This is a genomic window from Paenibacillus sp. ALE2, from assembly GCF_054113385.1.
Genome location: NZ_CM134213.1, coordinates 4,367,298 through 4,424,968, shown reverse-complemented (window position 1 = coordinate 4,424,968; position 57,671 = coordinate 4,367,298). Strand labels below are relative to the sequence as shown.

The 57,671-nt window shown below is 43.3% G+C and carries 48 protein-coding genes and 1 pseudogene (2 of these 49 cut by a window edge); 13 read left to right on the top strand and 36 right to left on the bottom strand.

Annotated elements, in window-relative coordinates; translation table 11 throughout:
* Positions 1 to 1,466 carry the 5' portion of a histidine kinase gene (locus ACXHJ1_RS19430; protein WP_457905065.1) on the bottom strand. 241 nt of this gene lie to the left of the window's left edge, so the window shows 1,466 of its 1,707 coding nt (coding positions 1-1,466); it begins with the start codon at positions 1,464 to 1,466; its stop codon lies off the left edge, out of view.
* Between the two features lie 728 nt (positions 1,467 to 2,194).
* On the opposite strand from ACXHJ1_RS19430, the gene ACXHJ1_RS19425 reads away from it, so the two are divergent.
* Positions 2,195 to 2,857 (top strand): ArsR/SmtB family transcription factor, encoded by a 663-nt coding sequence (locus ACXHJ1_RS19425; protein WP_457905064.1) that lies wholly within the window; start codon positions 2,195 to 2,197, stop codon positions 2,855 to 2,857.
* A 131-nt stretch (positions 2,858 to 2,988) separates the two neighbouring features.
* On the opposite strand, the gene ACXHJ1_RS19420 is transcribed toward ACXHJ1_RS19425, so the two are convergent.
* The gene (locus ACXHJ1_RS19420) at positions 2,989 to 3,477 is read right to left on the bottom strand and encodes an OsmC family protein (protein ID WP_107733588.1); all 489 of its coding nucleotides are present in this window, start codon (positions 3,475 to 3,477) and stop codon (positions 2,989 to 2,991) included.
* A gap of 146 nt (positions 3,478 to 3,623) precedes the next feature.
* Positions 3,624 to 3,911 (bottom strand): hypothetical protein, encoded by a 288-nt coding sequence (locus ACXHJ1_RS19415; RefSeq protein WP_107733587.1) that lies wholly within the window; start codon positions 3,909 to 3,911, stop codon positions 3,624 to 3,626.
* Positions 3,912 to 4,120: 209 nt separating this feature from the next.
* On the opposite strand from ACXHJ1_RS19415, the gene ACXHJ1_RS19410 reads away from it, so the two are divergent.
* Complete coding sequence (locus ACXHJ1_RS19410; protein WP_025364927.1) at positions 4,121 to 5,089, top strand: LacI family DNA-binding transcriptional regulator; 969 nt, start codon at positions 4,121 to 4,123, stop codon at positions 5,087 to 5,089.
* Positions 5,090 to 5,219: 130 nt separating this feature from the next.
* Here the strand turns inward: ACXHJ1_RS19410 and ACXHJ1_RS19405 are convergent, their stop codons facing one another.
* From ACXHJ1_RS19405 to ACXHJ1_RS19315, 19 genes and pseudogenes are all read right to left on the bottom strand, one after another.
* Entirely contained in the window at positions 5,220 to 5,546 is a 327-nt protein-coding gene (locus ACXHJ1_RS19405) for a thioredoxin family protein (protein ID WP_107733586.1), read from the bottom strand.
* A gap of 28 nt (positions 5,547 to 5,574) precedes the next feature.
* Positions 5,575 to 6,228, bottom strand: coding sequence for a metalloregulator ArsR/SmtB family transcription factor (locus ACXHJ1_RS19400; protein WP_107733585.1), 654 nt, complete (start codon positions 6,226 to 6,228; stop codon positions 5,575 to 5,577).
* A gap of 90 nt (positions 6,229 to 6,318) precedes the next feature.
* On the bottom strand, positions 6,319 to 7,425 hold the full coding sequence (locus ACXHJ1_RS19395; RefSeq protein ID WP_457905063.1) for a flavin monoamine oxidase family protein: 1,107 nt from the start codon (positions 7,423 to 7,425) through the stop codon (positions 6,319 to 6,321).
* Positions 7,426 to 7,595: 170 nt separating this feature from the next.
* Positions 7,596 to 7,913 (bottom strand): thioredoxin, encoded by a 318-nt coding sequence (trxA, locus tag ACXHJ1_RS19390; protein ID WP_025364931.1) that lies wholly within the window; start codon positions 7,911 to 7,913, stop codon positions 7,596 to 7,598.
* A gap of 116 nt (positions 7,914 to 8,029) precedes the next feature.
* Positions 8,030 to 8,992, bottom strand: coding sequence for a zinc-binding dehydrogenase (locus tag ACXHJ1_RS19385; RefSeq protein WP_025364932.1), 963 nt, complete (start codon positions 8,990 to 8,992; stop codon positions 8,030 to 8,032).
* Between the two features lie 268 nt (positions 8,993 to 9,260).
* Positions 9,261 to 9,566, bottom strand: a pseudogene (locus tag ACXHJ1_RS19380) (LLM class flavin-dependent oxidoreductase); the annotation flags it as partial.
* 311 nt (positions 9,567 to 9,877) lie between these two features.
* Positions 9,878 to 11,407 (bottom strand): right-handed parallel beta-helix repeat-containing protein, encoded by a 1,530-nt coding sequence (locus ACXHJ1_RS19375; RefSeq protein WP_457905062.1) that lies wholly within the window; start codon positions 11,405 to 11,407, stop codon positions 9,878 to 9,880.
* 371 nt (positions 11,408 to 11,778) lie between these two features.
* A complete protein-coding gene (locus ACXHJ1_RS19370) occupies positions 11,779 to 11,889 on the bottom strand; it encodes a DUF6254 family protein (protein ID WP_014599788.1) in 111 nt (36 codons plus the stop codon).
* 102 nt (positions 11,890 to 11,991) lie between these two features.
* On the bottom strand, positions 11,992 to 12,651 hold the full coding sequence (locus ACXHJ1_RS19365) for a nitroreductase family protein (RefSeq protein ID WP_016820849.1): 660 nt from the start codon (positions 12,649 to 12,651) through the stop codon (positions 11,992 to 11,994).
* A gap of 270 nt (positions 12,652 to 12,921) precedes the next feature.
* Entirely contained in the window at positions 12,922 to 13,371 is a 450-nt protein-coding gene (locus ACXHJ1_RS19360) for an RrF2 family transcriptional regulator (protein WP_016820848.1), read from the bottom strand.
* Between the two features lie 99 nt (positions 13,372 to 13,470).
* Positions 13,471 to 14,670 (bottom strand): macrolide family glycosyltransferase, encoded by a 1,200-nt coding sequence (locus ACXHJ1_RS19355; RefSeq protein WP_457905061.1) that lies wholly within the window; start codon positions 14,668 to 14,670, stop codon positions 13,471 to 13,473.
* A 325-nt stretch (positions 14,671 to 14,995) separates the two neighbouring features.
* Positions 14,996 to 17,386: a cellulase family glycosylhydrolase gene (locus ACXHJ1_RS19350; RefSeq protein WP_457905060.1), complete on the bottom strand. Its 2,391-nt coding sequence runs from the start codon at positions 17,384 to 17,386 to the stop codon at positions 14,996 to 14,998.
* A 438-nt stretch (positions 17,387 to 17,824) separates the two neighbouring features.
* Positions 17,825 to 18,973 carry a glycoside hydrolase family 88 protein gene (locus ACXHJ1_RS19345; RefSeq protein ID WP_457905059.1) on the bottom strand — a complete coding sequence of 383 codons (1,149 nt, stop codon included), beginning with the start codon at positions 18,971 to 18,973 and terminating at the stop codon, positions 17,825 to 17,827.
* Positions 18,974 to 19,075: 102 nt separating this feature from the next.
* Entirely contained in the window at positions 19,076 to 20,695 is a 1,620-nt protein-coding gene (locus ACXHJ1_RS19340; RefSeq protein WP_457905058.1) for a glycoside hydrolase family 43 protein, read from the bottom strand.
* A gap of 55 nt (positions 20,696 to 20,750) precedes the next feature.
* The gene (locus tag ACXHJ1_RS19335; RefSeq protein ID WP_016820843.1) at positions 20,751 to 21,587 is read right to left on the bottom strand and encodes a carbohydrate ABC transporter permease; all 837 of its coding nucleotides are present in this window, start codon (positions 21,585 to 21,587) and stop codon (positions 20,751 to 20,753) included.
* Between the two features lies 1 nt (position 21,588).
* Complete coding sequence (locus ACXHJ1_RS19330; protein ID WP_457905057.1) at positions 21,589 to 22,524, bottom strand: carbohydrate ABC transporter permease; 936 nt, start codon at positions 22,522 to 22,524, stop codon at positions 21,589 to 21,591.
* 62 nt (positions 22,525 to 22,586) lie between these two features.
* The gene (locus ACXHJ1_RS19325) at positions 22,587 to 23,900 is read right to left on the bottom strand and encodes an ABC transporter substrate-binding protein (protein ID WP_457905056.1); all 1,314 of its coding nucleotides are present in this window, start codon (positions 23,898 to 23,900) and stop codon (positions 22,587 to 22,589) included.
* A 185-nt stretch (positions 23,901 to 24,085) separates the two neighbouring features.
* Positions 24,086 to 25,837 (bottom strand): cache domain-containing sensor histidine kinase, encoded by a 1,752-nt coding sequence (locus ACXHJ1_RS19320; protein WP_090890628.1) that lies wholly within the window; start codon positions 25,835 to 25,837, stop codon positions 24,086 to 24,088.
* 18 nt (positions 25,838 to 25,855) lie between these two features.
* Entirely contained in the window at positions 25,856 to 27,466 is a 1,611-nt protein-coding gene (locus tag ACXHJ1_RS19315; protein WP_340864826.1) for a response regulator, read from the bottom strand.
* A gap of 311 nt (positions 27,467 to 27,777) precedes the next feature.
* On the opposite strand from ACXHJ1_RS19315, the gene ACXHJ1_RS19310 reads away from it, so the two are divergent.
* On the top strand, positions 27,778 to 30,534 hold the full coding sequence (locus ACXHJ1_RS19310) for an Ig domain-containing protein (protein ID WP_457905055.1): 2,757 nt from the start codon (positions 27,778 to 27,780) through the stop codon (positions 30,532 to 30,534).
* Positions 30,535 to 30,607: 73 nt separating this feature from the next.
* Here ACXHJ1_RS19310 and ACXHJ1_RS19305 read toward each other — a convergent pair whose 3' ends face one another.
* The 7 genes from ACXHJ1_RS19305 to ACXHJ1_RS19275 all read right to left on the bottom strand — a co-directional run bounded on the left by ACXHJ1_RS19305 (position 30,608) and on the right by ACXHJ1_RS19275 (position 37,829).
* On the bottom strand, positions 30,608 to 31,789 hold the full coding sequence (locus ACXHJ1_RS19305; RefSeq protein ID WP_031461506.1) for a DUF4272 domain-containing protein: 1,182 nt from the start codon (positions 31,787 to 31,789) through the stop codon (positions 30,608 to 30,610).
* Between the two features lie 58 nt (positions 31,790 to 31,847).
* The gene (locus ACXHJ1_RS19300; protein WP_025364944.1) at positions 31,848 to 32,219 is read right to left on the bottom strand and encodes a hypothetical protein; all 372 of its coding nucleotides are present in this window, start codon (positions 32,217 to 32,219) and stop codon (positions 31,848 to 31,850) included.
* Positions 32,220 to 32,635: 416 nt separating this feature from the next.
* Positions 32,636 to 33,742 carry a Gfo/Idh/MocA family protein gene (locus tag ACXHJ1_RS19295; protein ID WP_031461507.1) on the bottom strand — a complete coding sequence of 369 codons (1,107 nt, stop codon included), beginning with the start codon at positions 33,740 to 33,742 and terminating at the stop codon, positions 32,636 to 32,638.
* Between the two features lie 74 nt (positions 33,743 to 33,816).
* Entirely contained in the window at positions 33,817 to 34,545 is a 729-nt protein-coding gene (locus ACXHJ1_RS19290; protein ID WP_016820829.1) for a ThuA domain-containing protein, read from the bottom strand.
* A 36-nt stretch (positions 34,546 to 34,581) separates the two neighbouring features.
* Positions 34,582 to 35,754 carry a Gfo/Idh/MocA family protein gene (locus ACXHJ1_RS19285; protein WP_016820828.1) on the bottom strand — a complete coding sequence of 391 codons (1,173 nt, stop codon included), beginning with the start codon at positions 35,752 to 35,754 and terminating at the stop codon, positions 34,582 to 34,584.
* A gap of 52 nt (positions 35,755 to 35,806) precedes the next feature.
* Positions 35,807 to 36,868, bottom strand: a complete 1,062-nt coding sequence (locus ACXHJ1_RS19280) for a LacI family DNA-binding transcriptional regulator (RefSeq protein WP_107733573.1) — start codon at positions 36,866 to 36,868, stop codon at positions 35,807 to 35,809.
* 103 nt (positions 36,869 to 36,971) lie between these two features.
* Complete coding sequence (locus tag ACXHJ1_RS19275; protein ID WP_107733572.1) at positions 36,972 to 37,829, bottom strand: GRP family sugar transporter; 858 nt, start codon at positions 37,827 to 37,829, stop codon at positions 36,972 to 36,974.
* 502 nt (positions 37,830 to 38,331) lie between these two features.
* On the opposite strand from ACXHJ1_RS19275, the gene ACXHJ1_RS19270 reads away from it, so the two are divergent.
* On the top strand, positions 38,332 to 40,566 hold the full coding sequence (locus tag ACXHJ1_RS19270; protein WP_107733571.1) for an alpha-galactosidase: 2,235 nt from the start codon (positions 38,332 to 38,334) through the stop codon (positions 40,564 to 40,566).
* Between the two features lie 123 nt (positions 40,567 to 40,689).
* Here ACXHJ1_RS19270 and ACXHJ1_RS19265 read toward each other — a convergent pair whose 3' ends face one another.
* A complete protein-coding gene (locus ACXHJ1_RS19265; RefSeq protein ID WP_045244610.1) occupies positions 40,690 to 41,676 on the bottom strand; it encodes an aldo/keto reductase in 987 nt (328 codons plus the stop codon).
* Between the two features lie 405 nt (positions 41,677 to 42,081).
* On the opposite strand from ACXHJ1_RS19265, the gene ACXHJ1_RS19260 reads away from it, so the two are divergent.
* The gene (locus ACXHJ1_RS19260; protein ID WP_107733569.1) at positions 42,082 to 42,984 is read left to right on the top strand and encodes an AraC family transcriptional regulator; all 903 of its coding nucleotides are present in this window, start codon (positions 42,082 to 42,084) and stop codon (positions 42,982 to 42,984) included.
* Positions 42,985 to 42,994: 10 nt separating this feature from the next.
* The gene (locus tag ACXHJ1_RS19255; protein WP_017426995.1) at positions 42,995 to 43,372 is read left to right on the top strand and encodes a TetR-like C-terminal domain-containing protein; all 378 of its coding nucleotides are present in this window, start codon (positions 42,995 to 42,997) and stop codon (positions 43,370 to 43,372) included.
* A 105-nt stretch (positions 43,373 to 43,477) separates the two neighbouring features.
* Here ACXHJ1_RS19255 and ACXHJ1_RS19250 read toward each other — a convergent pair whose 3' ends face one another.
* Together ACXHJ1_RS19250 and ACXHJ1_RS19245 are read right to left on the bottom strand one after the other, a co-directional pair.
* A complete protein-coding gene (locus tag ACXHJ1_RS19250) occupies positions 43,478 to 44,473 on the bottom strand; it encodes a Gfo/Idh/MocA family protein (protein WP_457905054.1) in 996 nt (331 codons plus the stop codon).
* 1 nt (position 44,474) lies between these two features.
* Complete coding sequence (locus ACXHJ1_RS19245; RefSeq protein WP_107733567.1) at positions 44,475 to 45,494, bottom strand: Gfo/Idh/MocA family oxidoreductase; 1,020 nt, start codon at positions 45,492 to 45,494, stop codon at positions 44,475 to 44,477.
* Between the two features lie 180 nt (positions 45,495 to 45,674).
* Between ACXHJ1_RS19245 and ACXHJ1_RS19240 the strand changes: the two genes are divergently transcribed.
* Positions 45,675 to 46,541, top strand: coding sequence for a MurR/RpiR family transcriptional regulator (locus ACXHJ1_RS19240; protein WP_016820820.1), 867 nt, complete (start codon positions 45,675 to 45,677; stop codon positions 46,539 to 46,541).
* A gap of 180 nt (positions 46,542 to 46,721) precedes the next feature.
* On the opposite strand, the gene ACXHJ1_RS19235 is transcribed toward ACXHJ1_RS19240, so the two are convergent.
* Positions 46,722 to 47,849 carry an NAD(P)/FAD-dependent oxidoreductase gene (locus ACXHJ1_RS19235; RefSeq protein WP_457905053.1) on the bottom strand — a complete coding sequence of 376 codons (1,128 nt, stop codon included), beginning with the start codon at positions 47,847 to 47,849 and terminating at the stop codon, positions 46,722 to 46,724.
* 150 nt (positions 47,850 to 47,999) lie between these two features.
* On the opposite strand from ACXHJ1_RS19235, the gene ACXHJ1_RS19230 reads away from it, so the two are divergent.
* Genes ACXHJ1_RS19230 through ACXHJ1_RS19210 form a run of 5 tightly spaced genes read left to right on the top strand, consistent with a single transcriptional unit; the run spans position 48,000 to position 52,276 of the window.
* Complete coding sequence (locus ACXHJ1_RS19230; protein WP_019687342.1) at positions 48,000 to 48,707, top strand: lantibiotic protection ABC transporter ATP-binding protein; 708 nt, start codon at positions 48,000 to 48,002, stop codon at positions 48,705 to 48,707.
* A 1-nt stretch (position 48,708) separates the two neighbouring features.
* Positions 48,709 to 49,440: a lantibiotic immunity ABC transporter MutE/EpiE family permease subunit gene (locus tag ACXHJ1_RS19225; RefSeq protein WP_107733565.1), complete on the top strand. Its 732-nt coding sequence runs from the start codon at positions 48,709 to 48,711 to the stop codon at positions 49,438 to 49,440.
* Position 49,441: 1 nt separating this feature from the next.
* The gene (locus tag ACXHJ1_RS19220; protein WP_457905052.1) at positions 49,442 to 50,200 is read left to right on the top strand and encodes a lantibiotic immunity ABC transporter MutG family permease subunit; all 759 of its coding nucleotides are present in this window, start codon (positions 49,442 to 49,444) and stop codon (positions 50,198 to 50,200) included.
* A gap of 37 nt (positions 50,201 to 50,237) precedes the next feature.
* Positions 50,238 to 50,897: a response regulator transcription factor gene (locus ACXHJ1_RS19215; protein WP_457905051.1), complete on the top strand. Its 660-nt coding sequence runs from the start codon at positions 50,238 to 50,240 to the stop codon at positions 50,895 to 50,897.
* The gene (locus tag ACXHJ1_RS19210) at positions 50,888 to 52,276 is read left to right on the top strand and encodes a HAMP domain-containing sensor histidine kinase (protein ID WP_107733562.1); all 1,389 of its coding nucleotides are present in this window, start codon (positions 50,888 to 50,890) and stop codon (positions 52,274 to 52,276) included. Before ACXHJ1_RS19215 ends, ACXHJ1_RS19210 begins: the two co-directional genes overlap by 10 nt.
* 222 nt (positions 52,277 to 52,498) lie before the next feature.
* On the opposite strand, the gene ACXHJ1_RS19205 is transcribed toward ACXHJ1_RS19210, so the two are convergent.
* Complete coding sequence (locus ACXHJ1_RS19205; protein WP_457905050.1) at positions 52,499 to 53,836, bottom strand: MFS transporter; 1,338 nt, start codon at positions 53,834 to 53,836, stop codon at positions 52,499 to 52,501.
* Between the two features lie 10 nt (positions 53,837 to 53,846).
* Positions 53,847 to 54,878 (bottom strand): quercetin 2,3-dioxygenase, encoded by a 1,032-nt coding sequence (locus tag ACXHJ1_RS19200; RefSeq protein WP_044786019.1) that lies wholly within the window; start codon positions 54,876 to 54,878, stop codon positions 53,847 to 53,849.
* 185 nt (positions 54,879 to 55,063) lie between these two features.
* On the opposite strand from ACXHJ1_RS19200, the gene ACXHJ1_RS19195 reads away from it, so the two are divergent.
* Positions 55,064 to 55,945 carry an AraC family transcriptional regulator gene (locus tag ACXHJ1_RS19195; protein WP_457905049.1) on the top strand — a complete coding sequence of 294 codons (882 nt, stop codon included), beginning with the start codon at positions 55,064 to 55,066 and terminating at the stop codon, positions 55,943 to 55,945.
* Positions 55,946 to 56,055: 110 nt separating this feature from the next.
* On the opposite strand, the gene ACXHJ1_RS19190 is transcribed toward ACXHJ1_RS19195, so the two are convergent.
* Positions 56,056 to 57,671: the 3' portion of a fibronectin type III domain-containing protein gene (locus ACXHJ1_RS19190; RefSeq protein ID WP_330721013.1), read on the bottom strand. Its footprint extends 424 nt past the window's final position; the window shows 1,616 of its 2,040 coding nt (coding positions 425-2,040); the start codon falls outside the window, past its right edge — the gene reads right to left on this strand; it ends in the stop codon at positions 56,056 to 56,058.

Here is a 57,671-nt window from a genome sequence, read left to right as displayed (position 1 = left end):
GCAAGTGTAACCTCTATTTGAATAAAACCTTCGTCACTCAGTCCATGATAAAGTGAATTTTCAACCAACGGTTGCAAAATAAAACGAGGCACAGGTATTTGAAGCACTTGATCATCCGCTGAAATACGTACGTCAAATTCAAAGTCATATCGAATTTGCTGCAGGATTAGATACTGTCTTAGCGCATCAATTTCCTCTTCCATCGTGGATACTTGCCCTAATTTACCCAAGTTGTAATACAACAGCTTGTTCAAGGATTGCACCAACTTGTCAATTTCCCCTTGTCCATTCATGACGGCCAGCCAGTGCACAGTATCTAGCGTATTCATCAAAAAGTGAGGATTGATCTGATATAACAGTTTTTCCACTTCCAAATCTGCACGGATCTTCTCTTTCTGCTGCACTTCCTTGAACAGGTCGCCGATTTGATGCTGCATATTAGAGAATTCCCCCAACAGAAAGTCGAACTCAGGAATTTGAGTGCGGGTCTGGCTGCCTGTCTTTTGTGGATTCTGAGACATTCCATTAATTTCCGAATGGAACAGACTGAGTGGTTTATAGACCATCTTCCACAGAAGCCAAGCAAGGAATACGGTAAAACCGAGAAAAAATAAAGCGACCAGTAATATTTGAAGCAACCACTGGTTTTTCTCCTGTTGATACTTCGCCTGCGAAATTACCGATATGACGCTCCAATTCTGAGTGGAGTCCTCCTTAAACCAATGGTAATCACGGGCTATTCCATCTTTTGCAGCACCTTTCGATAAGCTGGAGAAATTCTCCCCAACTTTCATCACTTCTGGAATTTCACTATACACAATTTTGCCCTCACCATTCAGGATCAAATGCGATAAAGCTCCTTGGTATTGATTGTAACCCAGTATATCCTGTGTGAGACGAAAGCCGGATTCGACGTAAATATACACATCGTCCCTTTGAGGCAGTTGTACCTTCCGCATAGCAGATAAAACGAGCTGGTCATTAAATCGGTTCATACTGATATGGGGACCATAGCACGTAATGCCATATGATTTGAAAAGTACAGGCAAAGACTCGGGAGAAAAACGATCTTTGATAGGAAAGTTAGCGAACTGTGTAGCACCTTCTTTCTGGAAATAATATAAGGTCAAACCTATATTCGGATTAGTAAACGTTACAACATTTAACTCATTCTTTAATTCATCTCTAGCCTCAATCAATTCAATTATATTGGAGGAAGGCTTCAAGACTTCATCCAGTTTTTTGCCTAATGTACCGCGATATGATAATTGCTGAGTCACATGATTCAGGTTAGTAATTGAATTTTCCAGTGATGAAGTTACCTGCTGAAGATTGCTCCTAATTCCATCATTGATTTTATTCACAAAGATGGAATCAATGGTATAAGAAGAAATTGTAAATATACTGATAAAGGGAATAAACGCGCTGAGAAAAAACAATAAAAAGATCCTTTTTTTAAGTGTCATTCCGCCCCATTCTCCTTAGGTAACTAAAAGAGCAAGCCCCTGATTATGGAGCTTGCTGTTTATTGAACAACAGCTCTATCGATTATCGTATTCCTGATAGGCAACAACTTCATCCGATTCAGACTGAGAAAAGTCAGGATTCTTCCCTCTCGGTGAGGTCAAGTCTGTTCATAATTATAGATTGATATTCCAATATGTCAAACGCTTACATGGAATTTATTTTCCCTTCCTCTTTACATACATCGACTTGCCGTTTTTTAATTGCTAATTGCAGTCATTCCGTTCATCACGTACCCCAAAAAAGCGACATCGTTCAAAATTCTAACCAAGGTTTTTTCTTGTCTTTACGTGTTTTCTTCTGTTTCCGCTACCAAGCAAAGTCTTCAGCCAGTCCCAATGCCAACCACTTTTAACAGCACATCCACAAACCTCACCACTCTACCTGTTCACGTTTTGCGTCACAAACTCTTTGAATGGGTGAAACGCTGCGTCACTGTACATTTGTGTCCCATCCTCATATTATCCATTAGTTCAGGGGCCCTTGACTTCGTCTCTCCACATGTTAAAATTCTATTCATCAATTGATATAGTGCCCTATTATGAGGAGAATGCTGGATTCAAAGGGTTTTTCAGTGTATAAAAAGTATTTTTGATTTGCCATATTGGTCAAAATATAAAGTGTAGAATCTTTAACATATGTCACCAAGTTGAAATGAGGTTATAAATGAATGGAAGATATGCTAAAGTGCGCAAAGCTTTTCAAAGAAGATCTATATAAGCAACTGGCTAGAATTGGTAAGTGTCTATCAAGTGACAAACGTCTTGAAATCTTGAATGTACTATCACAAAGTCCCAGAACAGTGGAGAAATTAGCGACATGTACGGATATGAATATAGCTAATGTTTCTCGTCATCTGCAGGTGTTACTGGACGCTAAGCTTGTTAAGTTTACAAAGAAAGGAACTTACGCCATATACTCGCTAGCAGACCCGGAGATCATTGACTTTCTCTCTTCACTGTGGAAGATTAGTGAGAAACAAATTCCTGATATCGGGAAAATGAAAGATGACTTCTTAAACAACTTGAATGACATTCATACCCTATCCATGGATGAAGTAAAGAAAAAACTAGATGAAAACTCCATTATCTTAGTTGACTTGCGTCCCAAAGAAGAGTTTGAAACAGGACATATTCAAGGAGCCATTTCAATGCCTATGGAAGACCTAGACGTATTAATGGGAGAGTTACCAGAGGAAGCTGAAGTGGTCGCTTATTGTAGAGGGCCATTTTGCGTTTATTCGGCACTTGCTGCGCAAAAATTGCAAGTTGAGGGATTCAAGGCGTATCGCATGGAAGACGGATTGAATGAGTGGCAGGAACATTTTCACTAACAGTAACCAATCTAAGCATCAAATAAAAAAGACTTCGAAGCCCACATATTTGTGACTTTGAAGTCTTTTTGTGATGCACATTAGGCCACTTCACGAGATTGAAAAATACTTCTAAAAATTGTTGCTTAAACTTACCATTCCAATCCGTGTTCTGCAATATAGCTACTAGTAAGATCCTCTCCAGAATCAATGGTTACTTTTCCTTGAGTTCCTACGGAGACGCCGGCCTTTATTAGTAATTGACCAATATGGCAATTTTCTTCTGCTTTTTGTATAAAATCTTCCGTCATGCTTACGTCTTCATGGGTTGCTCCTGGATTCAGAACAACATGCGGGCGGTGGGTAATACTTAACTGATCACCTTGAGTTATGTTACCTTCTGTATCCATAAAGAATCCAGTCACAGGAAGTTTATTTTTATCTAACATATATGCTAAGGTCATCGTGTAACAAGCCACCGCAGAAGAGATAAGAAGTTGTTGTGGTTCAGCCCCTTTACCACTTCCCCCTTTGGGGACTGGAATTGCAATTTGAGTTTGGAGATTGTCACTTTTAATGCGTCCATCGCCCTTTGCATCTTTGTACCAAACCGTATTCAAGTTAATTATCCTTTCTGCCATGTTAACATCCCCTTTTAGGTATTGTAAGTCCAAAACTTATAGTTTGCTCTATTTAACGAAAGAAACCGACATTACAGCTGTGCTCTGTCGGTTTCTTTCCTGATTTTAAACCTAATTGAAATAGTCAGAGTGTGCTAAATCAATTTCTAGAATGTGCTATAAATCCGGATTTCTGGCTCAGCTTGAAGCAGGTCTTTGAGTCCAACAACGACATCATTATTAAATAGATCACTTTCGAGATAAGCCTTAGCGTCGGTTTCACTGTTAAAGCCATGCAAAACTTGAACATCCTCATCACGCACAAGCAATTCTTTAGAAACCGCACCAGGAATAACAGACAGGAAAGGCTCTTTATAAGTTGTATAAACCTTTGCAGCTGCCTCACGTTCTGGTGCATTAATTTTTAATGTAATTTGAAGATATGCTTTTGCCATTGAAATCAAACCTCCAATTTAATTTATGTATCGCTCGATTAAAGGATCAACTAATCAATCGATCAATTGAATTATAATAGACAATTTTTCTAACGTCAAGGCTACAAATAACACATTCACATATTTGTAATATAAATTTATATTTTGTCTTATTAATTTTTGTTTCTAGAATTAAAACATGCTATGCTGACACAAAGAGGTGGGTAGAGTTGGCCAATATTCAGAAAATTGCTGATTTAGCGGGGGTTTCCACAGCAACGGTATCACGCGTCATTAACAAACATCCCTACGTACGGGAATCCACTAGGCAAAAAGTGTTGAGAATTATGGAGGAACTTGATTATGTCCCAAATGCCAATGCGATCTCTCTAAAAAAGGGCGAGACCCGTTTGATTGGGATCATTGCTACTTCATTTAGTTCTATTATCGTAACCTTTGTTCAAGCGTTTATAGTTTTTGCTGAAAGGCATGGATTTAATATCTCGCTGTTTATAACGAATGAAGATCCAGAGAAAGAACTTGTTGCTCTAGAAATGCTTAAACGGAAACAATTGGATGCTATTTTATGTCTAATCAGGAGTAATAGTTGGGATATCATCGAATCGTATGCACAGTATGGTCCTATTGTGACCTGGCAGCGTGTTCTTAATGAGAAGCTTCCCTCCGTGTTTATGGAACAATATCAAATTTATTTCAATGGACTGGAGTATCTTTACTCCAAAGGGTATCGTAAGATACTTAGTGTTTATCCAATGACGGAAGGTTTGAATACAAGAGAACGTATCCGTGCTCATAGAGATTTTGTGCAAAAGCATCAGCTTAACGCGAATCAGTTCCCTCACATTGAAGACAAATTATCTGTTCCGGATGGAGAAGAACTTGCAGATTGGTGGATTTCACAAAAAGATCGACCAGATGCTATATTTTGTGCGAATGATGAAGTAGCTGCAGGTCTGGCAAAAGCATTACGTACCTCAGGTTTTTCGATCCCTGGAGATCTAGGTATTATGGGGTTCAATAATTCCGTACCCGCTCAGTTGTTGGATCTAACAACGATCAACTATCCTGTTGACTTACAGGCTGAGAATGCCTTTATTATTATTCGTAATAAGCTTAACCAGACGGAGAACGCACTAAATTCATTAGAGTTTACTTTGGTGGAACGAAAATCAACATAAAAGAACACATAACGCATGTTTTTCAGTGGAATCACAACAAAAACTGGCCATTACTTGAAATGCACCTTCAATAAAACGCCTAAAAAAGGACATAATACTGAAGGTGCATCGTTTGTTTTTCATCGAAAAATTAAACTTCATCGGACAATAACTGTAATTGTTTTTTTAATTGTTCAAATTGAACAAAACGCCCTTCGCGTAGATATTCTCTCCCATCAAGAAAAATCAAGATTGTCGGTACAGTAAAAATCAAAAATCTTCCTGTGATTTCCTCCACTTGACTAGCATTAACACGAGCAAGAGCCAATTTAGGATATAGTTTAAGCATTGTTTTGAGCTTGGGGTAAATGGCATGGCATACGTTACAATCTTCTTGGGATACGTATAACATACTCAAAGGATTAATTTCGATAAAGGAATCTATTTCTTCTATTGATGTCAGTTCCACTACACTCATAATAAAACTGCTCCTCTCTTAAAGATACTTATGACTCCTCACACACATTCCAATCATGAACTCCTTCTTCAATTCGATAAGCCATATACCCTTGCTTCAGCATATAATCAACCGCTTGAGATGCAAGTGAACAGTATGGGCCTCTACAGTATGCGGCAAGTTCTATAGTACTTTTATCAACTGTCTTCAGGTAATTCTCAAGTTGGTCTAATGGTATTGAAATGGCATCTGGAATATGAGAAGCATCATATTCATCTGTGGGACGAATATCTAGAAGAATAACAGTCTTTTTTTTCATTTTTTCTAACAAATCATGTTTGGTGATGGTTTGAACCTCTGGATATTGTAATTCCAACTCAGTTTTAATCTGCTTTATATCAGATAGTCGATCTTCACATATTTTCCACAAAGAAGATAGAAATTCAATTACTAAAGGGTCACCTATACTGTATATGACGTATGTCCCCTTTTTGCAACACTTGACCAATTTAGCATCCAGTAAGATTTGTAGATGACGAGAGACATTTGCAACGTTCATACCCGTTTGTGTTGCTAAACCTTCAACTGATTTTGGACCATTGGACAAAATGTCCATGATCTCTAAGCGCTTGTCACTCGATAAACATTTCCCGATTCGAGAAAATTGTTGATATAATCGATCTTTGATATCTGTTTCTTTCATTTTGAAGCCCCCAAACTTTATCTGAAACACTTCATATTCAATAGCATGTTAAGTTAGCGAAGCATGACCGTTTTTTTACAACTATCTGTACTATGCTTCATCATATCGTTCTAAAAATCTTGCTACGATTCGATCAGCTGATTGAATCGCCCCTTCCAAATGTCCTCCCTGTTGATCAGCCGTCTCAGTGCCCGTAAAAAATATGCCCTCTCCCCAAGGATCTCCGTAAACAGGGCCATAATTTGGATAGTCACGAAGTGGTTCGGCGTCTTCCTCAACAGCTGTATCGGTGTCGCTTGACCAATCTTTAAATAGTAATGTATTTACATTCTCGGCAGCAGGCCCATAAAGTCTAGCCAATTGTTCCAACACAAGCTGCATGAGTTTACCTTCGCCCAAAATCTTCCGCTTTTTTGCCTGTAAACCAAAAAAGCCAAATAGCGCACCTGTTCCTGTACCTGGTGAAGCATCATGAATTTCTTGTAAAGGGCCCACCCAACTTGATGCAAAACCGGAGAGCCCAGCTTCACGCCAAAATGGTCGGTCGTAAATGGCAATCACTTTAGCTTGACCGGCCATCCATGTTGGTTTATCAATTAAAAAAGACTTCAGTTCATAAGGAAGTTCTGGCTCGAATTTAATATTTTTTTCAACCAGCCGTGGTGGAATAGCGATAATAACTGCAGTTGTGTAAAATTGTTTTCCATTGGCTTCTAAGCAGATTGTACCGTCTTCTTCTTGATGAATCGAAGTTACACGTGTATTGAGCTGGATTGCTCCTGATGGCAAAGTAGCACTAAGCGCCTCAATCAGAGACTGTACTCCACCAACAAATCTTAGCGAGGGCTCCATTGCCCCCTCTGGCAAAAGATGCTGTTGTGGTGTTTCATGTTGGGAGCGTTCTAGGAGCATTCGTCCTTCGTTAAATTGATTAAAAGTCTCCAAATCCAGTTCTTTCGTGAGCTGATTAATAATTTTCTCAGAGCGTGGCCAGAACCATGTGGGTCCAAGATCGAATTTTCCGAGTTCAGGATTGTCTAAAACCTCTAAAGTCAAAACTCTACCACCGATACGATCTCTAGATTCTAAAACAATGCATTCTATACCGTGAGCGGTGAGTAACGATGCTGCGCGAAGTCCACTCAAACCTGCACCAACGATGATTACCGGAGCATTTTTTTTAACTTGGTTTCTCATTGTTTCTCTCCTTCTCCATGTTTCAGCAGGGAGCCACATATGTTAAAAGATTATCTTCTTTATATGATGATATTGAGTCACTCTCAAATTGTATCCGCTACGTTGAAAGGGGCGCTCTAAGAGCAAAAAATCGACAACATTATTTCATTATAATGTTGTCGATTTTCATATCAATTAGCCAATTTAAGAATTTTGTCCTTAAGAACATTTTTTTGATTCACACCAACCATGGTATCAACGAGCTTACCATCTTTAAACAGCAACAAAGTTGGAATACTTCGAATGCCAAATTGTGAAGCTAATTCGGTTTCTTCGTCGACATTAACTTTTGCCAATGTCGCCTGTCCTTTCAGTTCATCAGCTAATTCTTCCACAATAGGAAGCTGAATTTTACAAGGTCCACACCATGGAGCCCAAAAGTCTACCAAGGTCACACCAGACTGGATTTGATTTGAAAACGTATTTTTTGTCAATGCAGTTGCTCCCATTAGAAATACCTCCAATAAATATAATATTCATCAATCATATAATATTCAATTGATTAATTGAATTATAAAACTGTACTCTTTATCTGTCAAGAGTGAAGAGATTTGCGAAGGATTTATCATTTGGTCATGCTCAACACGGCACGGAATCGTGTCTTAGCCGACATCATTTTTTCATATGCTTCACTAGCTTGTTCCAACGGGAAAACTTCGATCATAGGTCGTACATCGGTCAGTACACTAAATCGAACTGCCGCATCAATTTCCTTCGATTGTCCTGTAAACGAACCCCGAACAGTATGGGGTCCCTTCAGAAAGTCCATGGCAGACAGTTCTAAACGTTCACCAGAACCGGCTACAATAATGAGCTCTCCATCTTTTCCTAACCCATCAATTAATGTGGAAATGACTTTTGCATTTGGTGCTGTAGCAAGAATAACTTTTGCTCCCCCTAGCGCTTGTAAAGCTTTAGCAGGATCTTCTTTTTCGGAATCAATATAATAATGTGCCCCAAGTTCCCGAGCAAGCTTCTCTTTATCACTACCACGAGATACTGCTATGGTCTGATACCCAGCTTTTTTTGCGTATTGTACAGCCAAGTGACCAAGTCCACCAATTCCGGAAATCGCAACGAGGTCCCCTGGTCGGGCTGAGCTATTTCGCAGTGCACTAAATGTAGTTTCTCCTGCGCACATCAAAGGAGCTGCTTCTTCAGAAGACACTTCATTAGGTATGTGGGTCAGACTATCTTCAAATGCTACCATGTATTCAGCATAGCCTCCATCCATAGTCAGGCCGGTAACATGATCATGTCCTCCATGCCATCCAATACCTACTCGTTGTCCGATTTCCCATCTGGTAGATCCAGATCCTAACTCCGTCACGATTCCGATCACTTCATGACCTGGTATCCGCGGATATTCTGGGGAAGCACCACCAATGGCCATGGAATCACCGTTACATACGCCGCACGCTTCTATACGGAGAAGTACTTGCCCTTCTTCAGGTACAGGAATAGGAATTTCAACTAATTTCATGGATTCGCCTTTAGCAGGAACTTGTATCGCTCTCATCATAGTCATAAGATTGACCTCCTTAGATTCTGTTATAGAACTTTCTTAGTATATGATATAGTTTGATATTACTCAATTGTTTAATTGAATAATAAAATTATTTTGGTTGCATTCCACTTATTTTTTGGGCAAAGCTGGTATAATATAAGGAACAAGATCCTGTCCTCAATATGGTTTAATAACTTTTTCCGTTGAAACAAAAAAGACGCTAAATAGCGCCTTTTCCTTGCAATAATATATGTGTAATTATTAATATATTATGAAAATGACAAAGTAAAAAGGTAGTGGAAATTGTTGTCACTAATCCAATTCGCTCGGTTTCACGAGCAATCGCCGCAAACATCATTGTAGAGTCAGGACTACCAAAATTAGCGGAACCGCCCAGCATCTGCGGGCTAACATACAGATAATCCGCCCTGAAAAGAAAATCGAGCTTTGCCTTCTCCGCCATTTTCGCCAAATCAATGTAATAGTCAATGGCCCCCATCTTTTCCACACCGCTGTCTTGGCGCCGCCAACCGTCTCCTTTCATCCATGTTGCAGATAAGGATAACCCAATACATAATTGTCTATTTGCAGCCAATACTATCAACCTTTCTCTATAGAAAAATAATGTTGCACCTAGGAAATGTTCCGATCAGTGTATGCTCAAGTAGGCAAAGCCAACCGAGTTAACATCCAGGACGAATGCCTCTCCATAGCAACAAGGGCTCGGTGATCATAAAGTGACATTTCAATTAATCAATAATGATTCTCATTATCAATTATAGTGTATCAAGAACTACAAAAATTACAAATACACAAATTATGAATGTTATATGTATAAAGACTAAAGCCCTCGAACCTAGAGGGCTTTTGGGATAAATCAGCTATTCATTTGAGTCTAGTTTTGTTTCACTCATCTGCACCGATATTCACGGCCTTCCCTTTCACGCGGGGCTCCCCGTCGATATCCTCGGTTCCGATGATGGTGTTATCCGTTGATCCTGAATCGATCGCTGGTGACGAGGGCTGCAAATGGAAGTCGCCATTCGTGGCATTCACGAATTTAGGATCGACAAACAGAGAATGCGCATCGTTACCCGTTCCCGATTTGTACGTGGCGAATCCCGTATATTCTTTATCTTTCCAGGTCCAGTTGGCTCCCGAACTGCCACCAGGTGCAAAATATAGATTATAATCAACAACATTGCCGGAATTTTGGGTATATCCATTGTAGATCAACACATCAGTCGAACTCGCTACGAAAATATTGTTCTTAATCACGTTGTTTCGTGTATCATACTGAACTAAAAACTGGCCGCTTCCATCGTCCAATGTATCGTTCTTGTACAGCGTATTGTTCACGATCTTGCTGTTTACCGTTGAGCCACGTTCGTCATCATAGCCGCCCATAGCAATGCCGGTCAATCGGTTGTTATATATCACGTTACTGCGGACCGTAATATTGCTGGTGGCTTTGCCGGCATGCTCGGAGGCTATTTCGACACCGATGTCATTGTTATAGCTGTAGTTCTGCTCAATAATGTTGTCCTTGCCCCCATCTACATAAATGCCGCCGGCCGAGTTGTCATCGCTCTTGTAGGATGGGTTATTTCGAACCGAATTATTGTACACTCGGTTGCCCTTTACCAACCCGTTTCGCACTTGATCGTAAGCAGTATTCGGTGCGGTTCCTTCAAAGCCGATCAGATCGATTCCTATGTTGTCGTTATCGTGAATGAGGTTGCTGGTCACTGCAAAGCCGTTCACATTACCGTTTAAAACAAGCGATTCGCTGGAGCCGAGCACGAGATTGTATAGTTCATTGCCGCTGATTGTAAGGTTGTGAATCGATGCAGGAGCTTTCGTGCCATAAACAGCGATGCCGTGAGCGTCCCGTCCCAGCCGGTCCTTTCCGGTTGGGGTGGCCGTGTTTTTGATGTCGTGGATTTTGTTATCGGACAGATTGATGAAGCTCCCTGCACCGTGAACGTAAATGCCTGTAGGCACTGCGTTCTTGGAAGCTGTGGTAAAATTGCGGATTTCAAACCCCTGGATGGTAACGTAATCGACATCGGCCAATTCGATTAACCCCTCGTTCCCGCTGACCGATAGGCCTGTTCCGTCAACAATGGCGGTTTCGTTGCCATAGCTTGCGAACACGATGGGGCCTTGCGAGGCGGAGCCAGAGCGGGTGATTTTCAGTTTCTCCTTGTAAACACCGCCTCGGACATAGACCTTGCTGCTTGGAGAGACTGTGTCAGCCGCATGCTGGAGCGTTTTCCACGGCGCGTCGCTTGTTCCCGCGTTGGAATCGCTACCAATTGTCGACACATAATATTCGGTACTAGCGGCAGAGGCGGCAGGAGTCTGTAGATTACCGATTGCAAGGCCCAACCCCAAGCTTAAACCTACAAGCAAAAATTTACCGAGTTTCTTCAAGAATTTTCAACTCCCATCCTAATTTAGCTTTCGTCAAATTAACGTTATCATCAGTTTACGGCTTCTTGCAAGCGAAGAACGTCCTCTACCGTCCGTCGGTAAGCTTTCCGTAAAAGGGCCGACAGTACCCCACACGCATTGGTGAATTGCAGTAATTTTTCGCTTTGACAAAGAAAACCTAATAAAAACACCCCTGAAAATATATGTATATTTTCAGGGGTGAATAGCTAACTTAATGCCTCCAATAACACTGACCACTGAAATAAAACATATTGGATGCCGCCTGTATGAAGGGCCTTTATGATCACACACCATGGGAAGACTGCCGATAAATTTCATCGACAGCCCTTCTTTTCCAAGTAGTATACTCCTCAATCCTGTTCGCTGGACAATTCCTTGAGCGATTTGATTTTACCATGGGGATGCTGTTCTTGCTTTCGTGACTTCCATGCAGCTTCTTTCCTTCTCTTCTGGTGAGCCATAACAGATATCCTCCTTTGGAAATTGTGAATGTATACTACTTCCTTAAGTTGTCATTTCTCGTCTCTATTCATTCATAAAATTAAATTCGTTGGGTTTTGTTTTTAGTTAGCGGGCATCTCGTTAAAGAATGTGATGTCGTCTATCGGCAGCCGAGTTGTCTGATGACCCGGTTGTGCCGCTTTACCGAGTGCAATCAGCATGATTGGAATGTAGCGGTCTCTAATACCGAACGCTTGCTTAAGCTCGGCCGCATTATAGCCACCCATCGCGACCGTATCGTAGCCGTGAGCACGTGCAACCAGCATGAGCTGCTGGGATACAATACCACCATCGATATGAATGACTTTGTGAAGGCTTTCCTCTGGTAACGAAGCATACGTATGAATCGATCTTTCTACGAACGATTTAGCGGTATCTTCCGCTATATAGCCATGTTTTACTGCTTCGCCGAAAACTTCATCGAGCTTCTTATATCCTTCCGTATCACCAAGCACAACGATCACCGCTGCAGCCTCAGTAACCTGGGATTGATTATAGGCGATTGGCTGCAGTTTTGCTTTCAATTCCTCTGTTTCAATAACCAAGAAGCGCCAGGGCTGAACATTACTCGAAGAAGGTGCAAGCGACGCTTCTTTCAGAATATCCTTAATTTCCTCGTGAGATAGACGAACCGATTTGTCGTAATGACGCACAGAGCGGCGCTCGCGGATGACATCGGCGAACAAGGCGGAGCTCTGGCCAGTATGAGTTGAAGTTGACATTATGAATCCTCCTTTTAAATAAATACTGTTTTTTATTCAGCACAGTTAAATTCAGACTTTGCGGCTAGTCAGAGCTTGAATTCCTACTAAAACGAAGTACCTTGAAAAATCCAAAATATTTACGCTTCTGCGCACAGACATAACTGTGTTCATTATCACACAGATAACCTTAAAAATTAACGCTGCGCGCGGCTTGCATTTAACTGTGGTTTATATTGCACAGTATAAAATCTAAGCAAGCCGCTGTCAACCGTCTTTTTCCAGGTCCATCTAAAGCTTGGCTTCCAGTTGGTTGGCGAGATCTGCAATTGTGTACTTGCTTAATACTCCGCGTATGCTGTCGTCCATTTCTTGAGTAATATCCTCAAGCGTAGATTTCATACATTTACCGAGCGGATGCGTGCCAGCTGTCTCGGTAATACCGAAGGAAAGCCTGCTGCCTGAACGAAATACATCGTATACATCAACCAGTTGTATAGATTCTGCCGGTTTCCTAAGGTGGTACCCGCCGTCACGGCCTTCCCGGGTCCCGATAAACCCTTCCTTTGCGAGAACGGAAAGTATGCGGCGCAGCAAAGAAGGCTCCGACTGAAGATATTTGGCGAGTTCAATACTTGGACAAGCTATGCTTTTGTCTTCCTGCGACAATATAACAAGTGCTTGAACAGCCAGTCCAAACCACTTTGGGTGCTGAGTCGGCGTACAATACTCCTGCTTCAACCTTTACTCTCTCCTTCCAGCTTACTCATAAGTAGTATGAGTAAATTCTACCGAATTCCCTAATATGCTGCAATAGACGAGCTTACATCCAATATATATTTAAATATGATATTGACCTTTAAATGCGAAAATCTCATTAACAGCTTGGTGATATCCACCAGTTTTTTGAAAAGATTCTCTCATATGTGCAACAGCTTTTTTGAATGGGAGGCTTAACACATGATCTGCGGCTTCACGCAATTGATTTGCAGTCAAGCTTTCCATTTGTAACTTAATACCTGCTCCCATATTGGCGACTTGTCCTGCGATGATCGGTTGATCCGCGCTTTGCGGGATTATAATCAGCGGAACCCCGTAATATAGACCTTCGTGGGTACTGTTCATTCCACCATGTGTAATAAATAATTTAGTGTGTTGCAAGATATCCGTTTGTGGTACATCATTTTTTACGATGAAGTTTTCAGGAACTTCCCCTAAATCGGAAACTTGGGTTCTATTCCCAATCGACATGACAACCGTATGATCCGTGTTCCCAAATGCCTCATTACAAAGCTTATAGAAGTCAATTGCTCGGTTAAAGACTGTACCCAATGAGATGTAAATTGGTTTTTTTTCCTTGATTGCAGTAAAATCGAAGCTTTCTTGCGTTAATCGTGAAGAGATGGATGGACCTACAAATTTATAAGTTTGGTCGAATGCTTCTCCATAAGGTTGAAACTCTCTTGTTGTATATACGATTGTAAGTGGTGCAGGATTACAAAACACTTCGTAAGGTAAATGGATCTCCACTCCATATTTCTCCTTTACCATTGCCGTCAGGTTTTGAAATTTATCATTTATAGGTTTAACTATATCTTTAGGGACATTAATGGAGAATTGTTCCATAATATGATTGAATGATTCTTTTGTCTGGGCGAAAGAAGTACAAGAATTGATTGCAGGAAGCTTAAGAATTTGAGCAAGTATACGTCCACACCCAAACATGGAATCATGGATGATATAATCAAAATGCTCTCCTTTGATCTGTTCGAGAACGCTTGGAATGATGATATCTGCCGTAAGTAAAAGGCCGTTAATTCTTTCCAGCAAATAATCTCTTCCACCTGAGATAAAAGCTTTTATAAATTTTTGATCGTCAAATGTTCGTACTGAAGCTCCCGTCCTCTCGATACGCTCCCGAAAGGCTTCTATAGAAAAGTACACTACCTCTTCTCCGCGCGAAATAAGCTCCTGTACAACTCCAATGGTTGGATTGATATGTCCCTCTGATCCACCATTAATAAATAAAACACGCGCCATTTCAACCGCTCCTTAGTTCATTTTCTTCAGTAAAATTATCCGTTTCTGATTCTAACATGTTCTCTGAATTTCAGGGTGCTGCTTCTCTAATGAACATTGTAGCTGCTTTCTCAAGTTAATATACTTTCAATCGTCTCCGTCTCCATAACTTGTTTATTATTCTTTTAAGTTAGTAGGTTGTAAGACGACATTTGAATTGATTCGATGTATATTCTTACTCTGCAACAAAAAAAGCCGCCAAGTTGGCGGCTTTGCATACAGCAAAGACTTGTTTTCATGCTGGACACTGTTGGATAACGTTAAATACTCATGGTTTACTGGATGACTATTTGTTGGCTGAATCGCTATAAACCGTGCTTAATCTTGATGTCGCCCTAATACCATTAGGGCCTTCAATGATAATACGACCTTGTTCCGTAAGGCTGGATCCTTGCCAGTCAGTGGCCATATCCAGATAATCAAGACCCGGGCTGTTTCCTTTCCAAGACCATGCAAGATAACCTACGCCCTTTTGCTCAGCGTAACTCATAATGGTAGCCTCATCCACATCACCGCTTGTATGCTTAATACCAAATTCTCCAATCAGCAGAGCCAGGTTTTTATTCAGTACATTATCCATATTGCTCTTTACTGTGGCGGCATTTCCGCCGGCATATTCGTACATATGAATGGAGAACATCGTATTTTTAAGTGGATCTGCATTAAAGACTTCTGTTCCGTAGTCAAAAATAGATTGCGGGTACTGCCCCCATCCTGCACCGTCAACAATAATTGTATTTTTGATGCCAGCATTTCTGAGCTTAGGAATAACAGACTTATAACCTTGCGCCCAGCCTCCTCCATCCCAGGTTCCATACCATTCGTTCGCGATATTGAGGATGACGGTGCTTTCTTTCCCAATGAGTGCGCTTTTCATTTCAATCCAGTAATTAGCGATATTATCCAATACAGCAGCGCTGTCAGACCCAGTGCCATCATGGACTTCAAGAACAACGACCAATTTGTTTTGCTCTGATAATGTGATTAAATTTTGTATCGCTGACAGATCATCTTTCGTCCATTGCTGACCATCTGACAGTACGATTCTAATAGTATTCGCTCCCGTTTTGGCAATGGCAGGGATCGCTACAGACTCTTGTCCCTTATACCAGGTATAAGCGTGATTGATTCCCCTCATAACAAACGGATTTCCCTTGGCATCGTAGAGCGTTGTTCCGTTAATATAAAAACCTGTATTCTCAGTTGTAGAATTCGTCGTAACTTTTATGATATTACTTGCTGCTGAAATATTTCCTGCTGCATCCCTGGCTTTTACAGTGAAGCTGTATGCTGTATTAGCGGTAAGTCCCGTCACCGTATAACTTGTCGTGGTTGTTGAATCGACTAAAGTTGTTCCATTATACACATCGTAGCTGGTAACATCTACATCGTCTGTTGATGCGGTCCATACAAGACTTACCGAAGTATTTGTTTTGGAGTAGCTTTTCAGATTTGTTGGTGCTGTTGGTGCCGTCGTATCAGGGGTTGAGTCAACAAGCGTAAACTTCCACTTCTGCTGATCATTTCCGTTATCCGTCCATTGCTGCACATTTGCCCCGTCATTAGTATAACCCCCGATTACATCCAGCGCTTTACCGCTAGATTGTACAAGCAGCTTATAATATCCATCGCCGACGTCAATCATTTTCCATTTTTGATTAGTTAAATCGCTGTCTGTCCATTGCTGTACACTAGCACCATCTTCTGAGGAGCCTCCGGCTACTGTTAATGCTTTACCGCTGGATTGTACAAGCAATTTATAATATCCGTTGCCAACGTCAATGACTTTCCATCTCTGCCGAGCGCTGCCGCTGTCCGTCCACTGCTGCACCTTCGCTCCATCGGTAGTTGAGTCTCCTGCTTCCAGATTTTTGCCGCTATGCTGTGCCGTTAGTTTATATGTTTCACCTGAAACAATATTTGTGTTAGCTGTGGTGGTGGTAACATCAATCACATTGCTTGTATCTGACACGTTACCTGCGGCATCTCTAGCTTTCACGTAAAAGCTGTACGCCATGTTGGCTGTTAAGCCGGTAACGATGAAGGATGTCGACGCACTGGAACCTACGAGGTCCGATCCTTTGTAGATGTCGTAGCCTGAAACACCTACATTGTCTGTAGATTCCGTCCACTGCAAGCTTACTGTCGTATCCGATACAGAGGAACTGACCAGATTGGAGGGCGCTGTTGGAGGTGAGTTATCCTCCGGCTGGTCAGCTGAATGCACTTCAAATTCCCAAAGGGAATATCCGTAGCTGGTAGCCCTTTCAATGCCACTCATTTTTACATATCTAGCGTCTGTTGCTTCGAAAGATATCTTATCGATTCCTCCATCTCCAGTCGTGGTGGAATAGACGGTAGTCCAATGATCATCATCCGTCGATGTCTGAACTTGGTAAGACTTCGTGTAAGCGGCTTCCCAGTTAAGCGTAACGCCATTGATTTTGGTGGTGCTACCGAGATCTACACTTATCCACTGCGGATCTGAATATTGTGAGGACCATCTAGTTAGCGGGTCACCGTCAATCGCAAAATCAGCCGCTTTACTCGCATCTTCGATGGAGCTTGCGGTTGCCGATTGGGTAAGCCTAGTATTATCGGAAGCGCTCACATTTTTGATCGGCAACATACTCATAAGCAGTCCAAACAAAATCAAGCATGTTATGGTTTTTTTCATTCCCAAACCTCCTATTGAGCATAATAAACAGCTAATTGGTTACCCCTGCGTCTCATAGATTTCAATTCCAATCTCTATCCCTGAGGCATGGCAAAGTCTTCTCCTTTCCGTTCATAATTGGGACAAAAACAAACAAACGTGGAACAACCCTTAAGTAAACGCTTTCTTTTACAACTAAAAAATTATTCGCTTTAATAGATTTTCTGTATCATTCCCAGCGATGAAATTTTATCAAAGCGACCTAAAGCATATATATTTTTGTTTTCCAGTACTATGCCTTGATGATTAAAAAGTTTTAAAATCTGTTTTCCTAACTCCATGGTATGGGTCCTAAAAGTGCAAAACAAGACAACTTTCTCTCAACAGTTGTCTTGTCTAGTTTTGTTATATTTATATAGTTGTCGATTAAACTCGATATTCTCAGGGTGGTAATCTTGTTTACCAGAAATATAAATCGCTCCCCTTGAGCTTGAACATAGCCTCTATGAAGAAATAGTCACCGTAAATGATGGAATGATGATGAGTGGCTGCATGATATGAGGCAGAGCCGTTCTTAAGGATACAGTCACAGCTAGTCGTCCAGTCGACATGTAGCGCCTGCAGCAGTTTTATCGCTGCTCGCAAATATATATCTTTCTCATGCAACCCGACCACTTTGGCAATCTCGATCAGACCACAGGCGGCAATGGCTGCAGCCGTCGAATCCTCAAGCGCCGGTTCTTTGGGCTGTCTGAAATCGACTGGAATAACCCCATTTTCAGGTATATTGGCGATAAAATAATGGGCAACCCTCTTGGCCGTATTCAGATACTCTTCCTTTTGCGTATGGTTATAGCTCATCATGAACCCGTACAATGCCCAGCTTTGCCCCCGCGTCCATGAAGATCCTTCCTCGTACCCCTGTCCGCCATAGCTTTTTACCACTCCGCCTACAAATGGATCCAATTCAACGATATGGTTGACGGACCCATCTGCTCTCACAAAAGCATTCATGGTCATGTCCGCATGCTTCACAGCAATCTGCCGAAAACGAGGATCGCCGGTTTCTTCGGAAGCCCAGTACAAGAGCGGAATGTTCAACATGCAGTCAATGATGGCCCAGCCTCTGGTATCTTCGCCTTCTAGGTCGTTCCAGGCCCGGATGAATTCCCCTGCCGGATTATAGCGACCTGCAAGTAGGTTTGCCGCGTGCATTGCCCGTTTGCGGGAAACTGGATTTTGGGTGAGTTTAAAGTTAGCCACACTCGTGGGGAGCCACATGAAGCCTACATCATGATGCAGACCATAATAATTATGAAAGCAGGCATCCAGTTTCTGCTCAGAGATTTCAGCAACGTCCTTGTATTTCGGATTGCCTGTTGCATGATACATCTGCCACAGCATTCCCCCCCAGAATCCGTTGGTCCACCAATTTATTCCATCCGCTTCCGTATGGGTAGGATTGCAGACCGATCGGTCATCATGTTCACCATCGATTGTTGTATACGGGATTTTGTTTCTTGATTTTTCGCTGAGCCACTCCATCTTAGCGATGATTTGGTCTATGATCTCGTTAACCCAAACGGTTGTGCTATCTAAAGTAAGCATAAATTTCATCCCTTCTTTATTCTCTAATGTGAAGACAACCCCAGCCTGTCACGAAAATAACCAAACATGGGCTTAACCATTAATGCAAATGGGCGTAACCCTCTATTTCTCTTTCTGCGGAGAAGTATGGTCTACAAGACTTTCCAGAGGAAGATATTCAAAATAGTCAAACCAGGCCTCCTTGCTCTGCCTATCCAGATCTTGGACACAGATTCCGACAAAAGCTCCTGTAAATCCGAGTTTGCCTCCATATTCGTCTGACAGTGTGCCAAAGTCCTGTGGATTACATACGGCAGTCCACTCCTGCCCGTCAGGAGATGCATAGAATATCAAATCCCGTCCATGAATTACGGCTTTCAAATAGTATTGCTTCCAATCTACTACTGAAAGCTGCATTGTCGAAATCTCATCATATTTGCCTGCCTTAGATAGGATTACACCTAGCGTAACTCCCCGGATTTCGTCGCCAGTCACTCGTAAATAGTAGTAATCTCCATCATCGTAGTAGCAAACCAAACCGGCCATTTCATAAAAGCTTTCCGGCTTAAATTCCATGCAGGTCTCCACCGAGCAATGGAAATGCTGGATTGGGCGGGCAACCATGCTTTGATCATGTAAAGACGCAAGCGATTCTCTTCCGCGTAAGCGCAAGAATCCGGGTCTGTCGGTCAGGCTAACCCATGAGGGATCGAATGGGACACGCAGACTTTGATACACAAGGCCAATGTCCTCCCTGTCAAAGTGGTCTCTAGGTTCTTCTGCTGGAAAAGGATGGCTTGGTAGGTTCGGAGCTTCTGTCTCCAGAGCCGGTAATTTGCCGCCATGGCTCAGACGTAGCCAGCCATCTTCGGTCCATATACACTTCTGAATCGCTGTTTCCCTGCCGAGCGGATTCATTATAGAAGTGCCAGAAAAAGGCCTGGTACACAGATGGGCCATATACCATTCCCCGAGCTGCGTTTCGACCAGTGTCCCATGACCCGCCTGCTGCAATGGGTATGTTGGATCGTGCGCCGTGGTCATGAGCGGAAAATGGGGGTCAGTTTCATAAGGTCCGGTCAGATTGCGGCTGCGCGCAAGAGTTACCATGTGCTGGACCCCCGTTCCGCCCTCTGCGGTTAATAAATAATAGAACTCTCCCCGTTTATACAGCTGGGGTCCTTCTGTAACGCCTACTGGCGTGCCCTTATAAATTTCGTGTATTGGTCCAATCAGGGATTGAGACTTTGCATCATATTCCTGCATGATAATACCTGAAAAGTTGTTGTGATTTTTTCTGAAGTCCCAACGCATATTGAGCAGCCACTTGCGTCCGTCATCGTCATGGAACAGAAATGGATCAAAACCGCTGCCATTCAGTCTTACCGGTTGGCTCCAAGGACCCTCAATGCTTTTCGAACAAATGATATAGTTATGCAGGTCCTTATACACTCTGCTGCGCGATTTTACATCCGTAAATAACAAATAAAATAAACCATCATCATAGGAAATTGCAGGCGCCCAGATTGATCCGGATGCGACATTGCCTCTTAAATTAACTTGAGAGGATTCTGTAAGAGCTCTGGCTGTCAGCCTCCAATGAATCAAGTCCCGAGAATGGTGGATTTCCACACCAGGAAACCACTCAAAAGTAGAAGTAGCCATATAGTAGTCATCCCCGACTCGGATCAGAGAGGGGTCAGGATGAAAGCCAACCAGAACAGGGTTAACAATTTTGTTCATGTCTAAGGAGAACCTCCTGTAGAGTAATTTGTTAAATGGAAGGAAGAAGGATTTTTCATCCTTTTGTGGCCCCTGACGAAATTCCTTTAATGAAGAACTTTTGCATAAAAACGAATGCAATAAGCACAGGAACAACGGACAAGGCGGTTCCGGCGAAAATCATATCCCATCTTGACGAAAACTCCCCGATATATCGATAAATTTCTACAACCATCGTTTTGGGTTCACCGGATGGAAGTACTAGCATTGGCAAGAGAAAATCGTTCCAGATGCCAAGCCCGTTCAATACGACCATACTAGCCGTAACCGGACCTAACAACGGAAATACAATTCTCCAGAAAATAGTGTACCTGCTACAGCCGTCAATCTCTGCTGCTTCTTCAATTTCCTTAGGAATCCCTTTTACAAAGCTTGTGTAGAGCAAACATCCGAAGCCCACAGCGCCTGCGATATAAATAAAAATCGGTCCTGCTAGACTTCCGTAAAGGCCAAGGATTTTAAGCTCTTTGAATAACGGAATCATGTAAGCCTGAAAAGGAATCATCATCCCGGCAAGAAAATAAAGGAACACGAAATGGGTCCATTTGGCGTTTCTCCTTTCAATCGCATACCCTGCCATCGGAATAATCAAGATTTGCATAACGATTGAAACAACGGTCAAGATCAAACTATTGACAATTGCTTTTGGGAACTCAGTCTCAGTCAACAAATATTTGAAATTGCCTAGATACAGTGAGGTCGGAAATGACAGAGCATCGCGCATAATTTCACCATTGCTTTTGAAGGCAGACATTAGGTTAAATAGAATCGGAAAAAAGAATACGACCGCTACTAGCAGAGTAACCACGAACAGGATCACTTCGCCTATTTTTTGGCGTGCTTGCATGCTCATATCAATACTGCACCTCCCTTTTTCGGAGAATTTTCACTTGAATAACGGTAATGATCAATATAATGACAAACAATACCATAGCAAGCGCAGTGCCGAAGCCCTGTCTCAATTCGCCAAAGCCTACCTTATAAATAATGTAGGTCAACGTTTCAGTCGCAAAGCCGGGTCCCCCATCCGTCATAACAGCAATTTGATCAAATATTTTTAGTGCACTGATCATGGAAAGCACCATACATACGGTCATAGAGCCAGCAAGCAGCGGAAAGGTAATATAACGGAACTGCTGCCAGCCATTCGCTCCATCAATGCTTGCGGCTTCGGACAGGTCTGCTGGGATTCCCTGTAGCCCTGCCAGATAGATGATCATGTAATAACCAGCACCTTTCCAGACCGTGGACAGAATGATGGACAGCATTGCGTATTTGGGGTCTCCCAACCAATCGACAGTCCAGCCTCCAAGTCCGACTGCATCTAGGATTTTATTTACAACGCCAAAATTATAATTAAGGATCATCGCCCATACGAAGCCCATAACGATCCCGCTAAGCAAAGTGGGAAAGTAAAAAATACTGCGAAATAAATTTTTGAACCACCTTATCCTATCAACCATCAGGGCCATGGCAATCGCCGCTATGTTTTCCAGAATGACTAGACTTATGGTCATGATGAGTGTGTTCTTAAGCGCATTATGAACCCGGGGACTATTCCATATCTCAACAAAATTTGCGAAGCCAATAAATCGGATATCCTTGCTTATTCCATTCCAAGAGGTAAAGCTGAGATAAACACTGCCAAGGGTAGGAACGATAACAAACAAGGTGTACAGTATCAATGATGGAAGTATAAATATTATGGCAAAGGGGTGCTGCTTTTTCTTTTTTAGGTGAGCTGTCGCTGTAGCAATGCGCCCTCCTGTTGATGCTGTGGGTGCTCTCATACAATCCATTCCTTCCTATAAAGAGGAACCACTTAGGAGCTGATTCCTCCAAAGGTTTTATTTCACATCGAATTCGCCTTCACCTGATTGTCATATTCTGTGTCCACCTGCTGCATATAAGTCTTGACATCTCCGTCGTTCACGACCATCTCCTGCAGCTTTTTGTAGAACCAGTTGCGGAACTGAGGCTGTATCAAGTTTTCTCCCCACCAGTTATTAATAGCCAAAGACTTTGTAACATTCGGGTCGTTCATCAGATCAAGAGCCACCTGCATGGCTTCCCCGGTCTTATACTTGACTTTCTCTTTCGTAGACGGAATTCCGTTAATGCTCGCAAGATACTGCGAATATTGCTCTGGCTCGAAGAAAAAACGAATAAATTTTTTGATCGCTTCTGTTTTCTCAGGGTCCTTGGCTACTTCAGCGGACAAGGACCATCCGGCAGGCGATGGAAGCCCTATAATATTCACTTTGCCGTTGCGGTCAGGCACCGCATAGAAGCCGTATTCAAAGTTCGGGTCAGCTTCTTCGATTTGTGAAAACATCCAGGTCCCAGAGTATAGTTGAGCGGCTTTGCCTGTAATCAGAAAGGAAGCCGTTTGATTGTCAGGAGTACTAAGCCAACCTTTATCCACATAATTTTTGAACAGTTCTTTATAATCCGTCATCGCCTGTACGACATTTTCATCCGTAAAGCTGACTTTCTTGGCTGTTTTCTTGGAATTCCAGTTTGGATCTTTTGAATACACATCATCAATAAGAAACTTGTTTACCCAAAATCCCATATGAAAAATGTCTTTTCCACCAACCACAAGCGGAGTCATTCCGGAAGCCTTCAATTTTTCTTGGATGGCAATGAACTCGTCATACGTTTTAGGAAGCTCAGTGATCCCTGCATCCGCATATGCTTTTTTGCTGTAAATAATGCCTTGGGGTGCATTCATTGATAAAGGTGCATTCCACACTTTACCTTCTACTGCCGGAGGTGAATCTAGCAACTGCACTAAGTCTGAAGGCAGCTCAACGATTTTGCCCGCATCAGCAAAAACTTCTGTATCCCGCATCTCTACCAGATCAGGAAACTCGCCAACCGCATCCTTCGTTTTCAGCCAATCGAGGTAGGAGCTGCTGGAGTTTTCACTGTAATCCTTTACTTTAATATCAGGATTGGCCTTCATGAATCTTTGGATGGTATCGGCTATCGCTTTTTTGGCAGCCGGATCTCCTGAGGCATATCCAATGGTAAAGCTCACTTTCTCTCCCTCATGATCAGACCTCGTTCCATTCGTATCGCTGTTGCTTCCACCACAAGCCCCCAAGAACATGGTCGTTGTAAGCACTAGTGCACTTAACGTAAATTTTGCCTTTTTCAGCATAGCTACTGAAACCCCCTCTTTAATGTAATAAAAGCTGTTGAAAGCGGCTGCGTCATAAGTAAGCGCTTTCGTTATTTAGAATAACATTGGCTGGTTTTTACTTGTATGAACTTTTTTAAGCCTCATATGGGGGGAATTTAAGAATGAAAAAAGAACGGACGAGTCATCCGCTCTTGATGCAGGCTTTACTTTTCAGGGATAGGAAAACAGAGCAGCACAGACGTTCCAATATTTTCATGACTGCTTACGGATAGCCCATATTGTTCTCCGTACATGGAACGTACTCGCTCGTGAACATTTTTTAAACCAACGGATCTGCTGAGAGCATCAGGCTTATTCAGGATTTCAGTTATACGCGCCAAAGTCGCTTTATCCATGCCTACACCATCATCGTAAATCGTTATCGCCAGATTTGTTTCCCTCTTTTCCACAGTGATCGCGACAGTACCTCTTTTCTTCATTCGTAGCCCGTGCTGGATTGCGTTTTCTACGATTGGCTGCAAGGATAATTTTAAGATCGGCCAATCCATTTGAACATCCTGAGAAATATCACAGCGGAGTGTATATCTGTTCTCATAACGGACCGAAATAATATAGAAATAATCATGCAGGTGTTCAAGCTCTCTGGATAGAATTACACGGTCTTCACCGTAATCAATGACGTATTTCAATTGATTGGCCAAGGAGTGAATCATATCAGCGACCTCATCAGCCTCCTTATCCACTGCATTCATCCGTATAACTTCTAAAGTATTGTAGAGATAATGAGGTCTGATTTGGCTTTTTAGTGCATTCAGCTCAGTCTGTTTCTGCTTGATTTGAGCCACATAGGCCTCATCAATGTGTGCTTGAAGACGTTCGACCATCCGGTTAAAGCCTTGGGTCAATCTGCCCATTTCATCGTTGCTGTTCACTGGGAGGTTCATGTCCAATTTTCCAGATTCCACGACAGCCATTTGCTGTATCAGATTTTGGATGGGCGAAGCGAGACGGCGGGAGAACCAGGTACCCATAATAATCAGCACTAACGAGCAGATCAGAATCGCAATATACACGGTAGCCCTCGCGGAAAAAAGCTGATCAAACAACCCCTCGCGATGAATGCCAGCAATCAGCCTACCGTTTAGAAAGGGGATTTCCTCCTGCAACACAAGCATTTCATTTTTATTAGAATTCAATAATAATTTTTCATTCAACCTGGCATCTAAATGACCGAAGTAAATATCATCCTTGCCATCGATCAGTACCAGTTCATCTTGGTCTCCAAGGTAAAGCTCACTTAAAAACCGATTAAACATAGACTTATCGATATCCAGAAACAGCGTACCCACCACTTTATGTTCATGCTTGAGAGAGCCTGAAGTATCGATCAAATTTCGCGCTATAGTGAAAACGTCACGCCTTGCACCGGGAAAATATTGGTCCTGATGAGTTGGGAAGATAGCCACCTTCGAAGGCTGGCTGCTCATTTTCTCTCTCCACTGACGGAAAGGGAGGAATTCGCTTCTAAGCCCCCTATTCTCCCTTTCTTGGTAATAGATTTTCTCGTCGGCTTCCCGCACAAAATAAGCGCCTGTAATATAAGGGTCGCTATATAGTACGGTTTTCAAAAATGAGTCGATAGGAGTTGAATTAATCTGCTCTAGTTCATTGACATTATAGGTTTGGTTCCGACGTATATTTTCTGATAACCCCTCATAACGAACGTTATACATAAGCTTCGAAATATCATTGTACTGCTGGAAGGCAGAATTAATATTGTAGCTCATGTACATCACCATTTGCTGTAAGTTGCTGGTTGTATATCGCTCCACATAGCCTGAGAAAATCTGAACGGAAAAGAAACTAAGTGCGAATAAAGGAATAAGCCCAACCAAAATAAAAGAAGCAGAGAATTTAACGAATATACTTTTAGGTATCGGTATCCATGAACGCATGAAGGAGCACCTACTTCATTATGATTGTGGTTGGCGGAAGGATTGCCGATACTCTTGCGGCACCTTGCCGAACTTTTTTTTGAACATATCGCTGAAATGCCTCACATTGTTATATCCTACTTGCTCGGCAATTTCGTACACCATCAGATCACTCTCTATAAGCAGCTTGAGGGCATGTTTCATTCGCACCTCAGTGACGTGGTTTTTAAAATTTTGGCCGGTATGCTTCTTGAAAAAGCTGCTGAAATAGTAAGAGTTCATATAAAAAAGAGCAGCCATAGACTCCAGCGTTATATTGCTTGCATAATGCTCTTCGATATAGGTCTTAATCTTGATAAGTAATGCACTTTCTTTTCCTGTCAGCTTGCTTGCAAGCTGCTGCAGCATTTCCGATAAAATCTCCTCAACAACATGAGCAACATCGGCGTAGGAAGGACAAGGCGTCAATCTTTCCAGTAGGGCTCCTTGCTTGCTACTAATGTATTCCATTCCTCCCCCGATCTCTGTAAGTTCCTGATTGATGGTCAAGATAGAGTTGTAAACCCCCGAAATGGCCAAGTTCTTATTCTCCCCGGTTTGAATCCTGATCTGCTCAAGTAACTGCTCTATCAGTAGTTGAAGCTGTTCCTTCTGCTGGTTAATCAGCGCTTTGACCAAATCAGATTGAAGCTCTGTAATGGTTCTATTCTCTGGCTGGACCCTTGTGAGCTCGTCTCCATACCGAATGACTTGATTCATTCCTATAAAATAATTTATTTTAAGCGCTTTCAAAGCAGAGCGATAGGATTTCGCTGTTTCTTCAATGCTCGTTATACTGAGCCCTATGCCGCACGAAACGCTCAGTTTTAAATAGCTGTTAATTTTATGGTGAAGGTCAGTGGCCAGTTGTAGGGGGTATTCTCTCTGTTCATGTTGGATTAGAATTGCAAAGCCCCCTTCTTTCTGAACCAGCAATCCGTTGCCCGCGTTCAGTTCCTGATCTAATGTCTCTCTAATGATATTGGATAAGGCAAAGTTTACTAGATTGCGTTCCCGCTCCTCCCACTGTGAGCTGTTGGTATTCTCATCAATCTCCAGCACACACACGGTAGTCAATCGGCTTATCGCTATGGCTCCCATTTGCGTGAGTGCGCTGAGTGTCTTTTGTTCCCCATCCAACAACCCGTCAAGCAGCTGTTCTATTGTTGTCGAGCGATTCTTTTTTTCGTAATAAGTCAACATCTCTTTATTGCGCTCGCCGTTGGATTCTTCCCGGAGAATTGAGGCTGCCTTTGCTATTACCTTTTCGAGCTGATTTTTATTTATAGGTTTAACCAGATAATCCAGCGCTCCTAATTGAATAGCTTGACGGGCATAGACAAATTCTTGAAAAGCGCTGATAAAAATAACTTTGGCATGGAATCCTTGTTCATTCAATTCTGAAATAATATCAATGCCGCTTCCACCTGGCATGCTAATATCGCTGATAATGAGGTGAGGTTCATGTATACGTATTAGATCGCGGAGTTCTTTCCCATCATTAGCTTCACCAACAATGGTAATCCCAAGCTCTTTCCAGGAAATCAGTTTTTTTAAGCCGCGTAATATGACAGGTTCATCGTCTGCAAGCAATAATTTAATAGTTTTCATGAATAAGTCCTCCTTGCTTGAGCTTATTACTTGTTTGTATGTTCTTAAGCCCTATTTTTGTTTCATAAAATATCATGCGAATGGAAACATATAAATGAACTTATTGCATCTTTATGTGTGGTTTTTTTAACCAATTGTTTGAATATGCTGGCCTCTACTCCAGTTGTGGACTTCAGCCAATAGTTGCATGTGTTGTTGGAATTCACTAGTTTTTCTGCATATTTCTCTAAAAAAAACAGCATACCTCTCCTTCTCCATTCTGCTATTGTGTTTCTTGAATAAACAGCAAAGGAGGAGATTTTCTGAACAGAATGTATAAACTATACCAAATGAGTATGTGGAGACGAATGACAGCCCTTTTTTCTGCCCTAATTTTTGCCGCCATATGTATACCTTGGTCGCCAGCATCTGCTTCGTTGTCTACAATGGAACTGCCGAAGGCAACCGATGCTGTAGAAATTATGGAAACAACCAACAACGGATTTCTGCATCCCGGGATCGGAGTAACCAAGGACATTCTTGAAAACATGCGGGCACAAATTATGGCGAAGCAGGAACCCTGGTATTCGTATTATAAGGCCATGTTGGTATCGTCAACCACCTCAAAGTCGATTACATCAAGCAACCAAAATCCTATGGAACCAACGAAACCGGCCAGTGATGCTTTTAACAGCCAGAGTTTTAACTCGCGATTTATATCCGATGGTTTGAAAGCGTATACACAAGCACTGCTATATTACATTTCAGGCGATGAAATCTACCGGGCTAATGCTATGCGCATTATTCGCATTTGGTCCCAAATGGACCCTGCGAAATACACCTATTTCACCGATGCTCACATTCATACTGGGATTCCGCTGAACCGGATGGTAACAGCCGCAGAGATATTGCGGTACTCCAGTTGCAAGACTGAATCCTTGAGGTGGACGGACCAGGATACGGCCAATTTCAGCAACAATCTCATTATTCCGGTTACGGAAACGTTTCTTCACGATAACAATCATTTCATGAACCAACACACTTATCCCCTGCTGGGAGCTATGGCAGGATATATTTTTACAGACAACACCGATAGATATGAAGAGGCTGTAGAATGGTTTACTGTGAACAAAACGGCAACAGATCAAGGAATTAACGGCTCAATTAAACAACTATTTCGTCTAGTTGACACCAATTCTGTAACGGGAGAGAAACTGGATAAACCGGTCATCCAGCACGTGGAAATGGGCAGGGACCAGGCTCATGGCGCGGGAGACATTACAAATGCAGCGATTATTTCCCGAATGCTTCTTGCCCAAGGCACAAAAATAGATCCGGTAAAAGGCACGGTCTCAAATGCTCCGAATGCGGTGGATATTTTTGGTTTTCTGGATCACCGAATTCTGACGGCAGCCAATTATTTTTGGCAATACATGTTGGGATATGATACCCCTTGGACCCCAGTGGTTTATACCATGGATGCGAATGGTAACCCAATGGGCATCTATAGGACGATATCCGATTTTTATAGAGGTAGAATGAACACCGCCCAGTTTTGGGACATATACTACTATTATACTTACAGCAAAGGAGTCAATCTCTCAGAGAAGGCGCCATACTTTTATGAAGCGTTTAGAAAACGTATCCCACCAAATTATTATTACAAAGGTACACTATCCAAAGCATGGGAGAGTCCAGACGGAGGCGGTGATTTCTGGTTGTATATTCCTCCGGCAGCCGTTTTGGAGGGGTCAAATAATGTCCCGAAGGAAATGACAAGTGATGCTGTAGTAGAAATTGAAGACCGATACACGGCTCTTGACAGCCGTTCGACAACCAAGCAGGAAGGTACAATTTCCTATGTGGAAATTACAGCAACGGACGAGGGCAGCACTATTGTACCTTTGAATCTTTCCTTCGGTCAGCGAACCTCCACCAAACTCATCGGCTTGAAAATCAGGACCCAAGGAATCGCAACTCTTGAACTAAGTAAAAAAAAAAACTCTGTTCCTTTCCATACGATTTCGCTGCCGGATACAAAAGGACAATGGAGATATGTCACCTTTGATATGTCCATCGACAGAGTTTCATATGCTCAGATGGATGAAAACTATAGTCTTATGTATATGAAGGTAAAGGGAAACGGTGCCCAGGTAGACCTGGATCACTTCCATGTCCTGGCGGGTAGCCAGTTGTCCGTTCCAGCGTTTGACTCCGGTTCATCCACACTGAACCTATTTACGTATACAGGCGGAACGATCAACGCAGATTTTTCGGCTACGGATTCGAGCGCTTCAGGTATCATTACCTATGAAATGGCAGATGGGCCTAAGGGTGCCATCTTGGATGCCCACACCGGCGCCTTCACTTGGACTCCTACGCAAATCGGAACAAGTTCTTTTACCATCGTGGCCAGCGTCGGGACCTCATTAGCTACGAAACATGTAAAAATTGAGGTGACAGCTGACCGACCATCTGCTGTTACTGCAGCTACCACCGGATATAATTCGGCTGAGAATTATGTGTCAGCCTCCCTTGCGACTTACACAAATGCATATACAGACGTTATCAATCATATTGCAACGGATACAGATGCAGCGTTTTATGCCAAATTGCAAACCGTTCGTGAGGCAGTAGAAGGATTAGAGCTTCTAAATATCACTTTGCCGGATGGAAGCCTCAACTTTGTGAAGATGCTATCTACGTCTTCCTTCGGCAATTATTTATCAAGTCTCACGGATCATAATGACAACAGTTATGTCGCTTACGGATTGGCTTCGAATCAGTACCATACCCTTGACTTTGGAAGTAAGTTTAAAATCAATGCGCATGTTTTCGAGGTCCAAGGTAGAAGAAGCTTTCCCGAGCGGATCTCCGGTCTTGCCGTGTTTGGCTCGAATGATGAGAAGAATTGGACCCGTTTGACGGATCAGCTCACTGTACGAACCGAAGAAAAGCAACGGCTTTACGTGAGGGATGAGTATAAAAACACCCCTTTCCGCTTTTTCAAGCTGGCGATAATCGAGCCGCAAAGTACGATGTTTGAGATCAGTGAATTGCGAATTTACGGTCAACGTCATGAATTTTAAGTAAAGTGCCCCACACCAAACAAACAATCCTCTACCTATTTGGTAGAGGATTGATGCTTTCTTACGCTTCCTATTATGTATCTGTGCGCACATCATCCCAATCCTGTCCCATGTAACCAGTGAGCCATTTTAGCACACGATGACGTTCATACACTACACCATCATCCAGATTTCCAGGGGCTGGCTGTTTATGAATGCGGCTATCCACACACATCCAGTCGTAACGACAGATTAAATCGGCTTCATCTAAAATTTCCTTGCTACTGCGCAGCCTTGAGCTTGACAGAAAAGCCTCAAATGAGTCAAATTGCTGTAACTTTGAAACAGACAATGGCACGTCGCAAATACCAGTTGGGTCACCTAGCTTCTCAAGATGGCCCAAAGCCCATAACAGAGTCCAAAAGCCTTCATAACGCCAGGAGAACTGGACACCCTCTGACTCATCGTCATACTCATTGGATAGGAACCTCTTCTCTTCTGGTGAAAAGAAACAGTCCGCGCCATACTGATCAGTCACTTGATTTATCATTCGATTCGTATCATCCATGCTTTCGCCCGCACCGATACACTCGCCTTTCAGGGCTACAATACACAAAGCAACGGCACGGCCAGCCACTTCCTTAAGGGAACGGATGCTGTCTGCGGCTTCATCTCCTAGCCTTCCTGGGATCGGCGGCATTTGCGTAAAGCCTTGATCGAGCAATATCTTTTCTGACTGCAGCTTTCGCTCCATCCCGGATTCGCTAATTTGATCCTCTCCGTACAAATAACTAACATGAGCAGTCACTGTATAATCTTCCACTTCCGAACGTCCATTCACATCTAGTAGCAGACTTCCGTCAGGTGCAAGCAAATCACCGCCACCCCGGAACATCAGTCCATCCAGCGAATTTATGATATCAAGTAATTCGGCAAAAAAGGCTTCAGATATATCCTCCTCAGTCTCCACACCAATCACCATATTCAGCGTACTCATTTTGATCAACAGCTTTTGCTGCAACTGTTCGTTTTCAGCAGGAATTTGACTAAAAAAGTTTATCATTCCGTTAAGCATGGAGGCAAACTCCTCCGGATTCGTTTTGCTGGTCATTATGTTAAATCCTTTGATCTTTCTACTAAACCAGCCCCGGCTTTTGACCTCAAACTTAGTTTTGCTTTCATTCACGTGTATCTTGTTGTTGGGATAAATCGACTTTAATAGTCTCTCAACCTGATCCAGATCGAAGGTTGAGCTGTAAAGCGCACAATTTCTCATGATGACCTCCTTATGAAAATACTACGAATAGCCGATGTTTGTTATGGGCACGATTCAACTAACTCTGCAAAATTCGATGCAGTAATGCCTCTCCCTCATTCTCAAACCTTCGGTGTTCCTTCAGAAATTCAGGAACATCTTGCAACCGGGAAGGTCTGTACCCAGGACCGCCACACCCACAGGAATGGTAAGAGTATCCGTTTCGATACAGAAGCTCTACCTTTTTCCACTGCTTGATATCCGTTTGCTTCGGGGCCTGAAAATCATGACCCATGTCATGCATGGGCGTCTGGCATTGCGGACAGACATGAACAAGCCGCTCATATTCATCCTTTGGCATCTCAAAGCGGGATGTTTGCTTATACACCTTCCTACAAGTAAAGCAGGCAAAGATATCTTTGTATGGACCGTACATTGCATATCTACACATATTTTCACCCTCTTCAAAAATTGAAATTGATCTGATATTTTTCTTGAATTATCAAGAATACATTTACAGCGCCACCGTATTAAGAATACATTGATGTCCAGCTGATGTTTCTTTTATATTAGAGCGAAATTACAGAACTAATCAAGCTAAAAGGTCCGTTCTAGCGCATTCCTCGCAGTATTGATGTTATTTTTTATAGCATAAAAATCTTGTTCAAGGCTCGAAATGATTGTAGCATGATGTCTTGAAAGTTAACTAAGAAGACTCCTAAGCCGCAGTCAAATCGGGGCTGGAGCCTTCTTTTTTAAGTAATAAATAGTCAAAGCAGAATGTGCAAATCCCAGACCGACTTTTGGGACAGCCCTCCAGTCTTATAATTCTTGTATGCTGCAGGTCAGCTTCAGACTGATACTCGTTTACACATCTAATGTATATAAGGGCAGGTTTTCCGGTAAAGCCGACGGGCGCTGACAGGTGCTCTGCATCGTATAAAAGGTCTCTTGATCGGAAGAGTCATGGAACGCCCACATCGCTTCCAGCACATGGTAGGCCAGTTCCCCGCTAGCGCGGTGAGGCCGTCCGCTACGGAGAGCATAGGCCATATCGGCAACACCGATACCCCGTGTATTCTCCTTGTATCCCGGCAGCAGCGGTGCCTCTGTCCATTCTTGTTCGCCTAACAGTCTATAGCGAACTGGTCCTCCGAACGTGTTCGGGTCAGGCACCTGTAGCGTGCCATGCGTACCATACACCTCGATCGGTGGCAGAGTGCTTCCACCAAAGATGTCAAAGCTGGTAATCAGCGTACCGACAGCTCCTTGCTTGAAGCGCAACAATCCGGCTACATGGGTCGGAATATCGACCGGGATGGTCTGGCCTTTCTTTTTCTCGCTCGTAATCGTTCGCTGATCCATCGCCTTGCTGGTCATGCCCGAAATAGCAGTAATCGGTCCCAGCAGTTGTACCAGAGCCGTCAAGTAATAAGGGCCCATATCAAACATCGGCCCGCCGCCGACTGCATAATAAAATTCAGGATCGGGATGCCAATGTTCATGCCCACGGCTCATCATGAAAGCTGTAGCAGCTACCGGATTCCCAATGACACCGTCCTCAATCAGCTTCAATGATGTCTGTATACCGGAACCGAAGAAAGTTTCCGGTGCGCAGCCAACAAGTAGTCCTTTTTGACGAGCAAGATCCAAGACAGCCTGGCCCTGCTCACGGGTGACGGCAAGTGGCTTCTCCACATAGACATGCTTGCCAGCCGCAAGAGCTCTGAGACACACCTCGGCGTGAACGGCCGGAATGGTCAAATTAATGATAAGTTCGATCTGCGGGTCAGCTAAAATCTCATCTACTGTATATACGTTCGGAACGTTGAATGCTATCGCCTGCTCCTCTGCTCGACCTTGGTCCAGATCCGCTACTGCGAACAGCTCCAGAATGTCGAAACGATGGCAATTTTCCATGTAAATTCCGCTAATTTTACCACATCCGATAATGCCTACTTTCATTTTGTTCATGCTGGACTCCCTTCTCCTTTAGAAAAAATGGATAATGGCGTTCTTTTATTACATCGGATACCATCCTGTTCGCGCTACTGCTGCTGGTTGTCTGCCATACCCGTGTATGCCTCTGCCAGCGAGCTACCGTAGCTGGTCGCTGCCTGTTTGCCTGCCGCGGTCCACAGGAACCCGCTGCGCATCATCTCGGTCACTTGAGGTATATCTATGATATCTGCGTGATGACCTAGCGAATTGTAGAATACGCGTCCGCTTCCCCACCGCTTTGTCCATACAACAGGCATATCCACCGGCCCATTAGCCGAATGAGGTCCTGGTACGACCGGGAAGCGTGTGGTTGCCAGCACCTCAACTGCAGGGTCTACATGGAGGTAGTACTGCTCGCTTTTGACCTGAAAATCCTCAATATGGTCCAGCAGCGGGCTGGAGCCACGCTTTATGTTCACCATATACTCCACCCCATCATTACCGGGATGAGCAACCCATTGCCCGCCTGTCATGAACTGCCAGTCCACGTTGTTCCGAAAGGCATCACACATGCCACCGTGACAGCCTGCCAGACCTACACCGCTTTGAACCGCTGCTGAGACATTATTGACTAGTTCCTGCTCGATCTGGCCCATAGTCCACATTGGAATGATCAGGTCCAGGCCAAGCAGTTTCTCCGCATCCTGGTAGGCATCAAGGGTATTAGACACCTCCACCTCGAACTGTTCTTCCTTTAAAATGCGTTCAAAAATAGCCGCCACCTGCTCGGGCTCATGTCCGTTCCATCCACCCCATACAATCAGTGCCTTGCGCATCTATAATCCACTCACCTTTCGGAATGTGTTGTTATACTACATTTCTTCAATGGATACCCAGCGACGTTCCTTTATAGATCGTTCTACTGCTTCAAGCACAGCCTGACAAGCGACCCCGTCGTGGAAATTCGGCGAAGGTTGCCGTCCTTCGGAGATGGCACTCAACATCTCAAGCATCTCGTGGGTGAAGGTATGCTCAAATCCGATTGTATGTCCTGCAGGCCACCAGGCTTCGGAATACTTGTGTGCTGGATCGGTGGCGAGCACGCGGCGGAAGCCCTGAACGTCTTCCTCATCCTGTGTGAAATACACTTCCAGTTCATTCATCCGCTCAAAGTCAAACCGTACACTGCCTAGACTACCGTTGATTTCGAATGAATTTGTGCTCCGATGTCCGGCAGCAAAGCGTGTGGCCTCGAAGCTGCCCAGCGCACCTCCAGCAAAGCGTGCTAGGAACAGCGTGGCATCATCGACCGTCACTTCTCCCATTGGTGCATTGGCCTCGGTACTCCTTTTGGAGCTCAATCCGCTCATCTCCATAGCCAGCGGACGCTGTTTGATGAACGTCTCGCTCATGCCGATAACTTCGTCGAACTCGCCGACCAGAAACCGAGCGAGATCAATCAGATGGGCGCCAAGGTCTCCATGAGAGCCAGAACCGGCCACTTCTTTTTGCAACCGCCATACCAGCGGAAAGGACGGGTCCATGATCCAGTCTTGAAGGAAAAACGCACGGAAATGATAGATTTTGCCTAGGCGACCGCTTTCGACGAGCTGCTTCGCCAGCTGGACAGCCGGAGAAAAGCGGTAGTTGAAGCCAATCATATGGTTGACTCCTGCTTTCTCTGCTGCCTGCAACATGTCACGGGAATCTGCCAGTGAAAGCGCAAGCGGCTTCTCACAAAACAGATGCTTGCCATGGAGGGCAGCCTCGATAACAATTTCCTTATGGGCATTACTCGGGGCGTTAATGTCAATGAGATCAATATCGTTACGCTTCACTAGATCACGCCAATCCGTAACACTCTCGGTCCAGCCGAACTGGCGGGCAGCCGCCTGAACCCCCTGCTCGTTACGTCCACAGATGACGGACATCTCTGGCTGCAGCGGGGCATCTGGGAAGAACATAGGTAGACTACGGTAAGCGTTGCTGTGAGCCTTGCCCATAAATTTGTAGCCAACCATTCCAATACGAAGACGATTAGACATGTCGTGATCCTCCTTATAGGTATGAGTTTCAACGAATTATTGATGAATGGTGTTATTGACGAATGGATGACGCCCTGATAATCAGCTCTGTGGGCAGAAGTTCTCTTATTGAGTCGCACCCAGTCCCAGTCAGTTCCAGAGCCGGAATGTGGTCCTGAGGATCGGGTATAAGCTTCGAGGCTGCAAGCTCCCCCATCTCATAAAAAGGAACACGAACACTGCTTAGTGGGGGAACAGCCATCTCAGCCGCATCCGAATCGTCATAGCCCACAAATGCTGGGAACTGGTCAATTGCCAGTCCGCGCTCACGGAGACCCTGCATTACGCCGAGGGCCATCCGGTCGTTCGCCGCAAAGACGGCATCGATATCATCTAATTTGTCTGCGATGGTAGCCGACGCTTCGAGCCCGCTTCGACGACTGTAATTGCCTTGCAGAATCAGCTCATAGTCATATTCAATACCAGCCTCCTGAAGCGCGATGAGATAACCCTTCAAGCGCTCCGTACTGTTGGAATAGATATCCGGACCGTTGAGAAAGGCTATCCGCTTGCACCCCTGCTCAATGAGATGACTAACAGCCACTCGGCTTCCTTCTACATGGTCTGCATCCACTTCACAGAACGACTGCCCTTCGAAATGGTGATTCATGACACAGAACGGTCGCCCCTCTTGCTGAAGTCTCTTCAGAGCCTCCACCTCATCGTGGTCATCTCTTGCTCCAAGGATGATACAACTGTCGACCTTCTGCTGACGGAAAAGACTGCTGTAGTCCATCCGTTCCCCCGGTTTTCGGAATAATAGTAGTAGATCGAGCCCGCTGTCTCTGGCTTTATTGCCGATGCCGCTCAGCATCTCAGAGAAAAAATAAGCAGAGAACAGATGCGCCTTCGGGACATAAGGCATAACCACACCAAGATGGCCACTCTTGCTTCGGGCAAAGTTGCGGGCCAATGCACTGGGAACATATCCAAGTTGGTTGGCAACGTCCAGGACCCTTTTCCGCGTATCTTCCTTAATAGGACCGGTCGCGTTCAATACTCGAGACACCGTCGCTTCAGACACGCCAGCGAGTTCTGCTACTTCCTTGCGCGAAACGATATTTCCCACCTCCAATCATTTTATGTACGCGCGTACATTTTCTCATGCTGCTTTACCTCTGTCAATCCCGAAAAGCGTGCCCTATGGATATATAAGCTTTTTCCTCCACAAATTCTCTCTAGGGCTTAAGTAAGCTGATCATTCCCACTCCTATCATCAGCACCGTAATTCCCACAAGTATAGCTATCCATTCCTGAGAGCTTTTCTTTTCCTTAAATATTAAAATGCTACCGACACAAGCAATCGCAATGCTCGCTTGAGAGATCGGAAAACTAGCCGCCATGCCGATCAAACCGTTGGAAATAAATAGTGCTAGATTAGCAATGCTCCAAACCAATCCTGTAGACAAATTGCGAAGTACTGGAGAGAATCGCAGACGATGTTTGCCTTTCAGATTTATGACTATGGCCGAGCATAACATCCCGAGCGATTGCGGCAGAATGATGGACAGCCTAGATATATTAAAGTACTGATTGATAACTACATAACTGCTTAACGCTAACCCGGAGCAAACCAGCATCATAATAATTCGTAACGGCAAAGGCTTAGACAGCCCAGCAGACTTGCCCTGATAGCTGGTGAATAGAACTCCCGCCAAAATACACAGAAGAGAACCAACACCCATCCCATATTGGTAACCTGTTATCCATTCACCCAAGATAAGTGCGGCAAATAGCGTCGTCCCTATCAACTGTAGACCGCAAATTACAGGAATGGCAATGGATACGCTTACTTTTTGGAAAGTTCGAAACTGGAGCAATTGTCCAGCGGCCCAGAAAATACCGGATATAAAACTTATCACAAAAGGAATCGGTGCTAATGAAGCTGGCTGAATGATATACAAGCACAGGGCAAACAACACAGCACCAATAACAGTACCTGTCAGCTGTTCTCGGGGACTGGCTTTAGTCATATACGCCAATATCGGCATGACTCCCCAGCCGACAGCTGGAATAAAAGCAGTTAAGAAATCCACGCACGGTTCTCCTCCCGCAAAAGTACTCTTCCTACAATCGCTAAAAATACCATGCAGGAAAAAACCAACAATTTTACGATAGCAAAAAAAACCGCTTTCAAATACTAATATTTTTATAGATTTATATAGTAAAACCAAAGAAGTTGTTCCCTATATGTGCTTCTCCCACAATTATATAGAATCAGATCCAATATATTTTTAAGCTCTGAACTGGGATGTGTATCCAAATCCTGAAAATCATATTCTGGTCCATTCGCACCTTCCTCGTACTTTTCCCAACATAGAATCTATGTTTGTTAATTTATCACTATAGCATAAGTTAAGGATGACAAATAACAAGAAATAAGGTTGAACCTAACTATAAATCCCCTTTGGAAGATTCTTTGTTTTTCCCATAATACGCTTAAAAAAAGTAATGTATTTTCTATCCCTGGCTTTGTTATGCTGAGTTCAATAATAACGCTTTCAACAGGTCTGTTATATTTTGAAAGGAGCTATGTACATGGCTAGTATACAAGTTAACCCAAAGGAACGTACATTTCACTTAACGAACAAATACTGCAGTTATCTTTTCCGTGTCATGGAGAACGGGCAATTGGAGCATTTATATTATGGCAAAAAAATGGAGTACCTAGGTCAATATGACCGTTTTATTGAACGAAGCTACCGCTCTGTGTCTGTTGGTGAGTTTGATGGCGACTTGGTAACATCATTGGAAAGCATTAAGCAGGAATTTCCTTCTTCGGGAAGTGGAGACTTTAGAGAACCAGCAGTTGAGATCATACAGGAGGATGGTTCTCATGTCATGGAGTTCATTTTTGACCGTTACGAGGTCATCACGGGGAAACCTAAAATCCCCCATCTCCCTGCTACGTTTTGTAAGGAAGCAGATGAAGCAGAGACACTCCTGATCACGCTGACCGATTCCCTTACAGGGGCGGTTGCCGTACTTGCTTACACCATCTTCAGTGAACTGCCTGTAATCACGAGATCCGTATCCATAACGAACTCCGGAAATAGTACTCTGAGAGTCAACCGTCTAATGAGCATGAGCCTTGATCTTCCTGACTCCGAATATGAATTTATTCATTTGTCGGGGGCATGGGGTAGGGAACGACATGTGGAGCGTACACCACTCAGACCAGGTGTTCAGTCCATTGGGAGCACACGAGGAATTAGTAGTCATATTCACAATCCATTCATGGCGCTTGCCAAACCGGGGTCTCAGGAACACCAAGGAGAAGTATATGCAGTTAATCTCGTCTACAGTGGAAACTTTCTTGCCCAGGCGGAAGTGGACAGCTACTCAACTACCCGACTGAGCCTCGGTATTCATCCTGACAAATTCTGCTGGACTCTGAAGCCTGGAGAATGTTTTTATTCGCCCGAAGCAGTTATGGTCTACTCACAGAACGGTTTGAACGGAATGAGCCAGGCGTTCCATCGCCTATACAATAAACACTTAATTCGTAGTAGCTGGGCCGAACGGGAACGACCTGTATTGATCAATAACTGGGAGGGAACCTACTTTGATTTTACCGAGAAGAAAATAGTGGATATGGCTAAAAAAGCAAGTGAACTAGGGATTGAGCTCTTTGTCTTGGATGACGGTTGGTTCGGTCAAAGAAACAATGATACTTCCTCACTCGGTGACTGGTTTGAAAATCGTGAAAAGCTACCGAACGGAATCTCGAATTTGGCAAAGAAGATCAATGAGCTCGGTATGAAATTCGGTCTTTGGTTCGAGCCGGAAATGGTTAACTCCGACTCTCATATTATGAGGGAACATCCAGACTGGGTTGTGGGAACACCCGGGCGTAAACGCAAGCATGGACGGCATCAGTATGTTCTTGATTATTCCCAACCGCCTGTTGTGAATTACCTGTTTAAGTTAATGGATGACGTGCTCTCTTCTGCTCATATCGAATATGTAAAATGGGATATGAATCGCTGTATTTCAGAAGCCTATTCATTATCACTTGGCAAGGAAAGACAGGGCGAGTTTTTCCATCGTTACGTCCTAGGCGTGTATGCTTTATATGAGAAGCTGATTACCAAATACCCTGAGATTTTGTTTGAGTCCTGTGCTTCCGGTGGAGGACGGTTTGATCCAGGGATGCTTTATTATGCTCCGCAAACATGGACGAGCGACGATAGCGAAGCTATTGAACGTCTTAAGATTCAGTATGGCACTTCCATGGCTTATCCGCTTAGCAGCATGGGTGCTCATGTGTCAACCATTCCGAACCACCAGGTAGGCAGAACTGCACCACTACAAACCAGATCAAATGTCGCCTACTTCGGTGTATTCGGTTATGAACTTGATCCATTAGCTTTGACCGAGGAAGAGTGCAATATAATCAAAAAGCAAATACAATTGTATAAACGTCACCAACGATTAGTTACCCAGGGAACGTTTTATCGTCTGCTAAGTCCTTTTGAAAAAAATGAGACAGCTTGGATGACTATTGATGCAGAACGTGAGCATGCTCTCGTCGGCTGGTACCAGGTGCTCTCGCGCCCCAATGCAGCTTATTCACGGCTAAAGCTCATCGGACTGGACGAAAAGGCAGTATATTTCGTGGAAGAACTGGACCGACGTTTTACTGGCAGCGAGTTAATGAACATCGGACTTATACTCACCCCACCTTATCAGGCTGACCAGGATTTTAATATTGCGGAGAAATGTGATTTTTCATCTCAATTATTCACTTTAACTAAAGAGACTTCCTCTTAAACATATCGTACCGGGTGAAATCATTTTTGTGTAAATCCGATGATTTTACCCGGTACAACTCTCTGAAAATAAGGGTTTCCTTCAATCCATTCTGCATAGCTACGAAAGACTTGAAGAATTAAATCACAGACCCGTTCTTCTCTCCAACTCCTCTGTATATCTCGCGCCCATCAATGTGATTTGTGAGGCTGCGTTGCTAATGTTCCGCACATCTTCAGACGTAAGCTGAAGGGTCACGGCACCTAGATTTTCTTCCAAACGACTCAATTTCCGCGTGCCCGGAATCGGAACGATCCACGGCTTTTGGGCAAGCAGCCAGGCGAGTGCAACTTGGGCTGGTGTTGCCTTTAACTGCTCAGCCATCTCTTTAAGCAGGTCCACCAGCACCTGATTGGTCTCTAGCGCTTCTGAAGTAAAACGCGGAAGAATATTGCGCAAATCACCATGACTGAATGTCGTGTCTGCGTTAAAACTCCCCGTTAGGTAACCCTTGCCCAAAGGACTGAACGGAACGAAGCCAATGCCGAGCTCTTCAAGCGCAGGAAGGAGTTCCTCTTCTGGACGTCTCCACCACAGAGAATATTCACTCTGAATTGCAGTGAGCGACTGAACGGCGTGTGCTCGACGGATCGTCTGGACTCCTGCTTCAGATAATCCCCAGTGCTTCACCTTTCCTTCTCGGATCAGATCTTGCACGGCTCCCGCTACCTCTTCAATTGGCACATCTGGATCGACCCGGTGCTGATAATACAGATCGATGGCTTCAATCTTGAGACGTTTAAGCGATGCTTCGGCAACTTTCTTGATATGCTCAGGGCGACTGTTCATACCGAACTGCTTGCCATCCTGAATATGGAAGCCGAATTTCGTGGCAATCACGACTTGGTCGCGAACAGGAAGAAGCGCTTCGCCTAAAAGTTCCTCATTCGTATAAGGTCCGTATACTTCGGCGGTATCAAAGAAAGTTACGCCGCGCTCGACTGCTTCCCGAATGACTGAGATCATTTTCTTTGGATCAGAAGCTGGGCCATAACCGTAGCTCATTCCCATGCATCCAAGCCCCATCGCAGAAACTTCCAGACCGCTATTTCCCAATTTACGCTTTTGCATCGTAATTCATCCTTCCTTAAGACGTTAATTATCTTTGTTTAGTTAATTGGCTTACGATTCTGTCAAGAGAACTATTATATAATTGTTTGAAACCTTCATGCTCTTCAAACTCTATTAATGTGATAAGCCTTTGAACCAATAAGTTCCTAAACCAACGATTCAAATGATTCATCTTCTCCCTCTGTTGAAAATTGTTCTTGTTAAATGCCGTTATCTTGAATCCACTTCCTATTCCGTTATCCACCTCCTTGCTTGATTCTGTGAGTTTAGTTTTATTATGCCAAACAGAAGAAGCAAAGCGGTATCTCATTTGTCTTAATTGATTGCCTGATCCTATCACCACTACTTTTGTTACAGGCAGTTGCGTTTTTAATGGAGCCAGACAAACTCGCAAGGAGGATTTGAATGTCGGAGAACATTCTTGAACAACAAAAAGAGCTAACCAGTTTGATCGAGCGTCATTCACTTCAAAATAGGCCGAGGGAAACAGCAATTCCTTCCCTTTTTTTCTATCAGCATTCCAGCAAAACCGAGCCTGTTTACCGGGTTTACAAACCTTCCTTTTGTTTTGTTGTTCAAGGTTTGAAAGAAATTTTGCTGGCACAGGAAAATTTCAAATATGGACCTTCCGATTATCTGATCGCGTCTATGAATCTGCCAGTGATCGGTCAAATTATAAAAGCTTCTCCAGGATCTCCTTACCTAAGTCTCAAGCTCGAATTTACCCATAATCAGATCCTTGAGGTACTGAACGATTCTAAAATCCAGGTCAAATTAAAAGAAAACGCCAAACGTGCCTTATTCGTCGGCCGAATGGAACCGTCTATTCAGGATGCTGTGCTTAGACTTGCCCGCCTGCTGGATACTCCAGAAGAAATCCCGTTTCTCGCCCCACTCTACACAAAAGAGATTCTGTACAGACTCCTTCAGGGCCCCTATGGAGCCGAATTGGCTCAGATTGCGGTCGAAGGAAGCAGCACCTATCGAATCCGGGAAGCTATCGACTATATTGTTCAACATTGGGATCAGTCTTTTCGGATCGAAGATCTTGCAGAGGCCGCCAGTATGAGCATTTCCTCATTCCATCGGCATTTTAAAGAAGTAACCTCCATGAGCCCGATCCAGTTTCAGAAACAGCTGAGACTTCAGGAAGCCCGTCGTATCTTAATGGCTGAATCGGCGGATGCCGCGGATGTCGCTTACAGGATTGGTTACGAGAGTTCTTCCCAATTTAGCCGTGAATACTCTCGCATGTTCGGTGCTCCCCCAAGAGCGGACATCAAGCGATTGAGGGAAAAATACGACTAGGTCATATGATTTGCTGGATAAGCTGATCGCCACACATATTGATGAACTCCGAAGATTGTGCAATGAATCGGCCCATTTGAGCTTTACAGAAGCCGAAATGATCTGGTTTGAATATTTTGAGGCTAATTATTTATTTTTCTCCACAATGCTGGTGAGTAAGGGCGCTCCTTACTTCCGCACTCAATTCCTTGAATTTATGATGGATGAACTTCGGGAAGAGGTCGACATGAATGAAGAGAGAAATCGAGGATTAAACAAAGAAGTAGTTGTCCGTTATGCAGCGTCCGCTGTAGTGGGGATCATGGAGTGGTGGTTTATGAACGAAAAACCTCTCCCACCGGTCGAGATGGCCGAGCAAATTGGCATGCTTTTAGACCGGAAATTGTGAATCTGGGCGAAAAAAGAGTAGCAGACGTATCTATCTGCTACTCTCACATCCATGAGTCAGAAGCAGCTCAAGCGAGTTGCTTCTTCAATTTTAGGTACAAGTATTTTAAAGATTATGTTTATCAGGACCAAACACAAGATTCGCCGACTGTTTGGCCTCCTCAATGACATTCATAACCTTTTCGCTATGTTCAAGCATATCCGAGACCTTTTCCAAATCGTTGTCACGGATGATACGGTCGAATTCAACGAATTCGTCATACATACGATGCGAATGATCCTTCAGATCCACACGGATGGGCGTTTCCTTATTAGGAGTGTATTCAAAATAATCGCATATATTAGCTGAACTCGCCATGTGTATATAGCCTTTATTGCCTTGAATGTTCACTGCATTGGGTGCCGTACTGTCTTTTGAACCTATGCAAACACACTTAAAATCGCCGTAATCAAGTAGCAGTATGCCTGAAGTATCAATTCCACGTTCCATGTTCGCCAAATATTCTACCTTCTTAGGGCTCCCGAAAAGGCCAACAACAAAATGAATATTGTATAAATTGATATCCATCAAGGCTCCGCCAGACATTTCTGGATTAAACGCAGGCTGGATTACTCCCGATTTAAAAGCCTCATACCGAGATGAATATTGAGAATAGTTGCATTCAACTATTTTAATCTCACCAAGCTTAGGCAGATACTCCTTCATGGAAAAATAATTTTTCAAATATTGATTCGTAATGGCTTCCACCAATACCAGTTTTCTTTGCTGAGCAATTTCTTTTAGCTCTAGAAATTCATACAAATTGGATGTGAACGGCTTCTCACAAATGACATGTTTACCACTCAGTAATGCTTCTTTTGCATATGAATAATGAAGATGATTAGGCAACCCAATATAGACAGTATCAACGTCATTATTCATCAGCATTTTGCTGTAATCCGAATAAATCTGAGAGATTCCATATCTACGTTGCCAATCTAGTAATTTCTCCTCATGGCTAGGTCTAGAACAAATGGCCTTTAATAAGATAGTCGGGATTTCCTGAATAAAGCTCAATAGATCCCCTACAATCATTCCTGCTCCGACAATTCCCAATTTCATTCTAGTTACACTCCTCTATACCCTTCTCAAGTATTTCCATTGAAGTTATTGTTTCTTCATCTGTAATCGCTTTTTCTTTGCCGTGTATGATCGAATGATAGAGATCGTCATATACTCGGGCATAATCTCCTTTTTCAGAAACAACTTTTTCTTCATGGTACTCTCCATCGTCAACCAGGTACGTTAAAATGCCATAATGCTCAGGCTGGTCGATGCCGAAATCGGCGTGTCCCTTAGGCAGATAGTATAATTTAAGATGCTCCTCCTGACGATCCTTTGTCTGCTTTATAAAAACGCCTTTTTTGCCGTATACTACAAAACTCGGCCGCTCTTTTAAACGAAAAAAGCTGGATTTGATGGATACCTTGAGTGAAGAATAATAAAAATCCAGATCAAAATAATCATTCATTCTTCCAGAACCGAGCAATTGGCGCACATCGTAATGGATCGTGTCAGGCTTCCCAAAATAGGAAAGAACCTGGTCAATGGTATGAGCGCCATGTCCATAAAGGTAACTGTTATACTTGGAAAAATGAGAGGTGGAGTTGGGGGTTTCAGGGCGATAATAATCGAAATGCATTTCCACCTCCAGCAAATCACCGAGTTTTCCTGATTCAATAACCTTCTTTGTAGTGAGGAAATCCGAATCGTAACGTCTATTCTGATAGCACTGTATAATCAGATTTTTCTCCTTGGCATATTGGAAGATGGACACAGCTTCTTCTTTCGTTAACATAAAGGGTTTCTCGACAAGTACATTTTTTCCGTGGTCGAGTGCCATTTTCGCATAAGTGTAGTGAGATTCTACAGGTGTACAGACAACAATCAACTGAATTTCCTTATCGTTCATTAGAGAATCAAGATGATCCGTATACTGAACGCCTGGGGTTTTCTCCCACTCCCCTTTATCTGGATTACGCGCGTAGATCGTCTTTACGTTCAAATGATCTCTGGTCAATGAAAAAGGAAGATGATACCGATTAGTACTTTTGCCATTCCCAATATAACCGATAGTAAGCATATTAATTCCCCCTAGGCTCTTTTTCATTTATTATAGTAGAAGAACGTCGATCGTAAAGAATTTGCCATCAAAATGGTACATTTAACCGAATATTTGTAAGCATGGCGGCTTGTTTTTAAACAAAATGTTTATTTGGTATCTTTTGTAAAACGTTAGTTCAATTGAACCGGGGGGAACCTGTTGAAAATACTGATGCAATTATCTGAAATGCAAAACTTTACACCAAACGAAAAAAGCATTGCTTCCTATATTTTGGTCCACAAGGAAGCGATTCTGCACTTAAATATTCAGGAGCTTGCCAAAGCTACGTATACTTCGCATTCCGCCATTAATCGATTAATTCACAAACTTGGGCTATCCGGCTTCAAGGAGTTTATCATAAAACTCGCTCGGGAATTTCAGCAAGATACCCAGAATATATCCAATGTTGACCCTAACTATCCATTCGGGATTGATGAAACCCCACTTCAAGTGGCGAAAGAAATTGCAGAATTAATGAAGGAAACGATTGAAAAAAACTTTACATTCATGGATGATAACTTGCTGTCACAAACGGCTCAGTTGCTGGATCAAGCGAACAGGATCTTTATATATGCGTTAGGCGATTCACAAATCCGAGCGAAAAGTTTTCAGAATAAATTAGTAAAAATCAACAAATACGTGGTTATAGCCACAGAGCTGTCTGAATGGGCTTATCATACGGCTAATCTAACTACAGAGGATTGCGCTATTTTCTTAACTTACCACGGTAAGTCACCGATTTTTTTAAAAGCGGCACGACATTTTACGCGTGAGAATATCCCTTTTATCACCATTACAGCTACCAATCAAAGTGAGTTGGCCAAACGAAGTAGTATATGTATCCAGGTGCCTAATGACGAAGTAAAGCATGCTAAGATTGGTACATTTTCGTCGCAAATTGCCTTTGACTATGTATTAAACGTGATTTACTCCTGTATCTATAAAATTGACTACTTGAAAAATATGCAAACCCTAACACAATCGTTGGAGAATTCGCATCTCAATGACATGATGAATGACGTGTAGAGGGATTAGCTTCTCTCTAACTGCAAAATAAGTGGCAACTTATAAGTATATATGGTTGTTTTTCGGCAAATAAGGTCTAGTTAGTATTATGCTAACTAGACCTTTATTTTTTTATTGCTTGCTAAGAATCTGCCATACTGGCGGCTTCTTATGCTTTTCAACTATAGCCCACATTAAAGGTCAATTTTCATCAATAGCGTTTCGAATATCGTAATCATCGATGTTAATATCCAAAGCCATCCCAAGTGCTAATCTTGCCAGTTGATCTCCAATGAAGGGACCCATGGTCAGCCCGGATGCTCCAAGCCCATTGGCAGCGATAAGACCGTTCCAGCCAGGGACAGCTCCAAGTACCGGTAGAAAACCAGGGGTAAAAGGACGAAAACCGACTCTTACCTCCTGAAAAGTGCTATTTGCTAAATCAGGTGCTAACTCTAAACCTTTATTTAGGATTTCCTGCATCCCGCCTGCTGTTACTCTTGTATCGTAGCCTTCGATTTCATTCTCGTGAGTTGCCCCAATTACGATCTTCTGTTGATCAAACGCCAACAAGTATTGATCAGTAGGCGGCATGATTACAGGCCAGGTGCCGGTATCTTGTTTGACAGGAACCTGCAAGTGCATAATCTGTGCCTTTTGAAAACTAACCTTAAAGCGAATGCCCAACGGCAGCATCAGTTGATTGGCCCATGCACCTGCACAAACAATAACTTCGTCAGATGAGAAACTATTTGCACCGACCGCTACTCCGGTTACATGGTCGGAATCGTATTGAAGCACAGCATCCCCATGGATAAGGGTTGCCCCATTTCTTTGTGCTGATCGGATCAACGCATCACGCAGCGCACGACCATCTATACGAGCGGCACCGCTAATATGAACAGAATGATAGCGATCTACTAACAAAGGAAAACGTTCATGAGTTTCCTTTTGATTTAGTTGCGTAATTTCGCCGATTTCTGGTGCATCTGTATGTCGTAAGTGCGCCCGTTCCTGCATTTTTTTAATTTTCTCCAAATCATCATGAATACTGAGAGCCCCAACTTGAGCATAGCCAGTTTCTGTTTCTCCCTCGTTCTTAAGTTCCTCAACCAACCCGGGGTAAAAACGTGCGCCCGCTTTGGCTAGCTGGTACCAAGCCTGATTGCGTCGCTGTGATAGCCAGGGACAGATAATGCCAGCAGCTGCATCCGTAGCCTGTCCTTTATCTTTGCGATCTACAAGAATGACATTAGCGCCCATTTTTGCTAACTGGTATGCTGTCGATGCCCCCAGAATTCCTGCTCCGATTACGATAACTTTCTTCATGATTACATCCCTTTCCTAAATCACTCTATCCATTATAGCGAATACTGCATGAATGCATAAAGTTTGAAACATTAATATTTCAATCCTTATAAAGTTCTTAGAATTGATCTGTAAAGTAATTGTCAGAACGAATGAAAAGGATGAACTGATATGGATAACATTATTTTACAGACTAAAAATCTCTGCAAAACCTTCAGACGACAACAGGCGGTGAACAACGTCACATTGTCTATTCAGGAGAATTCCGTGTATGGTCTGCTCGGCCCGAATGGGGCAGGAAAATCAACTACTTTAAAAATGTTAACCGGTATGCTGCGCCCCACGGCCGGTGAGATTTTATTTCAAGGAAAACCCTGGTCCCGAAAAGATCTCGCTCAGATCGGTGCACTGATCGAAGCTCCTCCCCTTTATGAGAATTTGACAGCTAGAGAGAACCTGAAGGTTCGCACAACGTTGCTTGGACTACCTGACTCGCGGATTGATGAAGTGCTGAACATTGTTGATTTGACCCATACCGGGAAAAAGCGCTCGGGCCAGTTCTCGATGGGTATGAAACAGCGGCTGGGCATTGCGATTGCTCTCCTCAATCATCCCAAGCTATTGATCTTAGATGAGCCAACCAACGGACTAGACCCCATTGGTATTCAGGAGCAACGCGAGCTGATTCGATCCTTCCCAAAGCAAGGAATTACCGTAATTCTTTCCAGTCATATCCTATCCGAAGTCGAACAAATCGTTGACCATGTTGGGATCATTGCTGGCGGCGTATTAGCTTATCAAGAGGCGGTCACTCCAGGGCAAAACCTTGAATCGTTGTTCATGCAGATTGCACAGGAATACCGAAAGGGAGGTGAGTAACATGCGGCAATACATAGCAGCCGAACATTTAAAATTAAAACGCACCTTTACGAAAAAGCTAGTCTGGCTGGCTCCCATCGTTACTCTTCTTCTGTGTACCGTGCTCATGGGGGGACGTATGCTCCAAAGCGCCAGTTACAATTGGTGGTATTTCATGCTGCTGCCAGGTGCCCTCACCTTAATGTGTTCAGGAGTGACCCAAAAGGATGGCAAGAAGCTGAAATACCGTGCTGTCTTTGGCATATCTGTAGATTTGGCTCGGGTATGGTATGGTAAAATCGGGGTTTGCGTAAGGCTCTTAATGGTTTCATCTATTATCCTATTTATAGGGATAACTCTTGGCGGATTCGTGTTCTCATCTTCTGTGACACTAGCAGGAAGCGTCGCTGCAACTCTGATACTTTTTGTTAGCTTTTTGTGGCAAATTCCACTTTGCCTGTTCTTAACGGACCGAATAGGCATGTTTGCCACCCTAATCATCAACATGCTGGGCAACGTAGCCTGCACCGTCTTGTTCGCTACGTCTTCTGTATGGTTGGCGGTACCCTATGCTATTCCAGCGCGATTGATGTGCGCCGTCATTCAAGTGCTGCCTAATGGACTTGCTGTTCCTTCAGGAGATCCACTTTTGGATAGAGGCGTAATTGTGCCCGGCCTAGTGATCACAGTTGGTCTATTCATGATTCTGTCCGTACTGACGGCCATATCTTTCTGCAAGCGGGAGGCTAAGTAAGATGATGTCTTTCTTCCGCAATCTGAAATCTGATGTGCTTAAACTTAGAAGGCAGCCCTTATTGCTGGTGCAGCTGCTTGTGCCACTCCTAGGCATAGCAATCTTTCTAGCCTATTATTCCTTCACTCCCTACTCACCAATTTCGAAGGTAGACGGCTATTTGCAGGTCCTGGCTGTGGCTCTTCCTACCATGATTGGTATTGTATGCTCCATTGCTGTTGAACAGGAGTCAGTCGCTGGAAATTTCCAACACCTCTTGACCTCGCCGGTGAAGCTGCTACCTTTTTTGAGCAAACTTAGCCTGCTTCTGTGCTTGGGATTTGGTAGTGTGCTGCTTGCCTCAGGCGGCTTTGGAGCTTGCTATATATATCTGATGAAAGAGTCCCCGTATGGTTTGATGTTCTATGTGTTGGCTGCCTGTATTCTGTTTATGTCTAGTGTATTCCTTTATATTCTTCATTTTTTCATTAGCTTGCGATTCGGCAAAGGAGCTTCTATCGGTCTGGGCATCATGGAGAGCCTATTGTCCGCTTTGCTTCTTACAGGGCTGGGTGATCATAAATGGATGTTCATCCCCTCTGCTTGGGCTGCCCGGTTCATCACGACCTGGGTACAATACGGCGTAAGCTCAGCAGATTCTATCCCTGAAACTATACAGCTTGATTTGGGAATCAGATATTGCGTAGTAGGGACCTTAGTCATCATGGTATTATTAGGGTTATGGATTTGTCGTTGGGAAGGACAAAATTCATCAGAGTAAAGATTAGAGTAAAGAAAGCAAGGGAAGTGAATTAAGCATGGCAAACTTGTTGGCCGTTGATGATGAACCCGCCGTTTTGGCACTCCTTCAAAATATTTTGCAGAAAGATGGCCATGTTGTCACGGTGGTCTCCTCCTCCCCACAGGTTCTCACCATGCAGCTTGGAGCCTTTGACCTCATCCTGCTTGACGTAATGATGCCAAGCATAGACGGATTCACACTCTGTCGAGAAATTCGCAGCAAGGTGGACTGTCCGATACTGTTCCTCACAGCAAAATCCATGGAGAACGATGTGATGTTGGGCCTTGGGGAAGGGGCTGACGATTATATTGTCAAGCCGTTTGGGGCTGGAGAGTTGCGCGCTCGAATCAACGCCCATCTCAGACGGGAGCATCGTGAACGACGAAATGTATTCTGCATCGGGGAAGTTCATTTTAATCTGTCTGGTAAGGAAATCACCGTTCAGAATGTTGTAATTCCGTTTACCAAAAGTGAATATGAAATATGCAAGTTTCTAGCTCTAAATTGGGGCCAGGTGTTCTCTAAAGAGCAGATTTATGAAGCCGTCTTCGGGTTTGATGGGGACAGCGATTCCGCTACCATCGTGGAGCATATCAAAAATATCCGGGTCAAACTTGGCAAAGAAGAGGTTTCGCCAGTGGAGACAGTTTGGGGGATCGGGTACCGATGGAAGTAGCCAAAGTACAGCAAGCACGCAAGACAACCAAACTGCGAACCATTTTCCTGGGCTATTTAGTTATGTTCTGTATCGGGACAATTGCGCTCGCGCTGTTCCTGGTCCTCATCTTCTATGTCCTGATGTCTTGTGGAACCATTCTTCCCGCGAACTATGCTGAAAATCAAGTACGGGAGGATAAGGCAATCATTGAAGCTGGCAAGACCCTACAGCCGGATTCTCGGCAGAAACTATATAGATATGCGTTATTCACTTCGGAAGGCCGCCACATTGAGGGAAATCTTCCTGAAAAGCAGGCTCAAGCCGCTTGGAGTGTTACGCAGCAGAGCAATACTGCCTATCAATTTCCCTATAACTATGTAAAAGTTTCACATAATAATAAAGTTACTGTGATGCGCTACTCTGTCTCGGCACAGTTTGAACATCCTATTCTACGTCAATATCTGCCGAACGCGGAATTGTCCTTTTTTGCCGTGTTTTGTATCGCCTTCCTGGGGGGAGGAGCCCTACTCGCTTCCTCCTTCGGACGAAAGCTGACGCGCAAAATGAGTGGATTGCAGCAGGCTACAAAGCAAATTCAGGCACAGGATCTGGACTTCTCAATTCAGCTCAGTGGTGTGATGGAGATCGATCAGGTGCTCCATTCCATGGATAAAATGAAAGAAACGTTAAAGACTTCGCTTCAGAAGCAATGGAATCTCGAAAAATCACGCCGCGAGCAAATATCCGCGCTTGCACACGATGTTAAAACACCGCTCACTATCGTTCGCGGAAACGTAGAGCTGCTGTCCGAAACCGATCAATCGGAAGAGCAAAAGAACTATACCGATTATATAGCGGAGAGCACCAGGCAAATGGAACAGTATATCAAAACTCTTATTGAAATTTCAAAAGCAGAAACAGTAGCCACCCTGCAGGCGGAAACGATAGATACGGACTACTATGTAACGAAGGTGAAAGATCAGGTAAAGGCCTTGGCTGCTGTCAAAAAAACATCCGTCGCATTTGCTGCATACAACCTCCCTAAGACGTTGTATGCAGACCCCGTTCTGCTTGAGCGAGCCATCATGAATGTTGCTTCTAATGCGGTAGATCAAGCACCAGAAAATAGCGAAATCCGGCTGACTGTAGAGTCTGTGGAAGAATGTATTCGGTTCAGCATCGTAGACGAAGGCCCGGGCTTCTCTCACGAAGGCCTCAAACAAGCAGCGGAGCAATTTTATATGGGTGATTCGTCCAGAAGATTAAGTGGACATTACGGTATGGGCCTATATATAACAAAATCCATTGTGAACCTACATGGCGGACAGCTGATCATCGCCAACTCCACCCAGACAGGCGGCGGACAAGTAAGCATTGAGATACCATCGGTGCATTGATGACCTAAAGTTAAAACCACCAAAATAAGTAGTAGCTATTAGGTTGGATCGATTTCCTAAGTTCCCCCCTCTTCCTCGTTTGTTATTGAAACGATATAAAACGCTACTGACCTTCGAAGGTCAGTAGCGTTTTATCATTTTGCCATCGGAATGAAAACACTCCTGGCACAGGCTATGGCGATTATTATAAGGAACGTGGTTATTGGATTACTGTATGTGTTGCTAAATGAATGTTGCTTTTTTACGAAAAACTGAAAAATAAAGAATGGCAAATCCTATGATCCATATGCCCATAATCCAAAAAATAGAGCTGAACACACTTTGACTTTGTGCTCCTTGATCAAGTACGGATCCTAAAATAGACGTTCCGATAGCCCCCGCCATAAAGCTTCCCATCATATAGATACCCATACCAACTCCGGTTTGCTTACCGCTTAATGTTCGAGAAATGGTGTTTGCCATTGTAATCTGAGCGAACGTTAACCCAGTATTCGCTAGAATTAAAATGATCGCAATAACTGCTGGAACCGCCTTTATAAAAATACCTAATATAAGATATGCTATCACTTGAAACAGGAAAGCCAACGAAAATACAAAGCGGTTGCCCTTTGCATCCGCGATTTTCCCACCTACCAGCCCAAGCAATGCAGCAATCAAAGCACCGGGAAACATTACGAGTCCTGTATTTACAGAAGATAAGTGATGTATTGAGCTTAGCACCTGCGGGATCAAATACGGAACACATAAATTAAGGGTAAGAACCATACAAGCGATAAACAACCCTATCGTATATCTTGTATTTTTAAAGAGTGTCGGTTCAATAAAGGGTTCACCTGTTTTGTTAATACGAATAATGAACAATACGAATATGAGGATTGTAGCCGCGAAATAGCTCCAGCTGTGACCAGTAATGGAGAGCAGCAGCAGCGTAATGGAAGCGGCAAGCAAAATACCTCCTATGAGATCAGCTTTTCCTTTTGAAGGTGCTTCATTGATTAAATACCTTCTAAAAAGAGGAATGGTAACAATTATTAAAAATGAGATTAAAAATAGGTAACGCCAGCTTGCAAATCCAATAACAAAACCAGCAATAATTGGACCTATTGCCGTCCCTAAAGCCATTCCGGCAGAAGTAATCCCCAAAGCCTTGCCACGATTTGCGATAGATATATAGCGAATCGGGATCAACATGGATGAGGCCGGAACAACAGATGCTCCAATGGATTGGAAAATTCTGCTTACAATAACCATCCAATAATTAGAAGAAAAGAAGCCGACTATAGATCCTAGCGCAAAGCAACATAATCCAAAGGTAATTAGGTTCTTCAACCTAAACATGTCCGCCAATTTTCCGTAAGCCACTGATCCAATAGCATAAATAATGATATATGCTGTTACAACCCAGCTTACTTGGGAAGAGGATAATTGAAATTCTTCGCGTAGTGAAGGTAGTGCGACATTAAACATGGTAGAATTCATCACTGAAATCACCATTGCAAATGCGAGTATCCAGATAATAGCATAGGACTCAGATTGTTTGGTGCGATTGTTAACTGACACTGCGTCCTCCCTACTTACGATCGAGCGGAGATTTAGCCACCACGTTCAGATCAAGTTCGTCGATAATAGCCATTACACGATCCATACGGAGCGGGCCTGGTTCTGTTGGAAAGGTGTATGTTTCGTGCGGTTCACCCAATGCCCGGAAGAAAGGTTCGAACAATCCAGATACCAACATACCTACGACTTTCGTATAATGAGAGTCCAGTCTATACGAATGAAGTGTTCCTGCAGGTACATGAAGAAAATCTCCAGGGAATAGTTTTACTTCTTCTCCGTTTGCCCACATCGTCATTTGTCCCTGCACACAGAAGAAAGTTTCTGTATGGTGGTTATGAAAATGTTCAACAATGGGGTCTCCTTTCGGGCCATCAGAAGCTACAAAAATGTATTCCCCGTTCGTATTTTCTTGAGTAGCTAGAATCCTGTGAAGCTGGTCTCCAGTGAGCAACCGGTCTCCCTCTCCATTTTCCAGAACATAAGGAGCTACGCTTCTTGGATTATGGCTTTCTTCAGGCGAGTTATACTCCCCCCATTGAACAGCATCTTGAAGGAATACAATGTCTGCTCTATTGGAAGCTTCCGTCAATTGATTCTCAGAATACGAATTCATCGCTGTGGTTGGATGTTCAAAGTAAGGATACGGCTCTCCTAAAAGCTCATATATTGCCGTGAGATTACCTTTAATCGAATAGGAAGCAAAGCGATTTCGATGCCCAGCCATTCGATACGCATGTGCGATTCCAGGAGGGATATGAACATAGTCTCCGGCAGTCAACAAATAGTTCACTCCATCGAGCATAAATTCAATTTTACCTTCCATTACATAGATAGATTCAAAAGCATCTTTATGTCTGTGTAGCGGAAAGGTCTCTCCTTTCCCACCTGAAATCGTCGTTAATTCGAGTACATCCCCAGTGCTTTTAAAATCGGCAATAACAGTAGCTACCTGTTGACCAAATACATACCTTCTTCCATCCCCGCTACGCAGCAAATATGGCTTTTTTTCTTCTGGAAGCTCTGTAGTTAAACTAACACTCATCATGTTATCCTCCTTTGTATTTATATTTAAAATTTTAATAGTTTCGATTTTTCACTTAAATGGTCATGAGCGACAGCTTATGGGCAATTACGACCTGTACCAATTGAATACATCTTAAAAATTGATATAATAAAATTTATGACTAAAAAATGGTGTGCTTTCTACCAACAAAGGAGGGAATCGCATTGGTTAGCGAAGAGGCATATTATCTAGACCATAATTTCACAAATGGGACTCCAATTTCTCTTTGTCCTATTCAAATAGAAGGAAATATTCAAAAACACGCTCATGATTTTTACGAAATATCTTATATCAAGGAAGGTAAAGGCACACTAAAATTTTCTACACAAACGTTGCCCGTCTCCAAGGGAGATATTATTTTTATCCCTTATGGAAAAGAACATCTCTTTGTTCAGAGTAATACAACAGATCATACACCGCTTGAGGTTATGAACTGTCTTTTTGACAAGCAAATACTAACATTGCCCGGAGAGCCTGCTGATAGCCAAATTCAAGAGGATTTCTATCGTTTGGCTCTTCTTTTTCGGGAATGTACTGACTATATTCAAGTTCGTGAAAATGCAAAAGAATTTGCTAAAATTATGTACACTATTGAAATGGAGCAAAAATGTAAATCCACCGGATTTAGATATAAACTTTATCTATACTTAATCGATTTATTAGAACATATCAGCCATGCTATGCAACAAATAGCTCATGTTTCCAAGCCAATCATAACCGATCCCATTCAATATGCGATTGATGATATAACCAGAAATTATAAAAATCCGTTGTCTGTTGACCAAATTTGCAAGCAATTTTTAATTAGCTCACGGCAATTTCAACGCAAATTTAAACAAGCCAGCGGAATGACCTACACCAAAATGCTGCAGGATATTCGTATTCACGAGAGTTGTAGCTTACTATTAGATACTCATTGGAGCGTTCAAACGATCGCACTTGAAGTCGGTATTCATGATATGAAATATTTCTATCGAATCTTCAAGGAACGATGTGGATTAACCCCTCATGAATTTCGTTTTAATGCCTGTTCCAATATACAGTAATGCGTAGATCTTACGGACGTCTAAAAGCGCCCTTTTTCGCATGTTCATATACATTTCCTAACAAAAAGAGTTCTAAAGTTTTTACTTTAGAACTCTTTTTTCAGAAGTATTTATTTGGTAATCGTAATTTGTTTGGATGCTGCATTATAGTTTACCTGATAACCCGAAAGCTCACTGATGACTCGTAATGGAACCAGCGTGTAGCCGTTAACAATAACTGGAGCAGTGATGCTCGTCGAATAATTCCGGGAGTTGTTTAACTCATATACAGCAAGTGTGGAATTCTTGACTTGAAGTACTATTTGTTTGCCGTCTGTAGGACGATTCAGAATGATCTTTTTGGTGCCTTTTTCATAATTTACATCGTAACCCACCCGTTCACTGATAAATCGTAACGGGACCATCGTTACGCCATTTATGATTTTCGGCGCCTGAGCTATCGTTGTAGCCCGACCATCCACATAAGCTGTTTTAGCTCCTGGTGTTAGGGTGAACGACGTTGAATAGGAAGCAACCGCACTGTTCGTGTAATTCGTCGTAGTGCCGGAAGTCGTTGTAGTTGAACTCGTCCCGGACGATGAACTGCCGGTACCTAATGCTCTATTGCGAATAGCCTCCAATCGATCCAGCAGATCACTTTTACGTGTACCGGTTGGCAGATCACTAATCGCATCTCTGGCAGAACGCCAGTCGGACGCATTTAGACTGTTCTCTGCAATCCGCATCAAATCTCTTGCTTTCTCATAGTTCGATGAACTAGAAGACGAAGAGTAGTAACCATCCGAATTCGTGCGTTCCGATATCTTTACACCACTAGATTCCCTTCCACTACTATTTACAGTTATGACCTTAATCTCATACCAGCGTCCTTCTCGTAAATCCGTAATTTTATAGGACTCTGAGGATGTAGTTCCCTTATAATCACCATCAACATAAATTTTCACCTTCTCTGCTCGACTCGGCATATCATAGGTGATTTTGATCCAGGTGTCGCTTTTACTATCGACTTCAAGATTGGACACTTCTGACGAATTGGAGGATGTACTGTCCGTTGTGGCAGTCAGTTTCACACCGGAAGACAACGCACCTGTGCTTCGCTTGGATTTTATCGTGAATGTGTATGTCTGGCTTGCCGATAGATTGTTAAATGTATAGGATGATCCTGTTGAATCCGTTACCAGCTGGCCATCCTTATACAGGCTGACTGTACTAATTCCGCTAGGTCTTGTCCAGGAAACAGTAACGCTATAGTTATTAACTGATGTCACTGAAGCACCTGTCACTTCGGGCACAATATCGGTAGAGACTGATGACGTTGTAACGGGAATACTAACTCCCTGAGATAAGTTTCCGGATTTGTCTATCGTTTTGACCGTTACATTGTAGGCTGTAGCAGCATTCAAGACATTAAACGTGTAAGACGTGCCTGTGGTTCTCTGAATTTCTGTACCATTTAAATAGATAATCGCTTGGCTTAAGTCAGTATCCTTAGGCAGTATGTAATTGATAGTAAATCCATTATAACCTACATTCGTCGCTGTCAGCCCGCTTACTTCTCCTGGGGGTGTCTTATCTACAGGACCATCAACGGAAGCTGTTTTAGCCTGTATTGTTGTACCGAGAGATTCATTTCCACTCTTATTCACCGTTTTCACGCGAAAGGTATATGTCGTGTTCGGCTGTAAACCGCTCATCATATAAGAGTTACTTCGAATGTTATCTACAT

Coding starts and splice junctions, on each gene's coding strand:
- ACXHJ1_RS19425 (WP_457905064.1), top strand. CDS start 2,195: ATGGAAGATATGCTAAAGTGCGCAAAGCTTTTCAAAGAAGATCTATAT.
- ACXHJ1_RS19420 (WP_107733588.1), bottom strand. CDS start 3,477: ATGGCAGAAAGGATAATTAACTTGAATACGGTTTGGTACAAAGATGCA.
- ACXHJ1_RS19415 (WP_107733587.1), bottom strand. CDS start 3,911: ATGGCAAAAGCATATCTTCAAATTACATTAAAAATTAATGCACCAGAA.
- ACXHJ1_RS19405 (WP_107733586.1), bottom strand. CDS start 5,546: ATGAGTGTAGTGGAACTGACATCAATAGAAGAAATAGATTCCTTTATC.
- ACXHJ1_RS19400 (WP_107733585.1), bottom strand. CDS start 6,228: ATGAAAGAAACAGATATCAAAGATCGATTATATCAACAATTTTCTCGA.
- ACXHJ1_RS19395 (WP_457905063.1), bottom strand. CDS start 7,425: ATGAGAAACCAAGTTAAAAAAAATGCTCCGGTAATCATCGTTGGTGCA.
- trxA (WP_025364931.1), bottom strand. CDS start 7,913: ATGGGAGCAACTGCATTGACAAAAAATACGTTTTCAAATCAAATCCAG.
- ACXHJ1_RS19385 (WP_025364932.1), bottom strand. CDS start 8,992: ATGACTATGATGAGAGCGATACAAGTTCCTGCTAAAGGCGAATCCATG.
- ACXHJ1_RS19370 (WP_014599788.1), bottom strand. CDS start 11,889: ATGGCTCACCAGAAGAGAAGGAAAGAAGCTGCATGGAAGTCACGAAAG.
- ACXHJ1_RS19365 (WP_016820849.1), bottom strand. CDS start 12,651: ATGTCAACTTCAACTCATACTGGCCAGAGCTCCGCCTTGTTCGCCGAT.
- ACXHJ1_RS19355 (WP_457905061.1), bottom strand. CDS start 14,670: ATGGCGCGTGTTTTATTTATTAATGGTGGATCAGAGGGACATATCAAT.
- ACXHJ1_RS19350 (WP_457905060.1), bottom strand. CDS start 17,386: ATGAAAAAAACCATAACATGCTTGATTTTGTTTGGACTGCTTATGAGT.
- ACXHJ1_RS19345 (WP_457905059.1), bottom strand. CDS start 18,973: ATGCTTACTTTAGATAGCACAACCGTTTGGGTTAACGAGATCATAGAC.
- ACXHJ1_RS19340 (WP_457905058.1), bottom strand. CDS start 20,695: ATGAACAAAATTGTTAACCCTGTTCTGGTTGGCTTTCATCCTGACCCC.
- ACXHJ1_RS19335 (WP_016820843.1), bottom strand. CDS start 21,587: ATGAGCATGCAAGCACGCCAAAAAATAGGCGAAGTGATCCTGTTCGTG.
- ACXHJ1_RS19330 (WP_457905057.1), bottom strand. CDS start 22,524: ATGAGAGCACCCACAGCATCAACAGGAGGGCGCATTGCTACAGCGACA.
- ACXHJ1_RS19325 (WP_457905056.1), bottom strand. CDS start 23,900: ATGCTGAAAAAGGCAAAATTTACGTTAAGTGCACTAGTGCTTACAACG.
- ACXHJ1_RS19320 (WP_090890628.1), bottom strand. CDS start 25,837: ATGCGTTCATGGATACCGATACCTAAAAGTATATTCGTTAAATTCTCT.
- ACXHJ1_RS19315 (WP_340864826.1), bottom strand. CDS start 27,466: ATGAAAACTATTAAATTATTGCTTGCAGACGATGAACCTGTCATATTA.
- ACXHJ1_RS19310 (WP_457905055.1), top strand. CDS start 27,778: ATGTATAAACTATACCAAATGAGTATGTGGAGACGAATGACAGCCCTT.
- ACXHJ1_RS19305 (WP_031461506.1), bottom strand. CDS start 31,789: ATGAGAAATTGTGCGCTTTACAGCTCAACCTTCGATCTGGATCAGGTT.
- ACXHJ1_RS19300 (WP_025364944.1), bottom strand. CDS start 32,219: ATGTGTAGATATGCAATGTACGGTCCATACAAAGATATCTTTGCCTGC.
- ACXHJ1_RS19295 (WP_031461507.1), bottom strand. CDS start 33,742: ATGAACAAAATGAAAGTAGGCATTATCGGATGTGGTAAAATTAGCGGA.
- ACXHJ1_RS19290 (WP_016820829.1), bottom strand. CDS start 34,545: ATGCGCAAGGCACTGATTGTATGGGGTGGATGGAACGGACATGAGCCC.
- ACXHJ1_RS19285 (WP_016820828.1), bottom strand. CDS start 35,754: ATGTCTAATCGTCTTCGTATTGGAATGGTTGGCTACAAATTTATGGGC.
- ACXHJ1_RS19270 (WP_107733571.1), top strand. CDS start 38,332: ATGGCTAGTATACAAGTTAACCCAAAGGAACGTACATTTCACTTAACG.
- ACXHJ1_RS19265 (WP_045244610.1), bottom strand. CDS start 41,676: ATGCAAAAGCGTAAATTGGGAAATAGCGGTCTGGAAGTTTCTGCGATG.
- ACXHJ1_RS19260 (WP_107733569.1), top strand. CDS start 42,082: ATGTCGGAGAACATTCTTGAACAACAAAAAGAGCTAACCAGTTTGATC.
- ACXHJ1_RS19250 (WP_457905054.1), bottom strand. CDS start 44,473: ATGAAATTGGGAATTGTCGGAGCAGGAATGATTGTAGGGGATCTATTG.
- ACXHJ1_RS19245 (WP_107733567.1), bottom strand. CDS start 45,494: ATGCTTACTATCGGTTATATTGGGAATGGCAAAAGTACTAATCGGTAT.
- ACXHJ1_RS19235 (WP_457905053.1), bottom strand. CDS start 47,849: ATGAAGAAAGTTATCGTAATCGGAGCAGGAATTCTGGGGGCATCGACA.
- ACXHJ1_RS19230 (WP_019687342.1), top strand. CDS start 48,000: ATGGATAACATTATTTTACAGACTAAAAATCTCTGCAAAACCTTCAGA.
- ACXHJ1_RS19225 (WP_107733565.1), top strand. CDS start 48,709: ATGCGGCAATACATAGCAGCCGAACATTTAAAATTAAAACGCACCTTT.
- ACXHJ1_RS19220 (WP_457905052.1), top strand. CDS start 49,442: ATGATGTCTTTCTTCCGCAATCTGAAATCTGATGTGCTTAAACTTAGA.
- ACXHJ1_RS19215 (WP_457905051.1), top strand. CDS start 50,238: ATGGCAAACTTGTTGGCCGTTGATGATGAACCCGCCGTTTTGGCACTC.
- ACXHJ1_RS19210 (WP_107733562.1), top strand. CDS start 50,888: ATGGAAGTAGCCAAAGTACAGCAAGCACGCAAGACAACCAAACTGCGA.
- ACXHJ1_RS19200 (WP_044786019.1), bottom strand. CDS start 54,878: ATGAGTGTTAGTTTAACTACAGAGCTTCCAGAAGAAAAAAAGCCATAT.